The organism is Pseudoalteromonas sp. HM-SA03, assembly GCF_002289345.1.
GTDB lineage: Bacteria > Pseudomonadota > Gammaproteobacteria > Enterobacterales > Alteromonadaceae > Pseudoalteromonas.
Window position 1 is genome coordinate 10,809 of the sequence record NZ_NSDG01000047.1, and the last position, 57,671, is coordinate 68,479.

Annotated in this window: 50 protein-coding genes and 1 pseudogene (1 of these 51 only partly in view); 24 read left to right on the top strand and 27 right to left on the bottom strand. The window is 42.5% G+C overall.

Translation table 11 applies throughout. The annotated features are described in order from the left end of the window. Nucleotides 1-921 precede the first annotated feature (921 nt). Nucleotides 922-1,554, bottom strand: a complete 633-nt coding sequence (locus CKO50_RS09335; protein ID WP_010606625.1) for a GNAT family N-acetyltransferase — start codon at nucleotides 1,552-1,554, stop codon at nucleotides 922-924. 276 nt (nucleotides 1,555-1,830) lie between these two features. On the opposite strand from CKO50_RS09335, the gene CKO50_RS09340 reads away from it, so the two are divergent. The 3 genes from CKO50_RS09340 (at nucleotide 1,831) to CKO50_RS09350 (ending at nucleotide 3,163) form a co-directional block, all read left to right on the top strand. After that, nucleotides 1,831-2,058, top strand: coding sequence for a DUF2789 domain-containing protein (locus CKO50_RS09340; protein WP_010370914.1), 228 nt, complete (start codon nucleotides 1,831-1,833; stop codon nucleotides 2,056-2,058). A gap of 71 nt (nucleotides 2,059-2,129) precedes the next feature. After that, nucleotides 2,130-2,390 (top strand): hypothetical protein, encoded by a 261-nt coding sequence (locus tag CKO50_RS09345; RefSeq protein ID WP_095727929.1) that lies wholly within the window; start codon nucleotides 2,130-2,132, stop codon nucleotides 2,388-2,390. After that, nucleotides 2,390-3,163: a Zn-ribbon-containing protein gene (locus tag CKO50_RS09350; protein ID WP_095727930.1), complete on the top strand. Its 774-nt coding sequence runs from the start codon at nucleotides 2,390-2,392 to the stop codon at nucleotides 3,161-3,163. The genes CKO50_RS09345 and CKO50_RS09350 overlap by 1 nt, the downstream gene beginning before the upstream one ends. A 28-nt stretch (nucleotides 3,164-3,191) precedes the next feature. On the opposite strand, the gene syd is transcribed toward CKO50_RS09350, so the two are convergent. After that, nucleotides 3,192-3,743, bottom strand: a complete 552-nt coding sequence (gene syd, locus CKO50_RS09355) for a SecY-interacting protein (protein ID WP_095727931.1) — start codon at nucleotides 3,741-3,743, stop codon at nucleotides 3,192-3,194. Between the two features lie 126 nt (nucleotides 3,744-3,869). On the opposite strand from syd, the gene queF reads away from it, so the two are divergent. Beyond that, nucleotides 3,870-4,715 (top strand): NADPH-dependent 7-cyano-7-deazaguanine reductase QueF, encoded by an 846-nt coding sequence (gene queF, locus CKO50_RS09360; RefSeq protein WP_095727932.1) that lies wholly within the window; start codon nucleotides 3,870-3,872, stop codon nucleotides 4,713-4,715. A 60-nt stretch (nucleotides 4,716-4,775) separates the two neighbouring features. Here the strand turns inward: queF and CKO50_RS09365 are convergent, their stop codons facing one another. From CKO50_RS09365 to CKO50_RS09380, 4 genes are all read right to left on the bottom strand, one after another. Continuing rightward, nucleotides 4,776-5,642 carry a peptidylprolyl isomerase gene (locus CKO50_RS09365; RefSeq protein ID WP_095727933.1) on the bottom strand — a complete coding sequence of 289 codons (867 nt, stop codon included), beginning with the start codon at nucleotides 5,640-5,642 and terminating at the stop codon, nucleotides 4,776-4,778. Nucleotides 5,643-5,644: 2 nt separating this feature from the next. Further along, on the bottom strand, nucleotides 5,645-6,310 hold the full coding sequence (locus tag CKO50_RS09370) for a transporter substrate-binding domain-containing protein (protein ID WP_255229510.1): 666 nt from the start codon (nucleotides 6,308-6,310) through the stop codon (nucleotides 5,645-5,647). Nucleotides 6,311-6,461: 151 nt separating this feature from the next. Next, complete coding sequence (locus CKO50_RS09375; protein ID WP_095727934.1) at nucleotides 6,462-10,121, bottom strand: translocation/assembly module TamB domain-containing protein; 3,660 nt, start codon at nucleotides 10,119-10,121, stop codon at nucleotides 6,462-6,464. Beyond that, a complete protein-coding gene (locus tag CKO50_RS09380) occupies nucleotides 10,121-11,857 on the bottom strand; it encodes an autotransporter assembly complex family protein (RefSeq protein WP_095727935.1) in 1,737 nt (578 codons plus the stop codon). The genes CKO50_RS09375 and CKO50_RS09380 overlap by 1 nt, the downstream gene beginning before the upstream one ends. Nucleotides 11,858-12,096: 239 nt before the next feature. On the opposite strand from CKO50_RS09380, the gene CKO50_RS09385 reads away from it, so the two are divergent. Continuing rightward, a complete protein-coding gene (locus CKO50_RS09385) occupies nucleotides 12,097-12,429 on the top strand; it encodes a ribonuclease E inhibitor RraB (protein WP_095727936.1) in 333 nt (110 codons plus the stop codon). 35 nt (nucleotides 12,430-12,464) lie between these two features. On the opposite strand, the gene CKO50_RS09390 is transcribed toward CKO50_RS09385, so the two are convergent. From CKO50_RS09390 to pyrC, 3 genes are all read right to left on the bottom strand, one after another. Further along, nucleotides 12,465-14,207: a DEAD/DEAH box helicase gene (locus CKO50_RS09390; protein ID WP_095727937.1), complete on the bottom strand. Its 1,743-nt coding sequence runs from the start codon at nucleotides 14,205-14,207 to the stop codon at nucleotides 12,465-12,467. Nucleotides 14,208-14,321: 114 nt separating this feature from the next. Next, the gene (locus CKO50_RS09395) at nucleotides 14,322-14,627 is read right to left on the bottom strand and encodes an H-NS family nucleoid-associated regulatory protein (RefSeq protein WP_095727938.1); all 306 of its coding nucleotides are present in this window, start codon (nucleotides 14,625-14,627) and stop codon (nucleotides 14,322-14,324) included. A gap of 167 nt (nucleotides 14,628-14,794) precedes the next feature. Next, nucleotides 14,795-15,832, bottom strand: a complete 1,038-nt coding sequence (gene pyrC / locus CKO50_RS09400; RefSeq protein ID WP_095727939.1) for a dihydroorotase — start codon at nucleotides 15,830-15,832, stop codon at nucleotides 14,795-14,797. Between the two features lie 185 nt (nucleotides 15,833-16,017). Here pyrC and CKO50_RS09405 point away from each other — a divergent pair, with 185 nt between their 5' ends. After that, nucleotides 16,018-18,378, top strand: a complete 2,361-nt coding sequence (locus CKO50_RS09405; protein WP_095727940.1) for an EAL domain-containing protein — start codon at nucleotides 16,018-16,020, stop codon at nucleotides 18,376-18,378. Between the two features lie 161 nt (nucleotides 18,379-18,539). Then, nucleotides 18,540-18,740, top strand: a complete 201-nt coding sequence (locus tag CKO50_RS25105) for a hypothetical protein (protein WP_095727941.1) — start codon at nucleotides 18,540-18,542, stop codon at nucleotides 18,738-18,740. Nucleotide 18,741: 1 nt separating this feature from the next. On the opposite strand, the gene metE is transcribed toward CKO50_RS25105, so the two are convergent. Then, entirely contained in the window at nucleotides 18,742-21,018 is a 2,277-nt protein-coding gene (gene metE, locus CKO50_RS09415; RefSeq protein ID WP_095727942.1) for a 5-methyltetrahydropteroyltriglutamate--homocysteine S-methyltransferase, read from the bottom strand. 290 nt (nucleotides 21,019-21,308) lie between these two features. Between metE and CKO50_RS09420 the strand changes: the two genes are divergently transcribed. The 3 genes from CKO50_RS09420 to CKO50_RS09430 all read left to right on the top strand — a co-directional run bounded on the left by CKO50_RS09420 (nucleotide 21,309) and on the right by CKO50_RS09430 (nucleotide 23,578). Further along, nucleotides 21,309-22,196: a LysR substrate-binding domain-containing protein gene (locus CKO50_RS09420; RefSeq protein WP_095727943.1), complete on the top strand. Its 888-nt coding sequence runs from the start codon at nucleotides 21,309-21,311 to the stop codon at nucleotides 22,194-22,196. A gap of 101 nt (nucleotides 22,197-22,297) precedes the next feature. Next, entirely contained in the window at nucleotides 22,298-23,062 is a 765-nt protein-coding gene (locus CKO50_RS09425; RefSeq protein ID WP_095727944.1) for an ElyC/SanA/YdcF family protein, read from the top strand. 144 nt (nucleotides 23,063-23,206) lie between these two features. After that, nucleotides 23,207-23,578: a hypothetical protein gene (locus CKO50_RS09430; RefSeq protein ID WP_095727945.1), complete on the top strand. Its 372-nt coding sequence runs from the start codon at nucleotides 23,207-23,209 to the stop codon at nucleotides 23,576-23,578. Between the two features lie 82 nt (nucleotides 23,579-23,660). Here CKO50_RS09430 and CKO50_RS09435 read toward each other — a convergent pair whose 3' ends face one another. The 5 genes from CKO50_RS09435 to CKO50_RS09455 all read right to left on the bottom strand — a co-directional run bounded on the left by CKO50_RS09435 (nucleotide 23,661) and on the right by CKO50_RS09455 (nucleotide 27,410). Beyond that, the gene (locus CKO50_RS09435; RefSeq protein ID WP_095727946.1) at nucleotides 23,661-25,286 is read right to left on the bottom strand and encodes a methyl-accepting chemotaxis protein; all 1,626 of its coding nucleotides are present in this window, start codon (nucleotides 25,284-25,286) and stop codon (nucleotides 23,661-23,663) included. 218 nt (nucleotides 25,287-25,504) lie between these two features. Further along, nucleotides 25,505-25,696, bottom strand: coding sequence for a hypothetical protein (locus CKO50_RS09440; protein WP_010378936.1), 192 nt, complete (start codon nucleotides 25,694-25,696; stop codon nucleotides 25,505-25,507). Between the two features lie 40 nt (nucleotides 25,697-25,736). After that, a complete protein-coding gene (locus CKO50_RS09445) occupies nucleotides 25,737-25,904 on the bottom strand; it encodes a DUF1328 domain-containing protein (protein WP_010378934.1) in 168 nt (55 codons plus the stop codon). A 9-nt stretch (nucleotides 25,905-25,913) separates the two neighbouring features. Beyond that, on the bottom strand, nucleotides 25,914-26,360 hold the full coding sequence (locus CKO50_RS09450; RefSeq protein ID WP_095727947.1) for a PA2169 family four-helix-bundle protein: 447 nt from the start codon (nucleotides 26,358-26,360) through the stop codon (nucleotides 25,914-25,916). A 165-nt stretch (nucleotides 26,361-26,525) separates the two neighbouring features. Further along, entirely contained in the window at nucleotides 26,526-27,410 is an 885-nt protein-coding gene (locus CKO50_RS09455) for a mechanosensitive ion channel family protein (RefSeq protein ID WP_095727948.1), read from the bottom strand. A gap of 234 nt (nucleotides 27,411-27,644) precedes the next feature. On the opposite strand from CKO50_RS09455, the gene CKO50_RS09460 reads away from it, so the two are divergent. The 5 genes from CKO50_RS09460 (at nucleotide 27,645) to CKO50_RS09480 (ending at nucleotide 30,269) form a co-directional block, all read left to right on the top strand. Then, on the top strand, nucleotides 27,645-28,208 hold the full coding sequence (locus CKO50_RS09460) for a BON domain-containing protein (protein ID WP_095727949.1): 564 nt from the start codon (nucleotides 27,645-27,647) through the stop codon (nucleotides 28,206-28,208). 60 nt (nucleotides 28,209-28,268) lie between these two features. Continuing rightward, complete coding sequence (locus tag CKO50_RS09465) at nucleotides 28,269-28,844, top strand: outer membrane beta-barrel protein (protein WP_095727950.1); 576 nt, start codon at nucleotides 28,269-28,271, stop codon at nucleotides 28,842-28,844. 417 nt (nucleotides 28,845-29,261) lie between these two features. Then, a complete protein-coding gene (locus tag CKO50_RS09470) occupies nucleotides 29,262-29,591 on the top strand; it encodes a hypothetical protein (RefSeq protein WP_095727951.1) in 330 nt (109 codons plus the stop codon). A 2-nt stretch (nucleotides 29,592-29,593) separates the two neighbouring features. Next, complete coding sequence (locus CKO50_RS09475) at nucleotides 29,594-30,031, top strand: hypothetical protein (RefSeq protein ID WP_095727952.1); 438 nt, start codon at nucleotides 29,594-29,596, stop codon at nucleotides 30,029-30,031. Continuing rightward, nucleotides 30,015-30,269: a hypothetical protein gene (locus CKO50_RS09480; protein ID WP_095727953.1), complete on the top strand. Its 255-nt coding sequence runs from the start codon at nucleotides 30,015-30,017 to the stop codon at nucleotides 30,267-30,269. Before CKO50_RS09475 ends, CKO50_RS09480 begins: the two co-directional genes overlap by 17 nt. A 27-nt stretch (nucleotides 30,270-30,296) precedes the next feature. Here CKO50_RS09480 and CKO50_RS09485 read toward each other — a convergent pair whose 3' ends face one another. The 6 genes from CKO50_RS09485 to CKO50_RS09510 all read right to left on the bottom strand — a co-directional run bounded on the left by CKO50_RS09485 (nucleotide 30,297) and on the right by CKO50_RS09510 (nucleotide 37,609). Next, complete coding sequence (locus tag CKO50_RS09485) at nucleotides 30,297-32,249, bottom strand: response regulator (protein WP_095727954.1); 1,953 nt, start codon at nucleotides 32,247-32,249, stop codon at nucleotides 30,297-30,299. Nucleotides 32,250-32,361: 112 nt separating this feature from the next. Continuing rightward, nucleotides 32,362-32,811 carry a response regulator gene (locus CKO50_RS09490; RefSeq protein WP_095727955.1) on the bottom strand — a complete coding sequence of 150 codons (450 nt, stop codon included), beginning with the start codon at nucleotides 32,809-32,811 and terminating at the stop codon, nucleotides 32,362-32,364. Next, entirely contained in the window at nucleotides 32,801-34,285 is a 1,485-nt protein-coding gene (locus tag CKO50_RS09495; protein ID WP_095727956.1) for an ATP-binding protein, read from the bottom strand. Before CKO50_RS09495 ends, CKO50_RS09490 begins: the two co-directional genes overlap by 11 nt. Next, entirely contained in the window at nucleotides 34,282-34,497 is a 216-nt protein-coding gene (locus tag CKO50_RS09500) for a histidine kinase (protein ID WP_095727957.1), read from the bottom strand. Before CKO50_RS09500 ends, CKO50_RS09495 begins: the two co-directional genes overlap by 4 nt. A 15-nt stretch (nucleotides 34,498-34,512) precedes the next feature. Then, the gene (locus CKO50_RS09505) at nucleotides 34,513-35,919 is read right to left on the bottom strand and encodes a sigma-54 dependent transcriptional regulator (protein ID WP_095727958.1); all 1,407 of its coding nucleotides are present in this window, start codon (nucleotides 35,917-35,919) and stop codon (nucleotides 34,513-34,515) included. A 79-nt stretch (nucleotides 35,920-35,998) separates the two neighbouring features. Continuing rightward, nucleotides 35,999-37,609, bottom strand: a complete 1,611-nt coding sequence (locus CKO50_RS09510) for a diacylglycerol kinase family protein (RefSeq protein WP_095727959.1) — start codon at nucleotides 37,607-37,609, stop codon at nucleotides 35,999-36,001. A gap of 360 nt (nucleotides 37,610-37,969) precedes the next feature. On the opposite strand from CKO50_RS09510, the gene CKO50_RS09515 reads away from it, so the two are divergent. Then, the gene (locus tag CKO50_RS09515; protein WP_095727960.1) at nucleotides 37,970-38,209 is read left to right on the top strand and encodes a hypothetical protein; all 240 of its coding nucleotides are present in this window, start codon (nucleotides 37,970-37,972) and stop codon (nucleotides 38,207-38,209) included. A gap of 77 nt (nucleotides 38,210-38,286) precedes the next feature. Then, entirely contained in the window at nucleotides 38,287-38,868 is a 582-nt protein-coding gene (gene smrA / locus CKO50_RS09520; protein WP_095727961.1) for a DNA endonuclease SmrA, read from the top strand. 27 nt (nucleotides 38,869-38,895) lie between these two features. Here smrA and CKO50_RS24575 read toward each other — a convergent pair whose 3' ends face one another. Together CKO50_RS24575 and CKO50_RS09525 are read right to left on the bottom strand one after the other, a co-directional pair. Further along, nucleotides 38,896-39,030, bottom strand: coding sequence for a hypothetical protein (locus CKO50_RS24575; RefSeq protein WP_255229511.1), 135 nt, complete (start codon nucleotides 39,028-39,030; stop codon nucleotides 38,896-38,898). A gap of 136 nt (nucleotides 39,031-39,166) precedes the next feature. Then, the gene (locus CKO50_RS09525; RefSeq protein ID WP_095727962.1) at nucleotides 39,167-40,093 is read right to left on the bottom strand and encodes a glyoxylate/hydroxypyruvate reductase A; all 927 of its coding nucleotides are present in this window, start codon (nucleotides 40,091-40,093) and stop codon (nucleotides 39,167-39,169) included. A gap of 116 nt (nucleotides 40,094-40,209) precedes the next feature. On the opposite strand from CKO50_RS09525, the gene CKO50_RS09530 reads away from it, so the two are divergent. The 6 genes from CKO50_RS09530 (at nucleotide 40,210) to CKO50_RS09555 (ending at nucleotide 47,492) form a co-directional block, all read left to right on the top strand. Further along, nucleotides 40,210-41,931 carry a lysophospholipid acyltransferase family protein gene (locus CKO50_RS09530; RefSeq protein ID WP_095727963.1) on the top strand — a complete coding sequence of 574 codons (1,722 nt, stop codon included), beginning with the start codon at nucleotides 40,210-40,212 and terminating at the stop codon, nucleotides 41,929-41,931. 77 nt (nucleotides 41,932-42,008) lie between these two features. Then, the gene (locus tag CKO50_RS09535; protein WP_095727964.1) at nucleotides 42,009-42,491 is read left to right on the top strand and encodes a TlpA disulfide reductase family protein; all 483 of its coding nucleotides are present in this window, start codon (nucleotides 42,009-42,011) and stop codon (nucleotides 42,489-42,491) included. A gap of 109 nt (nucleotides 42,492-42,600) precedes the next feature. After that, a complete protein-coding gene (locus CKO50_RS09540) occupies nucleotides 42,601-44,664 on the top strand; it encodes a TonB-dependent siderophore receptor (RefSeq protein ID WP_095727965.1) in 2,064 nt (687 codons plus the stop codon). A 60-nt stretch (nucleotides 44,665-44,724) separates the two neighbouring features. Continuing rightward, nucleotides 44,725-45,003 (top strand): peptidylprolyl isomerase, encoded by a 279-nt coding sequence (locus tag CKO50_RS09545; protein WP_010378882.1) that lies wholly within the window; start codon nucleotides 44,725-44,727, stop codon nucleotides 45,001-45,003. A 281-nt stretch (nucleotides 45,004-45,284) separates the two neighbouring features. Further along, the gene (locus tag CKO50_RS09550) at nucleotides 45,285-45,548 is read left to right on the top strand and encodes a GrxA family glutaredoxin (RefSeq protein WP_010378880.1); all 264 of its coding nucleotides are present in this window, start codon (nucleotides 45,285-45,287) and stop codon (nucleotides 45,546-45,548) included. Between the two features lie 129 nt (nucleotides 45,549-45,677). Further along, nucleotides 45,678-47,492, top strand: coding sequence for a DEAD/DEAH box helicase (locus tag CKO50_RS09555; RefSeq protein WP_095727966.1), 1,815 nt, complete (start codon nucleotides 45,678-45,680; stop codon nucleotides 47,490-47,492). 65 nt (nucleotides 47,493-47,557) lie between these two features. Here CKO50_RS09555 and CKO50_RS09560 read toward each other — a convergent pair whose 3' ends face one another. Next, nucleotides 47,558-48,388, bottom strand: coding sequence for a M90 family metallopeptidase (locus CKO50_RS09560; protein WP_095727967.1), 831 nt, complete (start codon nucleotides 48,386-48,388; stop codon nucleotides 47,558-47,560). Nucleotides 48,389-48,691: 303 nt separating this feature from the next. Between CKO50_RS09560 and CKO50_RS09565 the strand changes: the two genes are divergently transcribed. Continuing rightward, nucleotides 48,692-51,028 carry a DEAD/DEAH box helicase gene (locus tag CKO50_RS09565; protein ID WP_095727968.1) on the top strand — a complete coding sequence of 779 codons (2,337 nt, stop codon included), beginning with the start codon at nucleotides 48,692-48,694 and terminating at the stop codon, nucleotides 51,026-51,028. A gap of 173 nt (nucleotides 51,029-51,201) precedes the next feature. On the opposite strand, the gene CKO50_RS09570 is transcribed toward CKO50_RS09565, so the two are convergent. The 3 genes and pseudogenes from CKO50_RS09570 to CKO50_RS09580 form a co-directional block, all read right to left on the bottom strand. Further along, nucleotides 51,202-54,084: a TonB-dependent siderophore receptor gene (locus CKO50_RS09570; RefSeq protein WP_095727969.1), complete on the bottom strand. Its 2,883-nt coding sequence runs from the start codon at nucleotides 54,082-54,084 to the stop codon at nucleotides 51,202-51,204. 499 nt (nucleotides 54,085-54,583) lie between these two features. Beyond that, nucleotides 54,584-57,040 (bottom strand): annotated as a pseudogene (locus tag CKO50_RS09575) (TonB-dependent receptor); the annotation flags it as partial. 30 nt (nucleotides 57,041-57,070) lie between these two features. Continuing rightward, nucleotides 57,071-57,671: the end of a DNA polymerase II gene (locus CKO50_RS09580; RefSeq protein ID WP_095728006.1), read on the bottom strand. The gene runs 1,736 nt beyond the window's last position; the window shows 601 of its 2,337 coding nt (coding positions 1,737-2,337); the start codon falls outside the window, past its right edge; it ends in the stop codon at nucleotides 57,071-57,073.

Sequence of the window (57,671 nt, forward strand, 5' to 3'; positions counted from 1 at the left end):
AAATTTTTAACGCGGTTAGCGTCAGATTTGCTCCTTAAAATTGAGCAAGTATTAAGACTAAAATGAGAGTGGAATAATCTAGCAAGGAGATCGAAAGATAAGAATGAAACTGCAAGCGGAGAGTTTTGAGAACTTCAACTAAGTTACTAGGAAAATATACATCAAATTTACAACCGTCACAAAAAACTAAGGCGCTAGCCTATCTGCTGCGCCTCAATCCTGACGATTATCCCAAGAGGTATCCAATTCCTCTGCTTTACAACCCAAAAGCCATCCGCCAATTCTTCTTCCCCTGAACGGGTATGTACTCCGACCTACCCGAATCCCATCCTTGTGTCATCCATTAGCACTTCCAATGCATCTCCATTTTAGCCACCTTGGCCTCCTCTTCGCTTCCCGCGCTCCAATGCCACCTTGGCTCCGCTTCACATAATCCCTATGTGCTCCCTATACATTGTTACGTCCAGTGTAACCCATCCACTTCGCAATCATCCAGATTGCGCTCCCTCATCCTAGAGCCTTGCTCGTCCTTATCTGCTCTTCCTTGCTCCACTACGCTTCCCGCGCTCCTTGACACTCCATGTGTCTCCTTATCCCTAGTGAAGCTCCGCTTCACACTCGCTTCCTCGAGTTCCTGATCTTCCTTGCCCTATGCAATACATCCTTCTCTTGTTGTCAAATTCCTTATCCTTTGACGCTGAGCTCCTGCTCTTGTGTTTCCTTACATTGTTAAGTTTACGGGGATTGAGCTCTTTTGTTAGATAGCTCGGAACAATCTTTTTCTTGTCATTTAAAAGAAAAACAAAGTAACTTCTTTAAAAACAGAAGGGTAACTAAAAATCACACTACAAATTCGGTACTACAAAGCGCCTTAACCCACATTCTCGTACGAGATCTCTTACATGGTAATTTCCATTGTTGCTATTTGCTCTTAAATAGTAATGTGCCCTCTACTGAGCTAAACGCCATCTTTTGCAGAACTTGATAACCGTGACCCGCAAAAAACTGCGCTTGTTCTGGCTTAGTAATAAATACTGCCATCCCTTTCGTTTCTTCACTTTGTGCAATTAAATCATCCAACGCAGTGAGTAAATAGTGGCCATAGCCAAGCCCTTGAACATGTGGGTCAACGGCAATTAGAGATAAAAAGTGACACGGCTCTTGCGTTTGCAACGCTTGTCTAATCGACTTTTCTTTATCGATAAGCTGCTGCGTTTGCAAATATCCCGCACTCATCATGAGTCGTAATCGCCAATGCCACTGCCGATTTGCGTCCAATTCATCGCCATTTGCAATAACGCATGCTACCGCGACCAATCTATCTTGATGATATAACCCCACCATCGGCTGCCCCGTTTGACCAAATGCCGACAGCTCCTCTCGTATTAAGGCTCTGAGTTTTTTTTCAAAAATTGCTTCTTGTTTTGCCTCCAATACCTGCTTGAGTAACGGATCATCATGGTAAGCCTGATACAACACACTCGCGGCTACGTTGATATCTTCTGGATTTAAATATCTAACGATTAATTCATGTTGAGAAGTTTCTACTGACATCATGGTTCCTTATTGTTATTGCCCCAAGCTTCTGATAATCATGCCGAAATACTACTTAATATCAAAACCTCAGAATTTTTTCTGTGTACTTTAATAATGTACGGCTACTCGCTAGTGGTAGATATTGATACAAGTCACAATTTATTCAGTCGTGGACAGGTATATTTACCATCGTATTAGTCATTATGATTTTTATTGATGATGACTTGCTAAAGGTTTTACAACCACCTTTACTATAGTTAGTGAGTAAAATTCAAGCAAACGAGGGAGAACGAAATGGATACTAGTCGCCACACTATGAGTACTTTATTTGCCCAACTTGGGCTCGACAACAATCCCAAGGCGATTGAAGGGTTTGTCAAACAACACCGCCTTCCTGATGATATGCTGTTAAGCCAAGCACCATTTTGGAATGAAGGACAGCGTCACTTTATTGAAGAATCACTGAAAGAAGACGCTGATTGGAGTGAAATCATTGACGAACTAGATGCGATGTTAAGATAGCTAAAGCAATCGCTCCTTGCGTAACTTGGTGCTATGATCCACTCCTATGATTAAGGCGTTTAGGAACCTCTATGCACCCTGCTGTTGCCAGAGCTATCAAAAAATTAGTCGATAGTGGAAAGACTCCAACCGTCGCGCTAACAAAAAGCAAATTAACCCAAAGCGTCGCAATGCCAGACGTTATCTCAGGCGTTGCTGCGTACAAACAAGACCCTACCTGTATTGATCACTATCAAGAGGTTGAGGAGGTCGTCAAAGCAAGTTCACAAAGCCAATTAGATAGAATTGAAGCTAAGCTTGATAAGCTCATTGCCTTATTGGAGAAGTCGTAGTGTTTGTTGTCGACTTAACTTTTGATTGCTATGAGGAAACCACCTTAGATGCTGCCGAGCAGGCCATTAACCGTGTGGTCAATGCGCTTCGCTTTAATGGTCAAATCATTGGTGACGAATTTCCAACTGTACTTAAAGATGGCTATTTCGTCACTCGTGTGATGTGTCCTGAAGAAGACGCTTTGCATCCATTAAACCATAGTCCTTTTGTGAAGTTTGCGATTGACCAGCTACAGCAATCAGGCTTGCTTGCACCTAAGGTCAAAGTTTTTGGGCAAGATATACATGCCAACAGCGCTGATGCCTGTCATGAACCGTCAAGCTACATTCTCTACACCACATACGTACACACTTGTAGTCCACTGTATTGCGGCGACGACTTTTTACCAGTGCCTTTATATAAAATCCCAGCTATTGCCAATGGTGATTACAAAGCACTGATCAAATGGAAAGAAGATTGGCAAGCCTGCGATCAAATACAGATCAATGGCGCGACTCGCTGCGAATTTGCTGCACTGGAAGAAATTTCCAGTACGAGTAGCGATTTGTTTAGACGTGGCATGGATTTGAGCAAACGTATTCGCTATCTCACAAAAAAGCCGGTTTACTATTATTTATATCGTGTTGGTGGCGAAAACCTCGCCGCAGAAAAAGCAAGAAAATGTCCAAGTTGTCAGGGAGACTGGTTGCTCGAGGAGCCATGGTTCGGCCTTTTCGACTTTCGCTGTGAAACTTGCCAATTAGTCTCGAATATTTCGTGGGACTTTCAATAAGGAGCACAAGCTCCTTTATGCCAACTAGCTATATTGGATAGTTGACTGTCAGTTTTTCCACAAACTCTGCAATAGAATCAGCCAAAACATGGTGCTGCTTCTTACCGACAAACTCTAACCCAACTTGACCCGTAGCGACATCGACCGACACCAATAAGTCGTCAGCTTCTGTTAAGCCGATAAACACGGTTTCAGGTTGTTTGAGCCTGCGCTTCATTAAAATATGGCCGGTGATATTTTGCTGCAAGCGCTCGAAGTCATCTTCGTTCCAGGCTTGCAGTAGCTCAATTTGCTTACCCTCAATAAATGCCATGATATTGCCAGCAAAGAAATCACCATACAGTCCGTTCAATCCCTCAGGAAATTGTGTTTCCAACGCTTTGGCTAAATCATTTAAATGCCCCGCTGGCGAGCGCGCTGCCGCTAGCCATTTTATCTCATTAAGCTTGTTCGGTTCACCCTGCTCACATGGACTCGGCCAACTTTCATCATGCTCGGTACTTGGTAAGTCTTTAAAGGCTTGTTGATGATAATCTACATAGGCTTGATGCAAGCGCGCCATATTTACGGGCTGAGTCATATATAAAGCTCTCTTTATTTTTCTCACCATGGGCGAATACTTGTTTCGTGTAATTAAGCAAATAGCTATTAATCCCGAGGTGAACATTCGTTATAATGACCGCATTGTAACGAGATTTGAATTAACATGACAGACTACAGTAACTCGCCAGAGCTGCAATCTTCTGTGCTTGGTAAAACCACAGAATATGCCAGTGTTTATACTCCAAGCCTACTGCACCCCATTGCACGTAAACTCAACCGTGACCAAATCAATGTTGATGAGTCCGCTTTACCATTCAAAGGTGAAGATACCTGGACAGGCTACGAATTGTCTTGGCTCAATAACAAAGGTAAGCCTCAAGTTGCGGTTGCCACTTTTGTTTTTCCTTGCCAAAGCTCGCATATCATTGAGTCAAAATCGTTCAAACTTTACTTGAATAGCTTTAACCAAAGTCGCTTTGATACGATGGAAACCGTGCGCCAAACGCTAGCTGCGGATCTTTCCACGGTATCAAATAGCCAAGTTAGCGTGACATTATTTGGTGCAGACGAATTTGATTGTATTCCTTTCTCGCGCCTCCCTGGTGAGTGTATCGACGAGCTGGATATTGAAGTTGATAGCTACACACCAAATAGTAACTTACTACAACTTGCCTCTGAGGATGTGGTCGACGAGACGCTTCACAGCCACTTACTCAAGTCAAATTGCTTGATCACCTCACAGCCAGACTGGGCAAGCGTGGTGATAAGTTACCGTGGTAAGCAAATCGACCGAGAAGCGCTGCTTAAGTACCTAATCTCATTCCGTGACCACAACGAGTTCCATGAGCAATGTGTGGAGCGCATTTACTGTGAGCTTTGGCGCACCTTTAACCCTGAAAAATTATCCGTTTATGCGCGCTATACTCGCCGTGGCGGGTTAGATATCAATCCATATCGTTCGAGTGAACAAGATCAGACTCCGTATACGGTAAGAACTAACCGACAGTAAAACGTAAAAAAGCCATGTTCTCACATGGCTTGGCTTTTTATCACATCTAAGTATTGCTATTTATTCCCCTGTCGTGTCTTCCATTTCAACAGGGACGGGGACCGAACATATATCGGTGTGATTTGGCGTATCAACAAACCAATCTCCCGCTCTATTTTTACGTGCAGCAATTAGCGACTCAAAAATCGGCGTATTTGTCTTTAGCCTTTTAAAAGAAGGTGCACCTTTTACATCAGCAAGTACCGTAACGCCTTTGATAATATTATACGCTTGTCCAGCAACTGGTTTACGATCTAGATGCTGAACATGCTCCATTCCCGATAATAACTGCCCAAACACGGTGGTGTTTTTGTCTAGGTACCGCTGCGGCGTCAACGTGATGTAAAACTCGGTACCACCACTATTAACATCGTTGGTTCTGGCCATGGCAAACGAACCAACGCAGTGTGTCATCCAGGTTTTGGTCCCAGCTTCATTTTGTCCTACGGCAAAACCATTTAAAAACCCGGTACGCGGCGCGTAGCCGTCCACAGCATCTAGCGATGTGATCTTCAAGGTTGATTCTGTGCTATAAAAAAACTCAGCGGCAATCGCTTTTTTTCCTTTTTGCGGCATTTTCTTGTCCGACATATCGCCGCCTTGAGCCACAAAGTTTTCCACAAACCGATACATACTCAAGTTAGTGTAAAACCCCTCTCGCGCTAACGCTTTAATATTTGTCACATGATTAGGCGCAAGTTCAGGGTTAAGCGCGATATAGACTGGTCCTGTTTGTAGTTCTATTTTAAGAATATTTTCAGGGTCCAACTGCTGCCAATCGCTACTTTTGGCCTCAGCAACAACTTCCGATGGTGACTTTGTATAAGGTTTTGCCAAGACAAAAGATGAACTTATGGCAAGCGTAATAAGTAGTAAGGTTTTTTTCATTATTATTTTCCTTGTTTATACCAATAAAATGGCACCTCCAACGGCGCACTGGGTGGCAGGTTTGGGTTGTCTAATTCTATGACTGTTTTATTTTTAAGATCTAGCTTTTCAAGACGAGCGGAAAAGTGTTTTAAAAATAACGCCTCAAATCGGCCATCTTGCAGTGCGCTTTTAAGGCCTTTCTCAATTTGGCTATAGAGCAACGGGTTGTCGTGAGAAACAAAAAAATATACCGCTGAAGGGTAGTAAAACACCACATGCTGATCTGCGACCAAGTCCGTGTCACTCAGGGCAGCTTCAATACTCACTAAATCGCTTGGCAACACATCAAAACGTTTTTTCAGCAGCATGTCGTAGCCACTGTCTTCTTGTGAGAAAGAAGTCACACTGAGGCCATTACGCTCAAAAATCTGATGGTCTGGCCAATCTCTGCGTAAACCAAAAGTAATTCGGCGCAAGTCGCCAATATAGCGTACTCCACTCAGCAAGGCTTGATTATGTTTGCGCACTAAAGGAATGCGATAACCCAAAATACCTTTCACTAGGGGAATGCGAATTGCATTTGCGACCTTTTCGCGCTGTGAGTTAGTCACTAACCAACTGACATCCAGCCCCCCTTTTTCTCCAAGCAGGCGCACCGCTCTGTCTTGAGAAGGAATACTTCTCACAGATACGAGCCGTGGTGACTCTATCTGGTATGACAGAGTCAAGTAAGCAGCTCTATAATGTACGGATCGGCACCAGCGCTAATTCTAATTTCCGTTGTTTCTTGCGCTTTGAGAGGAAGTATCACAAAACCTAGAGCGAGCCAAAACCGCTTCATTTGTCATCCCAATCAAACTTATATAAGAAGTCTATACTGTTGTACAAACCGCTCGTGGCTTCAACATAAAACTTCGAAAAAACACGATAGCGCAGCGCAATTTCATTGATAGACTCAAATACCCCAACACGATAACTGACCTGAACATTGGGAGTGATATAACCAGAAACCTCAACTTGTGTATCGTCACCACTGCCTTTGGCTGATAGGTTAACATCTGAAAGTCCAAGTGATTCACCCGCTTTGCTAAAGAAGCTTTCACTTCGATCAATTCCCTGTGAGAGTAAAAACTGCGTGAGTAGCGCATTATTAGAGGTTTCAGACTCCCCTAAAGGCTGACCGTTAAGTAGGTATGACAACGCCTTTGCTTGGTCCATTGCAGGCTCTGAAAACACGGTCAAACGCGGCTTAGCAATGTTGCCTGTGAACTCAACACCGGCTATCACATCGTTAGCAGTTGTCGCTGGATTACGAATAGCGCTAATGTTCAAATAAGGTTTATCTAGTGCGCCATTGAAGCCAACCTGTCCGGTGCGGATCAACAAGTCTTGGCCAAATGCACGATATCTGCCCTCTCGCAATTGCAACTCTCCCGTTGCCAGCATTGGTGACTCAACTTGCTTGTCAATTTCGATTGCACCGGTAACAAAGCTATCTAATCCTAACGCCCTCACCCTAAAGTTATCTTTAACGGTCAGTTTTAAATCTATTTCGTGTTGCACTGGCACCGACATCTGCTTTTGCACTTTGGCATCGACAATGACTTCATCGTCGCTCGGCGAAGTGACTCCCTCTGGCAGAGATTCAATGTTTACTCGGCCAAACGGCACCACAATTTCTCCAAGTACTCGCGCAATCTTATCTTTATAGGCGAGTGTTAAATCCGGGCTTGCGGTTAGTTCAATCTGCGAGTCTGGTTGCACATAAATATTTTCGCCCTTTATTTTCACTTCAGCAGAGAGCTCGGGCGACCAATAGGCTTCGCCAATTAGTGCCACCTTGCCACCTTTTGCTGCAGTTAGCTCAGCCTCTAACTGAGCGGATGTGGTATTAAAATCAAGGTTAATGTGACCTTTATCGATTTCCACAGGCAAAGAGTCAGAAGACATAAACAAGCGCTGGGCGGTTAGCTTACCATTCACTTCAGGGGCTGCGAGGCTGCCTGAGATATTTATATCCCCTAGCACTTCCCCTTGCAGGTCAAAGCTTTGTTCCGTTACTCCGTTTAGTAGCGCTGACAATTTAGCCAGCTCAATTGACTCTATTTTTACGTTACCAGCTAATTGGGGGGATTGTTTATCTAGCGGCACACGCGTATCACCACTGAACTTACCTAAGATATCGGAGGTCATGCGCCAATCAGCGTGGATTTGTTTGTTATTGGTTTTTAGTAACGCTTTAAATTCAGAAATTGAAAATGTTTGCCCATGAGTCGTAACGCCGGCATCAACAATGTTCAGCTCGCCATCGGCTCGCGTTACTTGGCCGTTTTGCCACGCAAGTTTAGCCACAGCCTGAGTTTCACCAGTTACTTTGAGCTCTGCTGGCAACCAAGTTTGTAGTTTAGCCAGTGCCAATTTCTCCAGTTTAACATCGGCCTGCCCTTGTGTGCCTTGTTGCTCGGCTGCAAAACACAAATCGGTATCATCCATCTGCCAACACTGCTTTGCAATGCGCTGACTGACATCACTGATCACGATTGCGGCAGGACCTTGCAATGCTATCGTTTGCCCTTGAGAAGTTACCTCACCAGACGATAATTCTCCCTGCCAAGTGGAATGTTGCACCTTGCCATTGACTTCAAAGCTTGCAACCACTCGCTTATCACGAATATCCAATGTCGCGTTATGTTGCTGCTGATTGCCTTTCACAGCTAAACGAATGTCTTCAACCATTTCAGAGTCAACAATCAAACGGTCTAATGCCAGTTTAATTTGCCCAGTCACTTCATTGGCAATATCAACCGTGCCTTTCGTCGTTAAGCCATGTAGTGCTATATTCTGGTAGCGCACAGAATCAAACTTAATATCGGTCTGAATACTCGGCTTGAGGTGGTCACCCTGAATAAAAATTTCTCCACTGCCCTTTAAGTCAGCGGGAATAAGCGTATTTGCCGCCTGCTCAAACTGAAAGTCAATATCGAGATCTAATTGCTGACCAAGCTCACCGCTTACCGTCAGGCTATTTTTGCCATAATTCAGGCGTGCATGGCTAAACTCGCCTAGCAGACTCTCATCCACAACAACCTTAACGTCCGCATTAAACGGTGTACCCGCCACTTTACCATCGAGCTTAAAGCGCTCAACATTAACCTGCCACTGCTCACCTTGACTCACAAAATCAAGCGCGAACTGCCCTGCCAGCGTATCGTTTTCCGTCTGGCCTGCATCGTATTGCACTAGCCCTAGCAATCTATCGATTGGTAGTTGAGAAAATTCCCCGTTCACTTTACCCTTCACCCCTTGCGCCCAGTTCACTTGTCCCGCTATGTGCGCTTGCGCTTTTTCAAACTGAAGCGCTGCTTTAGCTAGAGTAAACGCTTGTAGTCCACCTTGCCCTTCAAGTGTCGCGGTAACATCACCAAACTGCACAGTATTAACAGCGATTGAGCCTGACAAATTGTATTTTGAGGCATCCCCGCTCAAGCCGAGTGTCGCACCTTTTAAAGTCGTGGGCTCTGAAGGAATAACTAATTTATCTATTTGACCCTGTAACTCAAATGGCCAATTTGTCGCTGTCAAATCCGCATGGGCTTGCAGTTTTGCAAACGCCATTCCCTCGCTATTCAAAGTAAGCGTAAGATCGTGAGGGCGACCCGCCAGCGTTAAACTGGCTAAACCCTGTGGCGCACTCACGGTTGACCTAAGATCAATAGTCCAGTCGTTAAGCAAGATTTCTGCCGCTGCTGATATAAACCATTCTTGATAGTTAAGCTGAACCTGCTCCACGTCCACATTTTCATCCACTACAACTTGAGAAAGCTTGATATTCTCAAGTGTCTGCTCATCTACCGCGAGGTTGTTAATCTTTAACTCGCCGAGCTCAGCGGTTAGCGGCAGGTCTATCTTGGGTAGTTGGAGTGGCACTAATGCATTCAGTGGTGCTGTCGATTTTGCAGGCACTGGTTGCTCAGTTACCTTGGTGGTCAACTTCACACTATCTAACAACAAAAAAGGGACATTAAAATGTGAGCCAGAACCTGACAGCTGCGTGTCTAAGCCTTGCAATTGCACTGTAATATCCGGCGTTTCCAACGAAAATTGCTGAACTTGCGCACGTTTTATTGCAATTGGCAGTGGTAACTCAACTTGGCCACTTTCCGTAGTTTCCGCTTCGCTGACACTTTTCTGCTTTTGTACGATCGCTATCGTTTTTGCGTCTAGCGCAATGCAAACGCTGGCACAGGCCAACCACTCAACAGTAACTTTGGTGTCTCTAAGGCGAATATCGATATCGTCATTGTGATAACGCAACGTAAGATTGGCGCCAGATAATAAGCGCTTGTCTAGCCCATCGATTTCTAACCCTGAAACCGTTTTATTCGCTACCCAAACCAGTAACTTTTGCCCAGGCAAGGTAAAACATAAACAAACCAAAAGTAAAAATAGGCTAATAATGGCAGTAATGATTTTGATTCTTAAGCTTCTGAACTGCATTAGATTTCAGGTCCTATAACAATACTGAGACGGGTGCTTTTACTTTCTTTGGTCAGCCCCCAAGCATGATCGAGCCGGATTGGACCAACGGGGGTTAAATAACGAAAACCAAACCCGGCTCCAACTTCCCAAGCGTCCGAGAAATCGTTCGTTGCAGTACCCGCATCAACAAACAAAGCAGCTCGCCAACTTGGATGGAATTGATAGTTATATTCCACTGTTCCAGTGGCTAAATATCTGCCGCCAAGTATACGCCCTTCGTCATCGCGAGGGCCGATAGATTCATAGGCAAAACCACGGATACTTTGATCTCCCCCAGCGAGAAAACGGTGGGTAAACGGAATTTGGTCAATATCTTTTGTCACGATCGCCCCTAAGTCTAAGCGACCAAAAAACAAGTGCTTGGTGTCAAAACTTCTTAGCCATTCATTGTTCCATCTCACCTTCAACATATTCGCAGACGATAGTACAGAATCTGCTGCAGCTTCAATGGAGATCAGGCGCTTGTTCCCCCAATAAGGTAGCGCGCCACCTTTACTTTCTTTCTTTAAGTAGCTAATACCTGGGATCAACATTTCCGTCCGTTGTTTTTCGCCTCGCTGTTCCGTGGTTTCGTGTTCACGTTTCAAAAACGCCGTCCTCACCCACTCGTCATCCGTTAGCCATTGTCGCTGTGCCTGTACGTTCCAAATCCGACTGTTGATCCCTTCCGTTACTTCATCCTGCACCTTATAACCACCTAACACACGCCACAAATCGTCGTTAGGATTGTCTACAGGAATAGTATAACTTGCAGTGATATCTTGTTGCTTTTGCGACAGTCTCAGATTGGACTCAAAGGAATGGCCATCCTCGGTGATCCAAGGTTTAGTCCACTTAAAACGGGTTTTTGCACCCACATCATCACTGTAGCCTGCGCCCACTTCAAAGCTATTTGCGGGTTTGTCTTCAACACTCACTCGAACAGGGATCTGTTCGCTCGTCCGCTCCTTTAACAGTGGATAAACCTTTATCGCACTAAAATAAGGGGTGGCATTTAAAGACAGATTAAAATCAGACAAGAGGCTCGCTTCAAACGGCTGCCCTTTCGAAAATGGGCTTAGCGAGCGTATATAGTTAGCCGCTTTGGTGTTTCCCTCAATAGCGAGGTCACCAAATTGATAACGTTTACCCGTGTTGAGCAGCAGTCGTACACCAGCATAGCGATTCGCTTTGTGAACAAGCAATTTGGACTCTTGCCATTGATAATCAAAATATCCAAGTTCTAGTAGCTCGCTTTCAAAGCGGCTTTTCGTTGCCTGATAATCACTATGATTGACTTGCTTGCCAACTTGGATCGGTACATCTTTGATAAGCGAAACTAAATCTGCATTGTCCTTACCCACTCCCACAAGCTCAATATTAACATCTTGCCAGTTCAGTGGTGCTTCAAGTTTGACTTCGGCTATGACGTTTTGCCCTTCTCCACTGAGTTGAATATCAAAATGATAATAACCTAAAGCATGCAAAGCGCGACGTATGTCCGCACGCACCTCTTTCATCACCCGAGGGACTTTTGGCTTACCTTTGTAAGATTTTAAAAAACCAATGATGTTGTCTTCTACGTCGCCGTTCTCGACTTTGACTTCAATGTTGGAGATTTTTACTGATGCAGGACGAGACTCAGCACCGGCGTTAAACGAGGAAAAGCAGCACAAAAAGAGCGCTAATGTTAAACAAGAGAAATACGGCTTCATTAAAATAAAACGACCTAAATATCGCGACTTATGGGCATCGATAATGCCATTGTGCTTGTGAAAATGGATACTGTAAAACGACTTTTCAGAGAAACTGCAATTTTACTGAGCTAAAGCTGAACATAGGGTGTATTTTGTTGTAACGCAGTGGGTTTTATCGCACATTTATTTACATTCATACTTTTTATTTTCTTGCAGATGACGGACAATAGCAACAATTGAACCTGCAGAGTGAAATTATGCAATTCCCAAATGATGATAACGGTGAGCTTCTAGCTGAGATTGCCGCTGCTGGCGTTGATCTGACGCAAATGCAGAATATCGATTTTTATATTCTTTTCGAGCAAGCTGGTGATGCTAAGCGCTTCATTGGCGCGATTGAGAAAGACGAATTAGCACCGAAAACCCAGTTACAACAATGCCCTGACACAGGCGTTTGGGAAGTGATCACCACGGTGACTATGGTCCCGATGCACGAGCTACTGAGTCAGACGGAGCAATATCTAGAAAGCATAGCCAATGGTTATGAAGGATATGGCGATGGCTGGGGCTTAATGGCCTCGGAAGAGTGAACAGCCACAGAAAATCCGATTTTTATACAGAAAGGCTAACTTTTGTCAGCCTTTCTGTAGCTACCTTGATAGTCAAACAGCTTTTCAGAAACCTGCCAACCAAACTTCTTGTGTAATTTAGCAATCACAAAATCCGGTGCAATCAAGTCAGTATCTATCACTTCTTCAGCTGACTGCCATTTCGCAGGTGCCGACGTAGATTTTCGCCGCTTTGCAAATTGCTGGTGAAATATAAATAGACTCTTTTGATTGGAAAAGTCATAGACTTCACTACAACTAGCCCCATCCTCGTCAAAGTAAGTAATTTTTAATTTATTGCCACTAAGCACTTCGCCACATAGTCCGCTGCAGCGTAGTACCATTGCATGTTTTAAATTCAGTGCCGCACGCAACTTATCATCTGGGTCTGCCATTATTCCGCCGCACTGATGGCATTGCCTTGCGGCAATATCATTTTCTGCACCGCATTGCTCACATTCTTTAAACTTAAAACGATAATCACATTGCTGTGAATGACCATCATAGTCTTCGAGCAATCCCTGACAGCGCCTGCCAAAATGCTCTATAAGCTTACCTTGCTCGTCTATCTTGCCCCAGAAAATATTGGCAAAGCCACAACCAGGGCAAAGCACTTGTACGGGCTCATTGTCTGAGTTTGGCTTTTTACTTCCCACTTCAGGTGCAAACAAGTCAAAGTCGTTGCCTGCATAATCAATGACAAAGCAATCTTCTTTGTTTTCGCCTAGCCTAAGCCCTCTGCCTACAATCTGCTGATAGAGACTCACGGACTCCGTGGGTCTCAAGATAGCGATAACATCAACATGGGGGGCGTCAAACCCGGTAGTAAGCACAGAAACATTAACTAAATACTTAATTTCTCTATTTTTGAACTGGACGATAAGTGCATCTCTCACGGCTGATTTGGTTTCCCCCGTGATCAGCGCACTATATTGCTTAGGTAAATAACCGAGGATTTCTTTTGCATGCATAACCGTCGCGGCAAAAATCATTACTCCCGTCCTATTTTCACTGAGCGCTAGCAAATGAGTGATAATGCTCTTTGTTGCACGAGTTTGTGCTTGTAATAATGTATTCATATCAGATTCTGAATAACGCCCAAATGAATCTGTACTTAAACTAGAAAAATCATAATTCTCAACTGCTGGGTCGATTTTATTTGGCGGTGTAAGATACGAGTTCTTTATCATATATCTAAGTGGTAATTCGTAAATACACTGCTTGAATGGTGATTCAGCTTTCCCTCTAACAAAACCATGATAATGTTTATGGTATATCCATCCCATACCCAACCGATAAGGTGTTGCTGTTAAGCCTAATAACTTTAGTTCAGGGTTAAACTGAGCCAGCTGGTTTAAAATTTGTTGATACTGGCTATTATCTTCCCCACTCACCCGGTGGCATTCATCAATGATAACTAATGAATAAAATTGATTGAGTTGTGATAAGTTTCGAGACAATGACTGCACACTAGCAAAAGTCACCTGATGCTGTAACGACTTTTCTTTTAATCCAGCAGAAAAAATACTCGCTTGTAATCCGTAGCTTTTATATTTTTGTGCATTTTGCTCTACAAGTTCTTTAACATGAGTCAATACTAATATTTTGTGTTTTGCAAGCCGTGCAAGCTCTGCAATCACTAGACTCTTTCCAGCGCCTGTAGGTAACACAATGACAGCTGACTCGCTTGATTTACGAAAGTGAGCCAGCGTATTTTGTACCGCTTCTTGTTGATAAGGTCTTAAAACGTAAATAAGCACCTCAGGATATAAATAATTAAGTCAAAAAAGGCGTACCTTAGTAGATACGCCTTTTATTTAGGCTATTTAAACAAAGACTGTTCAATACCGAACAACCTTCATAATATGGTATTGTTAGATTAGATAATCATCTAGGTTAACACCTTGGAATACTTTAGGTGTTTTACCACGACCAGTCCACTCAATTACTTCACCATCTTTTTCGATACGGTATTTTGCTTTTACTTTAGAACGACGATCAGCCGGCGTAGTGCCTACTAAATCATCCAGCGTAAGTCCTTTTTCTTTCAGCATAGCCAATACTTCCTCTTTAGCTTGCTGTTGTTCCTTTTGCCCATTCAGTGCTTTTTGAATAAGCTCTAACGCTTTTTCTAAATCACTATAGCTTGCATTTTTAATAAAAGACTTGATCTCACGCATTGACACTCTCTCAATTAAGCTTAGTTTTAATATTTATATTGAATACTATATTAAAATTAATAAAAAACAAATTGTATTCTATGAATTTTAATCTTGTTACGAAAAAAGCGCCATAATGGCGCTTTTTAGTTAGAATTAAGAATATTTAATTACATTCTGTTTAAATCTCATTCAACTTTCCAATCAATTGTCGATCCTGCTTTAATTGGCACAACCGTTCCTTCACCTAATTTATATGTATCAGGCACTTGCCAAGGAGACTTGGTCAGCGTAATGGTATCCGTATTGCGCGGTAAGCCATAAAAGTCCGAACCAAAGTGACTCGCAAAACCTTCTAACTTATCAAGCGCATTCGCATCTTCAAATGCTTCTGCGTATAGCTCAATTGCAGCATGTGCAGTGTATGCACCTGCACAGCCACATGCGGCTTCTTTTTTATCTTTCGCATGAGGGGCTGAATCTGTGCCCAAGAAGAATTTTTTACTTCCGCTTGTCGCCGCTTCAATTAACGCTTGTTGATGCGTATTACGCTTTAAGATCGGTAAACAATAATAGTGAGGGCGAATGCCACCAGCCAACATATGATTGCGGTTATAAAGCAAATGATGAGCTGTGATAGTTGCAGCAACGTTGTCAGGCGCTTGATTAACAAAATCAACTGCGTCTTTTGTCGTGATATGTTCGAGTACAATTTTTAACGTTGGGAAGTTATCAACGACTTTGGACAGTTTTGTCTCAAGGAATACTTTTTCTCTATCAAAGATATCAATAGAGGAGTCCGTCACTTCACCGTGCACGAGTAGCAACATGCCAACTTCTTGCATCGCTTCGAGCGCTGGATATACATTTTCAATATCCGTTACACCCGATGCTGAGTTTGTCGTTGCACCGGCTGGATACAACTTAGCAGCAACAATATGACCAGTTGCTTTCGCTTTTTTGATTTCTTCAGGAGTCGTGTTATCCGTAAGATATAACACCATTAGCGGCTGAAAGTTGCCTTGAGGATTAGCGGCCATAATGCGGTCACGATAAGCCAAAGCAGTCTCTGTGCAAGTTGCTGGTGGTACCAGGTTTGGCATGATAATCGCGCGGCCCATGTAGCGACTAATATCTCTTACCGTGTCGACCAAGACATCACCATCACGTAGGTGCACATGCCAATCATCTGGTCGTGTAATCGTTAGCGTTTGTTTGCTCGTCATTGCTCTCTTCCACTGCTGAATTTGTCCGATCATAGGCTGCACATAGGTGTTAGTAAAGTTTTTCAGGCCAACCGCAGATTATTTCATTTTATAAGTTTACTTTTAGCTCATTGTCATTTTTCACAACATTGGTAAATATGTACAATTTAAGTTAACTTAGTAGCATCTTTTCATGAGAAATATGTATGCTATCTGAGAACCAAAAATTAGAATCAAAAACAGAGCAGCTTAGCATCATTAACCAGTTTTCTTCGTCGCTGCTGCATCTAACCAAACTTGACGAATTATTTGAATACGTTACAACACAGGTCGTTAATCGACTGGGGTTTGTAGATTGTGTTATCTATCTCGCTGACCCTTATCAAGAGTATCTAGAAGTCGCTGCAAGTATGGGCGTTTGCCATGCTAATGGGGATTATCGTGTTGAACAAACTAAGATAAAAATTGGTTCAGGTATTACCGGACAAGTCGCAACAACTAGAGCGCCCTTTATTTCTGGAAACGTCGCCGCTCACCCTATGTATATTGCAGATTTACGTCCAGCCATGTCAGAGCTTTGCGTACCTCTGGAGTACGATGGTTACTTAATCGGTGTGATTGACTGTGAGCATCCAGAGGCTGATTATTTTACCTCCGCACATTTACAAATATTATCGACGGTCGCACATTTACTCAGTGCCAAAATCCATCAGTTACGCACCTTAGAAAACCTCCAAACCACGATTGCCCAGTTACACCAAGCACAGAATTTAGAAAAGTCCCTACTTAAAATTGCGAACATCACTTACCGCTTTGAGAACCTTGAAGCTTTTTATGATGACTTATATAAAATCATTGCTTCTCAGCTTTGCGCCGAGAATTTTTTTATCGGCCTTTATGATACGCAACAGGATATTTTAGAAATCGATTATTTGATTGAGGGAGGCGAAAAATGTAATGCTCACCAAAAGGTATCAAAAGATCAGATTAAGCATACTGCATCCTATTATATTCTGAAGAACCAACGACCACTGCTGTGTGATAACGATCAATTTAGCATGCACATTACGCGGGGGGATTTTAAAATGGTGGGTCGCTCGCCACGCTCTTGGTTAGGCGTACCATTTTTGGTTAATGATCAATATCAGGGCGTGATTGTGCTGCAAAGCTACAATAACGACCAAGCTTTCGTGAATCATGATTTATCTATTTTGACTTATATAAGTCGCCAAGTCAGCATGGCCATAGATCGGCAGCTTTCAAGGCAGGCGCTAGAACATAGAGCCTTGCACGACGATTTAACGGGTCTCGCCAATCGCTATTTATTGTTAGAGCGGATCAAACATGCCATTTTAAGGCTAGCGCGAGTCGAGTCCGCTAATTTGCACTGCCTGATCTATCTCGATTTAGACAGATTTAAGAGCATTAATGACTCACTTGGCCACGATGTTGGCGATCACTTCTTGATTGCGATTGTCGAAATGATAAATGGCTGTATCCGCAAAACCGATACCTTTGCCCGGCTCGGAGGTGATGAGTTTGCGATTTTTATGGAAAATGTCCAAGATAGGCAACAAGTCACTCTGCTACTTGATAGGATCACCACAGCTATAACCAAGCCCCTCCATATAGATGGTCACGTTCTGCAAGCCTCTAGCAGTATTGGCGTTGCATTCACTGATAACGAGTCCGATAGCGCAATCAATTTACTGCAGCAAGCAGATGCCGCCATGTACGAAGCTAAATCTTCGGGTCGGGGTCAGGTCTGCTATTTTAATAATGCCATGCGCAAACGCTTAAAACAGCAAGCCGATATTGAAAATGATCTGCAACATGGCATCAAAAACAATGAATTTGCGCTGTATTATCAGCCGATATTTTCTCTAACGACTGGCGCTATTGTTAGCTTTGAAGCTCTCGTCCGTTGGTTTCACCCCAAAAATGGTCTCGTCTCTCCAGATGCTTTTATTCCAATTGCAGAGCAAACCGGACAGATCATTGAACTTGACTTACATTTGTTGGAATTAGCAGCCAAACAACTCAAACGTTGGAAAGCGCAAAAGCTGCCGAAAACTCGCGTTACGGTAAATGTTTCATCGCGACATTTCGCAAGCTTAGAGTTCGTTGATACGATCCAGCAGCTTTATCATCATTATGAGCTTACACCAGGCTCTTTATGTTTGGAAATCACAGAATCTGGATTAATAGCAAACTTAGCTCTCGCAACCAAAATTATTCAAGGATTAGAATCCCTTGGAGTGAAGCTTTACCTTGACGACTTTGGCACTGGTTACTCCGCTTTAGGTTATTTGCACCAGCTCCCCATTCATGTGCTTAAAATTGATAAGAGCTTTATTGATCAACTCACTGAAAGAGAAAACCCGCTAGTTGATGCGATTTTGAAACTTGCACAATCACTTAACCTGACCGTTGTCGCTGAAGGTATCGAGCTCGACACTCAGTGGCAGCTATTAAAGCAAAAAGGCTGTCAATTTGGCCAAGGCTATATTGTTTCTAAACCACTCGCCGCAGATCAAGCGATGGCATTTTTACTGAGTAGAAACTAGGGCCTGTTGATCTTTCAAGTTTGTTTTTGCAGCAGTTTGATTGGTATTTATACAAGGCAGAGCCAACGTAGCATAGTCATTCTATGTAAGTCTGGCGATAAAGACTTTATGCTCCTGCAAAGTCACCTTACCCCACATCCTTGTGGGGCAACACAGAAGAAATGCTAATCAAGCGCTGCCCTTTGGGTTCATCTGAGTGCGCTTTGTTCATTGTTGCTCAACTTTTGCCTAGATTACTAGGCGGCAAGTCGAGCGTCGCGACCAAAACACACTCAGAAGAACAAAAATCAAACAGCAAAGGTCAACATGCCCTAGCAAATACCTCATTGTATATAAACAATGAGGTATGTGTACTGGTTTAGATTAACTTTTCCCTAATTCGCTTCTAAGCTCCTTGGTGGCTGTCACCATATTCTCAAGTGCAGCTCGAGTTTCTGGCCACCCTCGGGTTTTTAGCCCACAATCTGGATTCACCCATAATCTTTCTACGGGGATTTTCTTCGCTGCTTTGTGAATTAAGTCTTTTATCCATGCCACCTCAGGGACGTTTGGCGTGTGAATATCATAAACGCCAGGTCCAATGTCATTGGGATAGTCAAAATCTTCAAAGGCGTCGAGTAACGCCATATTTGAACGTGATGTTTCAATCGTGATCACGTCCGCATCCATATCTGCAATAGCGGCGATAATATCGTTAAACTCCGAATAACACATATGCGTATGGATCTGTGTTTCGTCATCCACACCACTTGCGGATACCCTAAACGCATACGCCGCCCACGCTAAGTAGGTTTGCCACTGACTGGCTTTGAGTGGCATCCCCTCCCTAAATGCAGGTTCATCGATTTGGATCGCCTTAATCCCTGCATTTTGCAAATCCACAACTTCATCTCTCAGTGCTAAAGCTATTTGATTCGCAATGCTCGGCTTGTCTAAGTCATCTCTGACAAACGACCAAAATAAAATAGTCACCGGCCCTGTTAGCATGCCCTTCATCGGTTTTTTGGTTAGGCTCTGTGCATAACTCGTCCACTTCACTGTCATTGGTGCTACACGCGAGACATCTCCCCAGATCACTGGGGGCTTAACACAGCGCGAACCATAACTTTGCACCCAACCAAACTGAGTAAAGGCAAAACCTTCGAGTAATTCACCAAAGTACTCAACCATATCATTGCGCTCTGCTTCGCCATGAACCAGCACATCTAAGTTAAGCGCTTCTTGTTCTTCAACGGCATAACGGATCTCCGCTTCCATCTGGCTTTGATAAGTATCAGCACTCAACGTACCCGCTTTATAATCACGTCGCGCCTTACGAATCGCTTGGGTTTGTGGGAAAGAGCCTATCGTTGTGGTTGGCAATAAGGGTAAATTTAGCGACTGTGCTTGTTTTTTAATTCTGGTTGCGAATTCACTATTGCGTTGGCCGTCTTTTGCTGTAAGCGCTGAAACACGCTGCTGTACCTCATTATTATTCACGCGAGTAGAAGTCAAACGCGCTTTTACAGGCTTAGAATATTCGACCAACTGGGTAATATCACGCTGCTCCAATGCATTTTTCAATAATGCCAGCTCTTGCCCTTTTTGTTTGGCAAATGCGAGCCAAGACTTTAACTCACTGTCAAGCTTTTGCTCTTGATCTAAGTCGACTGGCGTATGTAATAATGAGCATGAAGGAGCGAGCCAGAGATTATCACCGCGACGCTCATGAACCAGAGCAAGTTGCTGATATACACCTTCGAGATCCGAGCGCCAAATGTTACGACCATTCACAATCCCAAGAGACAGCACGCTATCTTGCCCAACGACTTCATCTAATGCAGCCAAGTCGTAGTTTGCCGTTACGCAGTCAAAATGCACGCCTTCTACGGGGTAAGATTGAATATCTTCAACATGCGCTTGTACGGAGTCAAAATAACTGGCCAACAACACTTTTACTCCTTGACCACTCAACGCATCAAAACTCCGGCGCAGCGCGTTACGATAAGCATCGTCGATTTCCAGTGCTAAAATAGGTTCATCAATTTGTACCCACTCAACACCTTGAGCTGCAAGCTTGATAAGTACCTGCTGATATACAGCCAATAACTTATCTAATAAAATTAATTTATCAAACTCTTGGCCAACACATTTCGCTAAGTAGAGATAGGTTACCGGGCCGACCAATACGGGTTTTGCTCGGTAGCCAAGTAATTGTGCTTCCTCTACTTGAGTAAATAACTCAGTCCAAGTCAGGGAAAATTCCTGCGTTTGTGTTAACTCAGGGACGATATAATGATAATTGGTGTTGAACCATTTCGTCATTTCACTTGCAGCACACGCACAGCCGCTAGGTGCTCGCCCCCTGCCAATCCGAAACAAAGTATCAAGATTTACCGACTCATCATTTTTGTGACGACTAGGAATAGCGCCTACAAGCAGTGAAATATTCAACACGTGATCATACCAAGCAAAATCACCTACAGGGATAAGGTCAACACCAGCGTCAGCTTGCAATGCCCAATTTTCTGCACGAATGTGCTTTCCTTTTGCGATTAAGTCGTCTTGCGTTAAGTCGCCTGACCAATAGCGTTCTACTGCAAATTTAAGTTCACGTTTTTTGCCTACGCGTGGGAAACCTAAGTTATGTGTTAATGCCATGATTTTAATTCCGTCTAGATGTATGGATGTCTAAAATTTAACTCTCGTAATCAAAAACAACAATTGATGCTTTTTCAGATTTCATATGAATAAAATTAAATTGTAATTTTTTGCAAAATTTTTACATAAGTAGTGACAACGCTGTCATTTTTAGTGTTATAGTGGATTTGTGAATTTTTGAACAATTCACCGTAGGTATTTAGACGTCTAGACATTGATAATAACTAAATAGAATCGTAATATTGAGTAATGCTGAGATTTGCTCACTTCAAATATGAGAATTGTTGATAATGATTGATATAAAGCACCTAAAGACCATCTCCACCTTGAAAGAAACTGGTTCTCTTGTGAATACAGCACGAGAGCTATTCCTGACTCAATCCGCTTTATCTCATCAGATCAAAGATCTAGAGAACAAACTCGACTGCCAACTATTCGAGCGCAAGACCCAACCGGTACGCTTTACCCCTCAAGGCATGTTGTTATTAGAGCTCGCCAACGACGTACTACCTAAAGTAGAAGCAACAAAATGTCGTTTGAAGGAAAGCCTTAATCAGCCTATCTCGCAACTCAGATTAAGCGTGGAATGTCATGCTTGTTTTCACTGGTTGCTGCCAACAATTAAAGAATTCAATACCTTTTGGCCTGACATTAAAGTCGATTATGAACGTGGCTTTAGCTACGACGCTATTCCTGACCTTATTGAAGATGAGCTGGACTTAGTACTTACCTCAGACATTCGAGAACCAGAACAACTGGAATACGCGCACCTTTTTGACTTTAAATTAAAGTTAATCGTTGCACCAGATCACGAATTGGCCAAGAAGGCCTATGTCACAGCACTCGACCTGAAAGATGAAACCATCATTTCTTACCCTATTCCACGAGAGCGTCAGGATATATTTAAGCACTTCATTCAAAACGCACGCTTTGACGGCACATTAAAAACCGTCGATCAAGGTTTATTAATCTTCCAACTTGTCAGTGCAGGTATGGGGGTTGCGGCATTACCGGACTGGTTAGTGACACCCTATGAAAGCCAAGGGTTGATTAAATCTATTCCTCTTGGCGCACTTGGGCTAAATCGCCCGATGTATTTAGCCATGAAGAAAAGCATAAAAGATAACCCTGTCTATCGTCATTTCCTCAATACTTGCCGTAAAACCACTGCAAGATAGTTGACTGGGCTCTTTTTTGAGCCCTAACTGTTATACATTTCTACAACTCCAATCTCATGCTAGCATTGCGTCAGGCTTATCTAAATCTAGGACATGTTTAAATGTTTGAAGTCAAAAAGGTTGTCGGTCAACTTCTGATGCCTTTACCATTATCTTTGGTTGTGCTTATGGGGCTTATGATTTTTATCGCCAAAACGCGTAAAGGGCCTTATATCGCGAGTTGGTTAGTCTTACTCAGCATATGGGCGTTGTCGACTCCTTATGTCGCACAACATATTATCGAGAGAGATACAAGCACTCTCGCTGCATTCAATCCAAGTAAGCACAGCAACATAGATAAAATCGTTGTACTTGGCTGTGATTTATACCCAGATAAATCTCTCCCCAGCAACGCCCAACTTGGCAGCTGTGGTCTAGCTAGGTTAGTTGAAGGTGTAAGACTTGCTAATATTTACCCAAAAGCCCAACTGTATGTCTCTGGTTACGGCTATGGCCATGCAACAAGCGCGGGACTTATGGCAAGAACCGCACAGAGCTTAGGTATTTCCGCTACACGTATTAAGCAAAATCCCAATACCAAAGACACAGCGGACGAAGCAAAAATGCTAGCACCTTTGCTAGTCGATTATGACGTTGCATTGGTTACATCGGCAGCGCACATGAAACGTGCAAAAAACCTATTTGAAGCACAAGGCGTTGAAGTATTCCCTGCTCCGACAGAGTTTTATAATTTTAAGTCACTTCCATTAAGTCGGCAGTTTATCGCCAATGACAAGGCGCTCGATATAGTCACTCGAATTTGCCATGAACAAATTGGTAGTATATGGATCACGATACGTCGCATTATTGACCCATCAGCACTATAACGCCGAAAAAGACATTAAAATCAGGCTAAAGTTCGATAAATTAGCGCTGAAAAACGTAAAAAATTGAAAATTTGCGCAAATATGGGTATAAATACAGTTTAATCTTAACCCGCGTATCCGCGTACAACACGACTAGGATCTACGATGAGTAAACTAGATAAAACTGAAGTACTAAGCGCTTTCGAAGCTGCGTACGAAGCTGCACATGGCAAAAAGCCTGAGATCACTGCAAAGCCAGGTTGGTATAGCATCGATGGTGGCAAAAACATGCGTCTTGCTGAGGTAGCTGAATTAACAGAAGAGCTAACTTCAGGGTCAGCTGTAGCAAGTGAGAAAACGCAGGCGCCTGCCAAAAAAGCGAAAACGACTAAGAAAGCGCCTAAGGCTACAGCTGTAAAATCAGCGAGCTTTACTATCGTTACAGAAAACGAAGAAGGCTTCAAAGCGGAAGAACAGTGGATTGCTGAGCTAGCAGCAAAAGATCACGACTGCCGCTTACCTCGTGGTGTTGTGTAATATCCGTTGGTGTAACAACAGCTCCATAAGTAAAAAAACCTCGCAATGACGAGGTTTTTTTATTTCTTTAATTCTGATATTACTAAACTTTAAACACTAACACTTGGCTGTTTAGCTGCTCAGCCAACGCTTCTAAGTCATTACTTACATCGGCATTACTCTGTGCATTTCGGGTAATTTCAGAAATACTGCTACTGAAATCATTAATATTTTCGCTGATTTCCGCAACCACCGTTGTTTGCTCTTCCGTTGCCGTTGAAACCTGAATATTCATACCGACGATTTCATCCACCGCCTTATCAATATCAGTCATTATTTGAGCTGACTCATTGGCCCTATCTACCCCCGCAGCTGCACTTGATTGCGCGTTCTCCATCGATGATACCGCGTTTTGTGCCATGCCCTGTAACTTACTGATCATATCTCGAATCGATTCTGTGGCCTTTTGCGTGTTATGTGCCAATTGCCTGACTTCGTCCGCAACAACCGCAAAACCTCGACCGGACTCTCCGGCCCTCGCAGCTTCAATTGCCGCATTCAATGCTAAAAGATTCGTTTGTTCCGCAACGCCTTGGATCATTAACACAACTTGGTTGATTTCATTCGACTGGTCGTTCAATGCTTTAATTAGCTGTGCGTTATCTCCTACTTCATTGGCAAGGCGCTCAATGGCCTGAATATTTTGCGAAATAACATCCATCCCCTGTTTTGCAAGTTGACCCGACATCTCGGCTTTGTTGGCGGTATTCATCGCGTTATGTGCAACCTCCTGAATTGCACTACTCATTTCTGTCGCCGCAGTTGCGATCATTACCGTTTGCTGCTCCTGCTCTTGCGAGGTGCCAGCAATAGACTGACTAATACCATTCAACTCATTAGAGGTCGTAGAAAGGCTTTTCACGATCGTGACTAGATTGGTAACTAGCTCATGTAAACTAGACACCATGGTATTGAAGTCATTCCCTATCTGACTTAACTCATCTTGCCCCTCAACTACCACTCGTTGTGTCAAATCTGCATCTCTTGCAATATTACCAATACGCATACGCAAGCGGCTGAGCGGTTCATTAATTGACCTAAATATCAACATGCCAATTAACACCATTACAATCACAATAACAACAGAAGAGATAATCATCGCCGTTTTTGTTGCATTAGCCTCTGAGCGACCGACATTTCGAAGCGCACTTGCTTCAGTAAGCTGCAACTCAATCAGCGCATTGTAGCTTTCGCTAAGCGGATCGAAAGCCGCATAGAGATCATGTACAAATTTATCGTAAGGAATTTCTTCAAAGGTATTTGCGTTAACTCGGCTAATATAATTAGACAGCAGTTGTTTAACGCTTAGCTCTGCTTTTTCAACTTGCTTTACTAAGCTTCGCTCTTCGCTCGTAAGGTCCGTGGATAAATATCGATTCCATTCTTTTTCAGCGATATTCTTAGCTTCTTCGATTTGCTTTAACGCAGCACCGTTGGATAGTTGATGGCCTCGTAACTTGTGAAACGTATCTACAATAACCACCGCATAGTTATCTGACACCACTTTTATTTGTCTAAGTGGTACAACTCTGTCGTCATAAATACGGTCAATGTAATTGATAAGGTTTGATAATGTTCCGATTGTGAAGATAGTTGCAAGAATAAAAAACACAGCAGGTATGCCTGAAAGCGACAACAATCTGCTTTTAACTGAAACCCTATTTAGCATAGTCTGATTTTTATTGAGTAAACATAGAAATAAAGTATTACTCAAAGTTCGTAGATTACAATATTAATTGCAAATTAAGCAGCGTAGTCTTGATGTACATCATATTTCTTTACTGTGTCTATTCCTTTTTAGAGTATTGATTTTTAAACCTATTACAAAAAAGAGGAGAAGCTTTAGGGGGCTTCTCCTCTTACATTCCACGTCGAAATTGTTTTTGCTTAGCACTCTTCGTTTTCAGCGTTCAGGTTCTCTTTTACATCTTCACAAGCATCTTCTACACTGTTTTCCACTTCCTGAACCGTTTCATCGAAACGCTCACCCGCATCTTCTGCAGGGCCTTCACTACAACCAAAAAGTGCTAAAATTGAAACAAAACCAAATGCTTTTGCTAATGTAATTGCTGATTTCATAATCTATCTCCTAAAACCGTTTTTGTACGTTAATCCCCTTTTATCTGGGAGCTCGTGCTTTGCCAAAAATAAACGAAATAATCATAAAAGCGATAAACACAAAGAATAGAATTTTCGCCATACCTGCCGCAGCGCCCGCGATTCCAGTGAAACCTAACACGGCTGCGACAAGTGCTAGGAATAAAAACATTACAGCCCAACTCAACATATATTCTCCTTAGGCAGTTAGCTCTTGCAACTGCTTCATCTGATCGTGACAAGCTTGCATTCTGGTTTGAATTTGCAGTAATACACTCTTGCATTTTGGTGGAAGCTCTTTATTCAGCGCTTTATCAAGCTTACTTAGCACTTTGTCTTCCACCTCTTCTAGTTGAGAAATATAGGTGTGTTCTTTATCAGTACTCACCATGCCAACCAACTTAGTGTATGATTCACGAATGTCGATGCTAAGCGCAGAATCAGTCTCGATTTCACCTTCGTCGATAAGAACAAATGGTTGAAGATCTGAGATTGCTTGCGCTTTATCTACAATCATTTGGTCAAATACTCGGTTTAGTTCGATATTATCTAGCTTCTTTTTAGCTTCAGTGTAAAAATCAACACCACCATTTAATACTTTAATGAGCTCTTTTACCGGCTCCATGTCGTAATTTGAATCTGCCATAAATAACTCCTTTCGTTTCAATGTGTAATAACTGCATTATGCAAATATTATTTTCTGTCACTTTCACTAATGCAGATTAAATGCCAAATTATAAACCGTTATTTTTCAAGGGGTTTTAATATAAATCGCCAAAAACCGGTGAAAATATTACAAGCTAGATGTAAATTATTCCTGTGATAATTGCGCACTCAAGGTTGCGCTTCCCTTCGCATTGAAGTCCAGCGTCCTAATTGGGAAAGGAATTAAGATATCGTTATCAGCTAACACACGATTAATTGTGCAAATTGCTTGGTGCCTGACCACCATAAAGCCGGGATCGGCTGGGTAGTCTATCCAAAACCACACGAGTAGATTGATAGAACTATCACCAAAAGATTCGGCGTAGACATCCGTTTCTTTTTGGTTTACCACAAAATCAAGCTTATTAATTGCCTCGATAATCACCTCTCGTGCTTGCTCTGGGTCGTCCGCATAGGAGATGCCAACAGGTACTTCTATTCTTCGTTTGCCAAGTTTAGTGTAGTTTTGTAATTCATTTTTAAAGAGAATTTTGTTGGGAATATAAGACAGTTGGCCGTAAAAGTTCTCTACTAAGGTATTTCTCAAATTGATTTTGTTTACCGTGCCAAAGCAATCCTTGGTTCTGATAATGTCACCGACCATAAAGGGCTTTCTGACTCCCATCACAAATCCAGCAATGAGGTTCTCTGTCATGTCTTGGAATGCAAAGCCAATGGCAAGGCCTATGATCCCAGCCCCGGCCAACAATGACATCACGGCGCCTGATAGTTTGACTATATCTAAAGCGAAGAAAATACCGATAGCAATAATGGAAACTTTAAATATAGAGCTAATAAGAGAAGCGACTTGTTCGGTCTTTATTGCTTTTCTTATCGCTTTAGAAAACCAAACAGATGATATTTTAGCTAGAATCGTAAAAAATATGATAACCATTAAGGCTAGGATCATATTGGGCAGTAATTGCACACTCGCTTCAAGCCAAGAGATTAATTTATCATTAATTAATGTCCAAAACTTTTCTAAGTTCATAATTACACATTCCTATATAAGTACTTAACAAAGTTAGGATGCAGTAATCATTCCTAGTTATATTAATTAGCGGTTCATTAAAAAGGTAATTATTACAAAGTAATATACACATTTTCTCGGTAAATTCTTCCTTCCCGTTTACCAAAAAATAGAAATACCTTACTTTTCAACTATTTAAAACTGGCACAACAGCTGCAATAAGTAATTCGACTACGAAATTAAAGGAGTTTAATTATGAAAAAGACATTAATTGCAACTGTACTTGTATCTTCACTTACTGCCGCTTCAGCATTTGCAGCTGATAATTCTTGGGAAAAAGAAGCAAGCGATGCTTGGATAGACGGTAAAGCAGAAGCGACGCTACTTTTCAACGGTGAGCTGAACAACTTTGACATTAACACAGATGTAAAAAATGGCATTGTAGTGCTAACTGGTAAAGTTGAACACTCGGTAGATAAGAAGCTAGCCGAAGAACTTGTACTAGGTATCGATGGCGTAAAAGGGGTAAAAAACGACCTGACTATCGTAGATATGCCAGATGAGCGTAAAAAAGAGCGCAATTACGAAAGCGATAGTGGCTTTACTGACGCAAAAATCGCAACAGTCATTAAGTCTCGCTACCTGTTTGACACAGATGTAGATGGTACCGACATCGATGTTGATGTGGAAGGTTTAGTCGTAACACTAAACGGTCATGTTGGTAGCGAAGCAGAGCGCAAACTTGCTGTGCAAATCGCAAAAAATGCCAATGACGTTAAAGATGTAAAAGATAAACTTCGCGTTACGAAAAAATCATAAGCAATTTTGATTTGAGGGGGTACTCCCCCTCCCATACTTATATTGATTTAAGGAGTAAAGATGAAACAATTAACAATTGCTGCTGCGCTACTTGCCTCTCTAGGTCTTGCATCCACAGCCGCTCACGCGGAGTCTGATTTTGGACTAGATGATTATAAAATTTACACAGGTATCGGTTATGGCCAATACTCTTTCCAATGGGAAGATCGTGAGAACGACACCTCATTCGACGATGACTCTTCTATGTTAAAAGCGTATGTGGGTACAAAAATCAATCCATATTGGAGCTTTGAACTTGCCTATGAAAACTTCGATGAAGCAAGTGACATTGACAATTCTGCCGAAATTGACGGTATTTCTTTATCTACGCGTCTCTCAGCCCCATTAAACGAATACTTTGCAGTTTATGCAAAAGGTGGTTGGCTTGAGTGGGATGCAGATATCCACGCTGATATTCCAGCTGTAGGCCGTGTTTCATCTAACCTTGAAGGTGGCGACTGGCTTTATGGTGCCGGTGTAGAGTTTCACCTAAACAAAAACATTAACATGCGTTTAGAATATACACGCTACGAACTTGAAGACGATATCGATCCAGATATGGACGTCGCTGCTGTCTCTATCGAGTATCAATTTTAAGCAATAATGATGGTTGATTTATAACCTCCCAATTATTTCCCCTTTGACTCAGTCCTGGCTCTTCCACAAAGAGTCTGGTTTTGGCGCTATCACTTGGTAGCGCCTTTTTTGTTTTCAGTGTACTGCTTCTGTATTTTATTATATAAGCGCTTCCTCACTATTCCTTTATTTGCAGAAAACAGAATGTAAAGACAGGCAGCCTCTAGATGTAATATTTGTCATCACTGCTAAAAATGAAATCTGTCAATTTTTCAAACTCTACACCCTGTAGGTTCTGCTATGTAATATTTACATCCTTCGTATCGCATCTACCGACACAAAGCACAAAGAAAACCCAACCAATTGATATTTATTAACTTTTAAGTTGGCAAAGGGTTTGCAACCTATATAGTGAACTAAACGAATAAGGAGTAGTTTATGAGTAATCAAGCAAACCAAACACAAACAGGTAGCACAGCTAAACCACAGCCAAATGGCCAAGACTCTAGCCATCCTGTTACGGATCAAATTGCAGATACATTGCATGCATCAGTAGATTCACTGCACGCTTCGGCATCTCGTACTGAAACCTCACTACGTGAAAAAAGCCATAATTCGAGTGAAGCGATTGGTGCCAAGCGCAAGGAGTGGGAACGTGCGTGGAATACATCAGGAGTGAAAAAGTATGCAACGGAAAATCCAGTAAAAACGGCTGGTATCGCATTTTCACTTGGTATGTTGGCTACAATGCTGTTAAGGAATAAATAACCATGCAAAATCAAGCTCAAGCAAGAGGTAATAGAGCTACGGCTCACGAGCGCATTCCAGCGCTCGCTGAGCTTAAAGACTCAGTTTCTCTCTTATTTAATAGTTATCAACACATTTTCGAAGCTCAGCTTAACTTACTCGGTGCAAAGTGTAGGGCAAACCTAAAAACCTTATGCGTGGCATTTGGCCTGATATTTCTCTCATTGCTGTTAACCGCAATGGTATGGGCTAGCCTGCACATTTTATTTGCCTATGCACTCACCTATGTTGGGTTAAGTTGGTTCATTTCAGCAGGCATAGTGCTGACCATCAATGTCGCCGTAATCTATTACTTGATTGTCACAGGGCTCAGGCTATTTAATAACAGCATCAATGATCTCACTTCCGGATTTTACACTCCTATTGCAAAGTCGGAGGCCCAAAATGACAAAGCTAGCTGAGTTTATTACTGACAAGCTACAACAAGAAGTCGAGACTGAAAAAAGAAAATTAATCGATGCACAGCAGCTCAATCGACTAACCCAAACTAAAGCTAAGAGGGTATTTACCAGCGCAATAAGTTCGCCTCAGGGGGTTAGCTTTATGTTTTTATTTGGTGTGCTTAGTGCCAAATTTGGACGGTTTGGTGCACTCAGAAAGGTCGTGATACTACAGCGAATAGCTCGAGGTATTATTTAATCCTTGAGCTATTTTTGCTCATTCATTTTATAGCAGCCTTTCTTTTATTTCTTTCAAGTCCACTAGCGTTATTGGTTTTAATAGCACATCATCAACTTGAGATTCAGCAAGCTTTTCTGGCTCTGGGTCAAAACCACTCGCAATAACAATATGTTGCTCTGGCCTTTCTGCTTTTATCTCTTTTGCTAAGAATAAACCAGACTTATCAGGCAATCCAATGTCTAACAAAATAGCATCAAAGTGCTGCGTCCCTTTAAAGTGCTGCCAGCAGCTTTGAGCACATTCAGCCGTGACTACGTTAACCTCGAGAGAGTTGAGTAATAATTTAAGTAAATTACGTGTATCACTGTCATCTTCAACGACTAAAAAATTGAGATTGCCCGGTATTTGCGTTTCGGCTTGTGTTGGCACGATTTGCTCTTCACTTAAATAGTGCTTTAAACAACGCCCAAGTTCAGCAACATTAACTGGCTTGCTCATCATATCATTAAAACCAAGCGCCACTAGCTCTTCCCTAGTGCCTTTTTGTGCCGCAGCTGTCAATGCAACAACTGGCAAGCTCAAGGCCCGCTCTCTTAGCGCTACAATAGTGTCACGACCATCCATTCTTGGCATATGTAAATCCATAAATACCAAATGATATTTATCAGGGTTTTTCTCCAGCACTTCTAACGCTTCGACACCATCATTGGCAATATCTGCAGTTGCTCCCGTTTGTCCAATTAAAGTGCGCAATAAGAGCTGGATTTCACTGATATCTTCAACAATAAGAATATGGCCGTGTAGCTCACTGGGCAATGAGCTATCGCTGGTGTCTTGTGTTTTATCTAGCGTTAGGGGGGCTAAACTTTCGGCATTCACTTCGTCGAGTTCAATGCTAAAGCCAAACTGACTTCCTTCACCGAGGGCTGATTCAACTGATAACTCTCCACCCATAAGCTTGATCAAAGCAGAGCTTATAGCCAAGCCAAGTCCAGCGCCCTCATCGCTGCGTGTGGTAACATGTTGAACTTGCTCAAAAGGCTTGAAAATACGCTTGAGCTTTTCACTGGGTATGCCTATTCCCGTATCGATAACGATAAATTGTAACTGAGTATCTGTTTTTAGCTTTACCTCTACTTTTACAAAGCCAGAGCTGGTGAATTTGATAGCGTTATAAATAATGTTGATTAGTATCTGCTTTAATCGCGTTTTATCTATACTCACGGTTTGCGGTAACGATGTTTTAGCTTCTATGCTAAAGCTTAACCCCTTTTTAGCCGCAGCCATTTTAAACAAGCTATATAGATCACTTAAGAAGCTATTTAGGCAAATTTTATCTTTATTCAGTTGCAGTCGGTTTTCGTTCAACTTAGAAAGATCGAGTACATCATTCAACAAGTTAAGTAAGTGTTCACTGTTATTATTAATAATTGATAGTTCAGGTTTAACATTCTGCAATTCTTCCCGAGAAAGCAGTAAGTTTGTATAGCCAAGAATAGAGGTCAGCGGTGTTCTTAGCTCATGACTTAAATGTGCTAGGAAGCGATCTTTAGCTCGGCTATCCGATTCAACACGCAGTCGTTCAAGACGTTCACGCTCTAATTCTTTACGCGCTAAGGCGTAACGAATAGAGCGAATAAACCGCGCACTGCTAATTTCGGATTTTAGTACAAAATCTTCGGCTCCAGCCTTTAACGCTTCATTGTCTAACAGTTCATCTGATTGTCCTGTTAGCATGATTATTGGTGTATGTACCTGCCTTGCTCTGGCTTCTTTTAACACTCCCAAACCGGTTTGCGGGCCTAGTTGATAATCCAATAAACAAAGATCGAAGCTATTGCTCTCAAGTGCTTCTAGGGCTTGATGATATTGGCTTTGCCAAACAAGATTGAATTTAAAGTTAGGGATCGACTCCAAATAGTCTAAAGTTAAAATGTAATCGTCTTCGTCATCTTCAATGAGTAGCACATTGACTTCACTGACTGACTCCTGTGGCATATGGGCCTCCGCAACTGAAGTGGTATCAATTTGTTAAATCGTCATGCTATTGTAAATCAAGTATGGGAACGAATTGGGTAAGGTCGCGCTTGTTTGCACGAGCACGATGGGATTAATTTGGCAGTTCTACTATTTCAATCCAGTACTTACCCAAATGTTTCATCAACTCGACTAAACCATCAAAATCCACAGGCTTAGTAATGTAAGATGCGGCACCTGAGTCATATCCTCTCAGTTTGTCCTCTTCCTCTTTAGAGGTAGTTAAGATGACCACGGGGATAGAGCGCAAACTCGGATCCTTTTTAATTTCCTGCAACGCCTCTCTGCCGTCCATTCTCGGCATGTTTAAGTCAAGTAGAATTAAATTAGGTCTTGGATATCGCTGAGTGTCTGAAAATTCACCTTCATTTCTAAGGTATTCCAATAGCTCAACACCATCTTTTACAAACTGAAATGCATTTAATACTCGGCTTTCCTCGAGTGCATCTTGTGCCAATAAACGATCATCTTCGTCATCATCCGCCATCAAAATATGGATCGGCTGGGTTTTTTTATAGTTCATTCTTAAGTTCCTGAATAATTGGTGTTGGTTCAGCAAGTAGTGTGATCGTGAATTTAGCACCTTTACCATCTTCACTGGTCGCTGAAATCGTTCCGCCGTGTCGTTCAACAATGCGTCTACACACGGTTAAACCAATGCCAGTACCAGCATATTTTTTTCTGTCATGTAGTCGTTGAAAAGGCGAGAATATTTTCTCAGCATATTCAGTATCAAAACCAACGCCATTATCTTCCACTATAAAAGTATAAGCATCTTGGCCCACCAATTGACTGTTCTCAACCGCGATTTTAATAATCGGATCACGCCCATCAACTCTGAATTTAATAGCATTGGAAAGTAGATTTAAAAACAGCTGATGTATTTGACTAGCATCACATTTGATTGTCGGTAACACGTCCGAGTTTATGCTCGCATTACTGTCGTTGACCGCAATTTCTAAATCGTCCAGCACAAACTGTAAAACTTGATTGAGCTCCTGTTCTTCAAAAGGCTTTGCTCTGGTGGTAACTCGGGATAACTCAAGCAAGTCAGTGATAAGCGTCGACATCCGCTGTGCGGCACTCGTCATTCGAGCCAAATAATCCTTACCCTTGTCATCAAGGTGCTCGCCATAATTCTTTTCGATGCGATCACCAAAAGCACGGATCTTTCTCAGCGGCTCTTGCAGGTCGTGAGAGGCAACAAACGCAAAGTCTTCGAGCTCTCGGTTACTACGGTTTAGTTCTTCAGCGTAATGTTCTAGTGCCTCGGTACGCGCTTGCACCTTTTCTTCTAAATGATCGTTTGCTTTTTCTAACTCACTCTTTGCTTCCTTCGCACTGCGAAGATTGACTACTAAAAGTAGCAAAATGGCAAAAATCATCACGGCGCTCAGCAAAGTAAACACCACTATATTAATTTGTGCTTCTTTGCGGACACGTTTTAACTGATTTAGCTGAATGGTCCGGATGTCCACTTCAGCAGCCATAATCTGAGAGAACTCTTCTCGTAGATCACCACCGGAGTCCGCTGCTCGGTCAAGCAATAAAGTTTCATTGCCTGTTTCGGTATTACGTGCAACAAGTATCGTACTCTGTAACGTTTTGAATCGCCTCTTCACTCCGTCAATATAGCGATTAATTTTTTGCTGCTGCACATCACTTTCAGAGTGATTCTGAACAACTCTGGCTATGCTCTCATCAAGATTTTGCAATGCCTTTTCAAATGGCGCCAAATCGCTCTCTTTATTTGAGATTAAAAACGCTCTTTGTCCAGCTTCTGCATTTAACATCGCAATATGCAGCTGATCCAGAGACATCATCACTTCGCTGGTATTTCGAATACTCTCTTGAACTTGGTTTAATTCTTTAACATTGTTAAAGCCGATTAGGGCATTGGACGCAACAAGCCCGACGCTCACAATTACGGCAAACCAGATGAAACTCAGTTTATTGCTTAAGTTCATAAAAGCGCTGACTCTGGATTCATTGTTCACTCATTATTTCCTTGTTCCACCAACATCTGTAACAGCTCGCTGCATTCTTTGGTTGCCTTAATAATCGCGTTAGCTACCTCGATTATCTGTTGCTGAGAGTCTGGTTGTTCAGCAATAAGCTTAATCAACTCTGAGTTCATTGAAATTTGATTCAAAGGTTTGCGTGCGTCATGTACTAATTTCGCAAGCTCACCTTGACCATGCTGCATCATTGTTCCTCCCCGAAATTATGGCTGTGTTTCTCCGTCATAGGCATTTAAACGGTTGTAGAGTGTTTTTGTACTGATCCCAAGCATTCGCGCAGCCAGTGTCTTATTACCTTCTACTGACTCTAACGTTTGATAGATCAGCTCTCTTTCTACCTCTTCAATCGTTTTACCTGGCTTCATTTCTAGCGTAGTAGATACTTGAATCGCATTTGCTCTGCTTGAAGTGCCTACCTGTGGTGGAATTGAAGCACGATTTAACTGCGCATGTTCCACCATTCGTTTAGCCTGCGCGAATGGTGAGGCAAAGTTCGCATCAAATACCAAGCTATGCTCATCGTGATCCGCCATAATATAGGCACGATGAATAGTGTGCTTAAGTTCACGCACATTACCGGGCCAGTCATAGTCAACCAAGCGGCTCATATCTGCCGCCTTAATCACATATTGACTATTACCTTTTTTATTTAAACCTTGCAAAAAATGCTCGGCGAGCAATGGAATGTCTTCTTTTCGCTCTCTGAGCGGTGGTATGTGGATTGGAAATACCGCCAAACGGAAATAAATGTCTTCTCGCAGTACGTCATTGGTAGCAATATCTTCGACGCTACGGTTAGTCGCCGATATTACGCGGCAACTTACTTGTATCGGCTTTGTGCCACCGACCCGTGTCACCGTATGTGTTTCAAGTACACGTAACAAGTTTGGCTGTTGTTCTATTGGCATTTCGGTTAATTCATCCAAAAACAAAGTGCCATTCTCTGCTTGTTCAAATACTCCGACTTTTTGAGCATTTGCTCCCGTAAACGCGCCTTTTTCGTGACCAAATAGTTCGCTACCGATCAAGTCTTTCGGGATTGCACCACAATTTACGTTAACCAAATCCCCCGTCACGGTACTGGCATTGTGAATTGCGCGGGCAAACATCTCTTTCCCTACACCACTTTCCCCCATCAACATCACATTAGCATCGGTATCTGCCACGCGCTCTATCATCTTATATAGGTGCTTCATTTTGGCAGACTCGCCCAGCAACACACCAAAATGCGCTTGACTCTCGGTTTGCTTGGGTTTGTTCTTAGAAGGACTTAACGCGTTTCTAAAATCATCCGCGTCAACAGGCTTAGTAAGATAATTCAATCCATCATGACAAAGCTGCGACAATGCTGACTTTACTGATGGATGTCCCGTAACCATCGTTATTGGCGTGCGGATCCCTGCGGCTCTAATTTCATCAACTAGATGTAAACCACTGCCATCTGGCAGCATAAAATCAAGAAAGATATGATCAAAACTTTGCGTTTCTAGCCATTGTCTGGCCGACGCCAAGTCATTCGCTAAGCACGCGTCGTGTCCCAGATATTCAACTATACGGCAAGCCAGCTCTGCAAAATCATGATCATCATCTACTAATAAAACGGTTTTCAATTGAGTCCCTCTCTCAATGCTCAGATAGTATTTCCACTTTTGATTTTTATCTCACATACGAATGAATGGCCGAAAATACCTAATTCGGAACCATTACGTTCAGCGCGTGTTTCTGGATCACGATTTCAATTCTTTTTGCACTAAGTACTTCACCATCTAGTGCAAAGTGTTGTTCTTGTTCAAATTCTATATTTATCTTTTCGCACTGTTCAGTGCGAATATTAGACGGTTTGCCGTCTAATTTAGGTAAAATAAGTTCGGCTACCGTAAGATTCTGCGCACCATCCGGCTCAACTGGTAAAATAGTAATATCTAGTTTGCCATCGTCATAGATTGGCTCTCCATGACCTTGAGCAAGGATTGTGGTTTTTGGTGCTGCATTCGCTACAACCAGACTAACACATTCTATTTGAGATTGTTCAGCGCCATCAAAGCTCACTTTAAAATGAAGGGGCTTGTTCTCACTGACAGCCTGCCACAGACCTCGAATATAGGCTAATTGCCCCGAGTTATTCTTTTCTTCACGCCCGGCTTTTTCGATCATTTCCTGACCAAAGCCAACGGCTGCAGCTAAAAGCGCGGTGCGGCCATTACAGTTCATTATATCAATAGGCTTAGTTTTACCCGCTAAAATTGCTTCACAGGCACGGTTTATTGGGTCTATTTTAGACATTGAACCGAGTAACACGGTCGCTAAGGAATTGGCAGTACCTAAAGGCAATATACCAAACCGCACATCGCTTTGATGAACACCATGAGCAACACTTGCTAATGTGCCATCACCGCCTCCTGCGATGATGATATTTGGCTGTTTATCAGACATGACTTGTTTAGCCAAAGCAGCAACGTCTGTCTCTTTCTCTGTAAAGTGAATGGATAAGTTATATTTTTCCGTCAACATACCCACGATGTCGTTTTCATAGGTAAACCATTTACCCGACCCAGATACAGGGTTAATGACTAACACCGCCTGTTCACTATGGGTAAAGTGTTGACTGTGATGGAGCTTTGTCAGCCCTTTTAGCTGATGCTTGTTTAACCTTGCTGTTTCACGACGGTTTTGAATTTTTTCGAGTGCTTCACGGACGGTATAATCGGGGTTGGTTGCAAGTAAATAAGCAGTACAAAAGAACACTGATCGCCCTCGCCCCAACGCACAGTGCACCACAACCTTTCGTTTTAGTTCGTGCTGCGCCGCTATCCATGCCATGCCGTGTGCTAATTGCTCTGAGGTGGGCACTTGATGATCTAGCACCGGAATATTGAGGTAGTGCAGGCCTTGCTGCTCTGCTGACCAGTTTAACCCATCAAACTCCGCTGTTACGTCTAAAATGGCTTCAATCCCTTCCGCCTTGAGCATATCCACATCGCTTGGAAATAGCCGACAAGCAACAAATAAATCATCGGTAAGCGGCTGAAATGCATCAACAACGTCTCTACCTCTTTCAATTGCATTGTATAAATGTACACAGCCTAAGTAAGGCCAAAATAGCCAAGTTATATACCAAGGGATTTTGCCTGTACCATGCTTTCTAAATATGTGAGGATAGTTGGTTGCATAAGCAAAAGTAACTAAAGAAATAGAGACGGTAAACCACGCAAGCGGCAACATTAGCCAAGACCCTATACTGTGGATCGTGAGTGCGGCTAAACAGAGACTTGCAAACAGGTAGTACTTGAGCATTTTCATTGCCTTTCCTTAATTATTTTTGTCGCCTACGGCTTTTTATGATCGCCTTATGCGGAGCTCTCTTCGGTATGTACATATGTAACTAAGTATAGGTATGCATTTCTTAATCCGCGCTGATTCATCAACTTGTTTATGATAATCATAAAGATACTTAACTATAGCCGAGACCATTCACAAGGAAATAAAAAGTGCGCCCGGGTATTTGTAACAACTTATGCAAGCGTCGCTACATAAGTATTCAGTCACCATTAATACATTAAAATTTCTAATGTGAAAATCATAAAATTTATCAGTTGAATGAAGCATAAAGGATCACCATAATGGCGATCCTTTATACGCATTTGGAGAACCAAACAGACAATGGCAAACGAGCTCGACTGGCTACTTAACTTAATATTACTTACTTTAGGTTTTGGTGCCTTTTTTATTAACCATAAAACGCTACTAAGAGTAGCTGCTGTGTGCGCATGTGGCGTACTTTTTATCTCGTTTAGCCTAGATCTGATGAACACCAGTGTAATTTCTAACCTTAGCTTGATTTTGATAAATACTTTTTATCTATTCAAAGTCTATACCTACGGTCAACTGGAAGTTCACTAGTTCTTAGCGACTAGTTCCCTATTTCACTTCGGTGCGCTAAAATCATGGCCATCATTGCTTGTTAATGGAGAAGCAGTATGGCCATGACTGATGAAGAACTATTTTTAGCTTCAATGGGCGACGTCACTCCTCTCGCTCAAGACAAAAAAGCAGAATTACGCCGTCACAAAAACGAACCAACTATTTCGCAACTCGCAAAACGCGAGGCCGCCGAGCAAGAACTTGAGTTTGATCCTAATTACTTATCCACAGAGTACGTTGATCTATTAGATCCGCACGATCTACTCGCCTATAAGAAAAGCGGCGTCCAAGATGGTGTGTATAAAAATCTCAGATTAGGTAAATATCAAGTTGATGCAACCTTAGACTTACATGGCAAACCGTTTCATGATGCCCGTAAAGCCTTGTTTGACTTTATCACGGATTGCCACGTAAAAGGCATTCGGGTGTTGTTGTTAAGGCATGGTATCGGTTTAAACAGTAAACCCTTTCCTGCTGTACTGAAAAGCTATACCAATAAATGGCTGCAAGAAATGCCACAAGTGTTGGCATTTCACTCAGCATTAAAATGCCATGGTGGTAGCGGTTCTACTTACGTACTACTGAGAAAGAGTGAAGATAAAAAACAAGAAAATAGAGAGCGTCACGCTAAGCGCTAAAAAACAAAAAGCCGAGTAATACTCGGCTTATTTGCTATTTGCGGTGGATGTCGTCCCCTGAAGTTCACTTGCACTAGCTTGATTAAACCAAGCTGATACACCTAACAAAATAACCGAAACCACAACAAGTGATAATTTCGCGCCACCTTGACTTTGCTTCATGGGTTAGACCTTTTTATTATTGTTTTTTTGTTAAATTAATGCATCATTCACAAACACTCAAGATGTTTTTTTATACAGTAGTTTCTACTATTCTCTTCACTCCCTGCTCTGTAGCTAATTACAACCATTTAATCAATTAGTAACCCTGCTTTTTCTGAACTAAATGAACGAGTGCTTTGCCCTCCTGCATGGCTAAATAGTTGTCAGCAATTTGCTGAGTAGCCGTATTCAAACTAGTTAATGCAGCAACATGTGGAGTAATGCTAATGTTTGGCTGCTGCCAAAAGGCATGTGATGCTGGGAGCGGTTCAGTGTCAAATACGTCTAAAATAGCCCCACCAAACGTCTCAGCCGCTAGCGCATTGAGTAAATCAGTCTCGTTAAGATGGCCACCTCTTGCGACATTAATGAGTACGCAATGATCTGGCGCGAGTGCAAACAGCTGGGCGTTCAGTATTCCTTTTGTTTGTTCAGTCAATGGTAGAAGGCACACAAGATAGTCAATGTCTGCAAGAAAGGTTGCTAGCCCATCTTGCCCACTGAAGTGCTCAATATTGTCGAGTTGTTTTGCAGAGCCAGACCAACCTTTGATGTTAAATCCATTTACGTGCAGCTTATGCGCGACCGCAAGGCCAAGTTGCCCCATCCCCATAATACCAACCATGCGACCTGCTCGCGCACGCCTTGGCTTCCATATTTGCTGAGATTGATTGTGCCCGTACTCTCTAACTCGAAGCTTATGGCTTAATAGTTGGCCCAATACATATTCAGCCATATCATCCGCTAAATTTGGGTCAACGATGCGTGCAACCTCTACATGTGGTGGTAACAGCTGCATCGGAATGCTATCAACACCGGCCCCGTAGGAATGCACTACTTTTAAATTAGGAAGCTGTGACCATAGCGTCTCTGGCGCGTTCCATGCCAGCACAAACTCAACTTTCTCTAATAAGCTAACATCATCAACGGGCCATTCAAGCAAGGTTTGCTGCGGCAACAGTGCTGCTAACTTAGCAACTAACTTGTCATTATTACGACCAGTAACACAAATAAGTAAAGCCATATTGTTCCTTTATTTTCGCTATACGCTATCACTGCAAAATAAATGACATACCAATGCAACATGCTTGTCATTAATAGTTTTTACTCTTGCAAAAAAGCGCCAACAGGTGATGAAAAATGATCAGTGTAGATAAAGTCATTGAAGCAAATCTTCCACAACTTGAAAACTCCCCAAAGGTAAAAGGTTTAGTAAAAAAAGGGCTTGGTTATCTCTTGCATGAGCAAGAGTTTGTCGCGTTTGCTGACACCTATCCCCATTTGCAGGGGCTCGAGTTTGTTGAACAAGTGCTCGATGAGTTAGATTTTGACGCTCGCTTTAAACCAAAGCAAATAGAGCATATCCCAAGCGAAGGTCCGGTGGTGATCGTCGCAAACCACCCAATTGGCTCTTTAGATGCACTGGCACTAATCAAAGTGCTGGCGCAAGTACGGCCCGACTTAAAGGTTGTTGCTAACCGGATGTTGATGTCGGTTACACCAATGCATCCCCTATTACTGCCTGTTGATAACCTCTCAGGAACCAGTAAAAAGCAAGAGCTGGCAAACATTCACAAGCATTTAAAGTCTGAGGGGGCGCTACTTATCTTCCCAGCAGGTGAAGTTTCTCGCTTAAGCCCAACCGGTATTAAAGACTGCAAATGGAACTCTGGCTTTCTAAGAATGGCTAAAAAAGCCAATTGCCCTATTCTACCTATTTTTATCAAAGCGAAAAACAGTCCGCTCTTTTACGGCACCAGTATGATTTATAAGCCTTTGGCCAGTTTATTATTGGTCAAAGAGATGTTTAAACAAAGGCAAAAGTCGCTAGAATTTGAAATTGGTGCCAGCATTCCTCCAGAATCTTATCTTATTGATAACCTTAAAGACAAAGAGATAGTCGCACTTATTCGCAAGCAACTTTATCGTCTTGCCAGTAAAAAGCCACTGCCACTCAAAACACAAACGCCTATTGCTGTTCCTGAAAATCGCAAAGAACTTAAAAAGGCAGTGGAAGCGTGCGAGTGTATCGGTGAAACACCCGATGGCATGCAAATATACGTTTACCAATACACCGGCAGCTCGGTGATATTTAGAGAGCTTGGACGTCTTCGAGAAATTGCCTTTAGGGCCGTGGGTGAAGGGAGTGGTAACCGTCGTGATATCGATAAATACGATATGCACTACCACCATTTGTTGCTATGGGACACGAAACAACTTGAGCTAGTGGGTGCCTATCGCCTTGCAAGTGCCAAGCAAGTGATAGAAGAACACGGGCAAGCCGGGCTTTATACCGACAGCTTGTTTTCGTACAGTGAAGCCATGGCCCCATACTTTGAAAAAGGCCTCGAACTTGGTCGCAGTTTTGTGCAGCCCAAGTATTGGGGTCGCAAGAGCCTAGATTACCTGTGGTATGGGATCGGTGCATTCGTAAAGCGCTACCCAGAACACCGTTATATGTTTGGTGCAGTCAGCCTTTCAAACGCGTTACCGGATGAAGCAAAAGCCATGTTGGTATATCACTACCAACATTACTTCTCGAATCTTAAAGATGTTGCTACGCCAAATAACGAAATGAAACTAAGTAATGAGCAACTTAATCGTTATCAACATATGTTCAGTGGCAATGACATCAAAGAAGATTTCGCTGAGCTTAAACATATTCTTGCTAATATGGGCGCGCAAGTCCCTACATTATTTAAGCAATATACTGAGCTTTGCGAAGAGCAAGGCGTGAATTTTCTGAGCTTTAGTATAGATCCTGACTTTAATAACTGTATCGATGGCCTGGTACTCGTTGACTTGGCTAAATTGAAAGAGCAAAAAGCAAAACGCTACCTGGGCGACAACCCCTACGGTTAAGCTTAAATACATTGATCAGCTGCAATAAAGATCGCTACACTGCGGTCTTTATTTATTGTTATCACAGGATCATTTATATGCTCAAGCTACTTGGCCAAGCTGCTATCATTGTGCTGGTGTTTTTTGCCGTCTCGGCCTACCAAGAAAGAAACATGCTTGCCGATTCGGGAGAGCAAACGGCACCGCCATTTCACCTACCCATTTTACAGTCCAAGCAAACTTATTCGTCTATTCAGCTTAAAGGTCAACAAAGTGTCGTATATTTTTTTGCACCTTGGTGCGGCGTATGTCGAGTGAGCATGCCGAATATTGATAAATTACATCAGCAAGGCAAAGTCAAAGCGGTGGCGATTGCGTTGGATTATCGTTCCACCGAAGAAATAACAAAGTTTGTCAGCGACCTACAATTAAACATGCCTGTATTACTCGGCAATCAGACCACGGCACAAGCGTATAAAGTACAGGCTTACCCTACATATTATGTACTTGATAAAGGCTTCAAAATAACCGAGCGCTCTGTTGGTTACTCGTCTGAGATAGGGATACGAGCGAGATTGTAAGAAACCTTAGTAAAGCGCTTACAGTTAATTACGACTCTCTGAAATTAATCAACAATTATTTCGTTTAGGCTGACGCACATCTTAATAAAGGATGAATAGGAAGCCGACCATGCGCCACACCCCAGACTTTACGCTCAGCAAAATTTCACTCCTCGTGCTCTGCACTACCCTTACTAATCATGCATTAGCCGATGAGAAGAAAATTGAACACATCGAAGTTATCTATAAACGCAGCTCAGTTATTTCAGAAATTACCGAAGATGCGCAAAAACTTGTAGACATGCCAGGAGCCATGGGCGACCCGCTCAGGGCAGCTTTTGCTCTACCTGGTGTTGTTTCTGCCGGTGGCTCTATGGGCGCACCTGCCGTGCGAGGTTCTTCTCCTGATGACAATATTTTTGAAGTGGACTTTATGCCCGCAGGATATATCTTTCACGATTTCGGCAGCTCTATTTTCAACCGCAATACAATTCAAGACTTTCAGCTGAATTCTGCTGGATTTGGTACCAGTTACAGCAATGCCACTGGTGCCGTGTTTGACGTCACGCTGCGTAATCCAAAATACCAAGATATTGCCACCACACTTGATTTAACCATGTTTAACGCAGGTATTTTTGTTGAAGGTAAAGCAACTGAAAATTCTGCATTCTATGTGTCAGCAAGAAAAAGTACCTTACCGCTGTTTTTCAGTGATGGCAAGGAGCTTGAGGATGATGATGGCAAGCCAACAGGGGTCACCATTAACGATCCACCGGATGATCACGACTATCAAGCCAAGTGGCTGTGGGATATCAATGCAAATAATACCTTAACGGTAAATATCAATGGCGCGGAAGATTCGGTTGCGGCTGGGTTTTCAGGCGCGTCAGATCTTGCCCTTAAAACCCCAGAATATCAGGGCGATGCTCGCTATATTCGTAAATTTAATAGTCAGAACATTTTGTGGGACCACTACGCCAAAGACTTATATATTCGCGCAGGCATCGGTTATCTCAATCACCAAGCCACCATGCGCTACGGTCAACGCGCGACTTTATCTGATGGCTACTTTGAGAATTTTGAAGAAGAACAACTCAGTTATAAAGTACGAGCCAGTTATAAACTAAATAAAGAGCAACGTGTCATTGCAGATGCCGGCTACTACGACAAAAAATCCACCTACCGCTACGACGCATTTAATTATGTTTGCACCGAGTTTGACCCCGACTGTGATCTAAATAAAGGTGAAAGGATTAAGGGCACATCGAGTGCTGGAACAGATTCTGCCTTTATTGGGGTTAATCACGTTTGGCAATTTTCACCAAACTGGCAAAGTGAATTAGGAATAGTGGGTGAATATTATGATTACAGTGATGAGACAATTGTCCATCCACGCCTTGCACTCAATTACTTCTATAACGATGATACAGTGATCTCAGCCAAGGCTGGCACTTACAGCCGTATTCAAGACCTTGAATACATTTTACCTGTTGTTGGTAACCCGGAACTTGAAGCTCAACGTTCAACTCACTATACCTTAGGTTTTAAACAGGAGTTGGAAAATGAGTGGTCATATTCCGTCGAGACCTATTATAAAACCATGAATGACCTGCCAAAAAGTGCCCCCTTATCTCAAGTAAACTACATCAATGGTACTTCAGGCACAGCCTACGGTGTTGATTTTATTGTTAACAAAAACAAAATCGATGACTGGTATGGTTGGGTTGCTGTAAGCCTTGCAAAAAGTGAGCGTGAGGATGAGCTAACCGGCATTAAGCGTGACTATTATGCCGATACTCCTTTTATTCTGAATGCCGTGTTTCACTATGACTTTGGTGAGAAGTGGTCTGGAGGCTTTAACTTTACCGCTCGCAGCGGTCAAGCCTATACCCCAATTGTGGGTGTAAAAGAGAACCCTGAATTTGCAAACCGCTACTTGCCTGTGTATGGCGACCCATTCTCAGAGCGTTTTGACACTTATCACCGCCTAGATATTCGTTTTGAACGCAAAACAGAATTATTTGGGCTCGATGGCAAGCTAATTTTGGAGCTAATGAATGCATATGGCCAAGACAATACAGCCTATGTTGACCTTGACTACGAGAGGATCAAATCAATCAATGATTTATATATTGAAGAGGAAAGCGATGACTTTGAAATGCGTCCTTCTATTGGCTTCAGCGTAACATTTTAACTTGCCATAGGCGCGCAAGCTCTGCATGATCGCATTTATTTTTATAATGAGAGTCCCTTCATGCCTAAAGCCTGCGCCTATCATATTTTAGTAAAAACCGAAAAAGAGTGTTTAGATATCAAAGCCAAACTAGCCAAAGGTGCTGACTTTGGCAAATTGGCTAAACAACATTCCCTTTGTCCTTCAAAAAAGCGCGGTGGCGATCTTGGTGAGTTCAATAAAGGGGATATGGTGAAGGCCTTTGACGATGTAGTATTCAAAAAGCCGTTATTTGAAGTGCACGGCCCTGTGAAAACCAAGTTTGGCTTCCACTTGATCAAAACCGTCTATCGGAGTTAATCGCTTTTTTGGATTAATCTCATCATGTTAATTCAATTTACCTTCATGATTAATCCTCTATACTGAAGCTAATCATTTAACCTGAGGTTTGGATAAGGAATGAGCCAACTCATTGTTTTTAAGCTCACATTAAATTATTTCCTTATCTAGCCAGAGAGTTTTGGAGATAATCAGGCGAATTTACGCACCAATAGCTGGCTATTGGAAGTGAATTCAACGCAGTTAGCGCTAAAACTGGCTGCTNTATTATCCGAAGTTCAGGTTCATTTAGGAGAAAGAATATGTTTACTGTTATTTTTGGTCGTGAAGGTTGCCCGTTTTGTGTTCGTGCAAAAGAAGTAGCTGAGCGTTTAACGCAAGAGCGCGATGACTTCAATTTTCGCTATGTTGACATTATTAAGGAAGGCGTAAGCAAAGCCGACCTTGAAAAGTCAGCGGGTAAACCTTGCCCTACCGTACCACAGATTTTTATCGACCAAGATCACATTGGTGGCTTTACTGAATTTGAAGCCTATGCAAAAGCAAATTTAGGCCTTTACCAGTAAATTAGCAAAATCATATAGGTTAAATTTTAACCAATATCAGGCACATATAAAATAGTGTGATTTTATGCAAGCTTTTATTTTATCTTTCCTGTACAATGCGCGCCTCTTTAAAATAGTTGAGGCGCATTAATGTCAGAACCAGTTACGTTTGAATCTTTAGACCTTTCTCCTGCAATCTTAAAAGCAGTCGAAGAGCTGGGATATAAAACACCTTCTGAGATCCAAGCTCAATGTATACCGTTATTGCTAGAAAGAAAAGACGTACTGGGACTAGCGCAGACGGGTACAGGTAAAACGGCAGCATTTGCACTGCCATTGTTAAACCAAGTAGACGCATCCGTTAAACAACCGCAAATTCTTGTGCTTACGCCAACGCGTGAGCTAGCTATTCAAGTTGCTGAAGCATTTCAGCAATATGCTAAATATACTAAAGGCGTTGAAGTACTAGCGCTTTATGGTGGTCAAAGCTACGGCATTCAGCTAAGTGCTCTACGCCGCGGTGCCCAAATCATTGTGGCAACACCAGGTCGTTTGATTGACCACATCAATCGCAAGACGATTGACCTTTCTGGTCTAAACGCACTTGTACTTGATGAAGCAGATGAAATGCTACGCATGGGCTTTATCGATGATGTTGAAAGCATCATGGAGAAAACACCGGAAGAGAAGCAAACTTGTTTGTTCTCTGCAACTATGCCTAAGCAGATCCAATCAATCTGTAATAAATATTTAGATAACGCTGAACAAGTTAAGATCACTCCGCGTAACTCTACAGTATCTACGATCGAGCAAGTTTACTGGCGTGCAACTGCACACAAAAACAAAGCTATCGTACGTTTCTTAGAAGCGGAAGATTACGACGGTGCTATCGTGTTCGTACGTACACGTAATGACACTGTTCAGCTTGCAGAGCTACTAGAGCGTGAAGGCTTCTCAGCTGCACCGCTCAACGGCGACATGAACCAGCAGGCGCGTGAGCGCACAGTAGACCGTCTTAAGAGCGGCTTACTAGATATCGTTATCGCAACTGACGTTGCGGCACGTGGTCTTGACGTAGAGCGTCTAAGCCTTGTTGTTAACTACGATATCCCACAAGACTGTGAAGCTTATGTTCACCGTATCGGTCGTACCGGCCGTGCTGGTCGTCAAGGTAAAGCAATCTTGTTCGTTAAGAACAACGAGCGTTATTTACTTAAGAACATCATGCGCCATACGCGCTCTGATATTGCACAGGTTGAATTACCAAGTGCGAAAGTCGTTGAAGAAAAGCGTATTGGTGCATTAGAGACTAAGATCTCTACAGCGCTTGAGCATAAAGACATTGAGTTCTTCTCAAAAGTGGCATCAGGCCTGGCACAAAAGCTAGAGCTGAGCCAAGAAGACTTAGCAGCAGCGCTATTGTGTCTTGCACAGCAGCAAACGCCGCTGAAAGTTGAAGATATTCAAATTCAACAGCGTGAGCGTAGAGAACGTGACGACCGTCGTGGCGAGCGTCGCGACAGAGATGGTAGCCGTGGCGAGCGTGGTGAACGCAAATCTCGTAGCCGTGACCGTGCATCAGGTCCAATGGATACTTACCGTATCGAAGTGGGTCGTGATCATGGTGTTCAGGTTAAGAACATCGTTGGTGCTATCGCAAACGAAGCGGATATCTCAAGCAAGTTCATCGGTGAAATCCGTCTGTTCAATGAACACAGCACGGTTCAATTGCCGCAGAATATGCCAAGTGATGTACTTAGCCACTTCAAGAGCGTTCACATCTGTCAACGCCCAATGAACATGACTAAGAGCACCCACCCTGCCGACCAAGGTCAAGGCAGAGGCGAAGAGCAAAGAGACCGTAAGCGTAGCTTTAAAGACCCACGTAGTGGCGGTGGCGATAAACGCCGTCCTGAAGGTCAAAGAAGAGAAAAACGCGAAAGAAAAGAAATTAGCTTTTCTTAATCGAAGCTCTTAAGAAAACCGCTCAACCGAGCGGTTTTCTTATTTTAGCTAGCGTCAGTTATGCTTTAATGTTGTTGCCAATCTCTTGGTTCAAACTGATAGTAGTCTTTTAACAAATTATATAGTTCTGGGTTTTCCTGTTTGAGTTCATGGGGCTTTTCAATAAAGGTTTCTGTTACCACGGCGAAAAACTCCGCTTCGTTTGTTGCGCCGTATGAATGAATAGCATGGGGCATATTGTAAGACAGCTGCATTTTTAAGTGCTGGTAAGCCTTTGATAGCACCCTCCCCCAGTCTTGGTAACTCATTCCTACAGGTAACGCAGGCGTTCCATTCGTCGCACCAGTTTGTTGGTCAAGTTGATGGGCAAACTCATGAAACACCAAGTTGTGGCCATCCTCAGGCAATCGATTTCCCTCAAGTACATCGTGCCAACTCAGCACTAAAGTACCTCCAGGCCAAGACTCTCCTTGACGAACTGTTTGGTGAAAACTAACCAAACCTGCACCATCTCTAGAAGTTTGTGGCGCGTAATAGCTACTGGGATAGAGTAATATTTCTTTGACGTTGGGATATAACGGCCAAGCTTGCTTAAGAACCAGTAAACAGGCATCTGCGGCAATAATTAAAGTCATCGGCCGTGACACCGTTAATCCATCTCTACCCAACACCCGTTTCTCGCCAAGAAACCAGACAATATGTTTTTCCAGCTGTGCGCGGTCAGCATCTGTCATCTTACGATAGATAGGCATGTATTTTAGCAATACTTGCTTATCTGAGGCACTCAGCGTTTGATCTTGGTATTTCCTTTGCCACCGCAGTATTTGAATTTTATCCCAGTTCCAATACAGAGAAACAAATAGAATAAGGCCGATAATAAGCACTATTTCTATCATGGCTGTTGGCCTTTATAAAATAACCTGAATTAGGAATAATAACTTGATCTCTAGCAGTTGTTATCCCTTACTACTGCGTTAAATTTGTTTGCAATAGGCTAGCTATTGACGCACAAATTTGCCTTGTATTATGAAAGAACATCTGGCTAGAGTTGAATAATGTTAGAAGGCGTATTTTATATCAGTTCCCTAACTTCTTATTCCGAGTTCAGGTTGAATAATCCATCAAATATTAATTGGTACTGACTCCGACTTTTTCAAGCAAACTTTGTTACTATGGCGAAAAAATGCAAATGAACAGCTATGTCTTTACCCATTGAATCTTTACAGCCTCAGTTTACTCAAACACTAAGCGAACAAAATGCAATTGTTGTATGTGCCACAACAGGTTCTGGCAAATCAACCCAACTTCCGCTTTGGGCCTCACAACATGGCAGAGTATTAGTCATAGAGCCTCGGCGTATTGCTTGTACCTCTTTAGCTGAATATGTCGCGGCTCAAAGTGGCTCACCGCTTGGTGATAAGGTGGGCTTTGCTATTCGGTTTGAAGGAAAGTTTTCACCAGACACTCAGGTAGTTTATGCAACGCCTGGTGTCGCATTAAGGTGGTTTTTTGAGAGCAAACTTGCAGAATTCCGCGTCGTTATGTTGGATGAATTTCATGAAAGACGCTGGGACATGGACTTATTATTAGCACTCTTAAAACAGGTTCAATCACACAAACTAATTGTTACCTCGGCGACGTTAAACAGCCAAAAATTAGCCTCTTATTTAGACGCCCCTATCTTAGAATCAGAAGGATTTATTTACCCCGTTGAGGAGTGTTTTCACGCCCCTGACCCAAGAACTATGCCCCAAAAAGCGCAACTCGATACTCGAGTTTTTGCAGCTTGCCAATACGCATTGGAACATTGCCAAGGCGATATTTTAGTCTTTTTACCTGGCAAGGCCGAGATCCAAGCAAGCTTAGCTAAAGTAAAAGCGCTGCCAGCGACTATCGTTGGTTTATATAGTGGCTGCAGTCCAGAAGCTCAGCGCATTGCATTAACCGCACAAAGTACACGTCGAATTATTCTCGCAACCAATGTTGCCGAAACCTCGCTCACTATTCCCAATGTCACTTGCGTGATTGACTCAGGGCTTGAGCGTCGTACTCATTTGCGCCTTGGAAAAACCGTATTAGGCTTAGATGCGATTGCAAGGGATTCAGCAAAGCAACGTCTAGGACGCGCAGGACGCACGCAACCGGGACTATGTATGCGATTATATGGCCAATATGCGCCATTGATAGACAGCACCCCACCTGAGATCCAAAGAGAATCATTGGCAGAGCTTGTACTTGCGGCGGGCTGCGCAACAACAGGTGTCTCGTCTATTGATTTTATCGACCCACTCCCAGAAAGCTCACTAAGCAAAGCTAAACAACAGCTATTAGCATTAGAAGCCATTAATGAACAAAATATCGCAACTCCGCTTGGCAAGCTGCTGTACCCGCTGCCCGTCGATTTTGAGTTTGGTTATGTGATCCATAAATTGGCTTCAAACACGCTACGCCAAGCGGCTATTGACCTTATTTCGCTATTATCTGTACCTGCCCGAGTCTACCAGTTACCTAATGATGTAGAGCGTTTAACAAGATTAAATAGCCGATTTACTCGAGGCTCAGATATAGAAATCGCTATCGCGGTGGTGAGAGGACAAACTGAAGAATTAATTGATATTACGCCTGAGGCGCTCACAGAAGCACAGCAATTTAGCGCGCAATTGCGTGAAGCATTTGCACTACCGCCTTTGGATAAGGCAGCCAGTTTTGACCATGACAAACTGGTCATTGAGTTAGCTAAGCTAATGCCACATTGGGTTTATATTAATAAGCAAAACCGCCGCAATGGCTATAACAATGGCCTAGCTGAAGTCATGCCTTCAAACCATACTCGCGTATCGGAACAGGCAGAAGCATTACTGGTATTAGATACTTTTTCACTCGCAGGTAAAGGTACCAAGCAAGCCAAGACGCTCGCGATGTGTAATGCGGTACTAACGAAAAAGCAATTACTTGAAATGGGCCTTGGCAACCAGACATTGCGCTCTGCCCATATTGATAATGGTGAGCTTTGGGGTGAGTTTATTACACATTACAGTGACGAAGTTTTAGGCCAACAAACCAAGCGCCTTAATAACTCCAAGGATGTTATTTATGCCTTAGTATTTCTTATCCAAAATAATACGCTGTTTTCAGGTTTGGCCAAGCAGATAGAAGCCAGTATTGAGCAAATAGCATTGTTCTACCAATTTCATGGACGCGATGAACTTGTGCCGACACTCAACTCCTTTTTAAGTGGCAAGCTAACGGTACTTGGTATAGAAAGCTATGCCGATATAGAACTAATCAACGAACAAGACTTGTTATTCAATGAAGTTGAAGCGTGGGAGTTAGCACCATTTGTTGAAAAGTTTCCGCTAACATGGTCAATTCCAGAGCTGACAATGGCAGTAAGTTATAATTTTAAAGGAAAAAGAATCGAGCTTACTCATATCAACGGTACAAGGAAAGGCGCACCAAAGAGGTGGGAATTGCCAGCCTGGAGTGGTTTTAAAATACGCTATCGTAAAGCTAGTAAGGTCGTCGATATAAGTTAGCATACATGGCTTTTGGATAACAAATAACTTAGATAGCCAAGCCGTCAACTCTTTCTATTGCTTTATACAATAGCGCATTAAACCAACTCAATTAATTAAGCCATCTATTTTCAAGCAAGAAAATTTTCAAACAAAAAAGCCGCTCAATGAGCGGCTTTTTATCACTATAAAAATTATAGCTTGATGTTCACACCAACAGTAGCGCGACGACCGATTGGATCGTACCAGCTAGTGTCTTCAAACGCTAGAGGATGTCTAGGTGGTGTTCTGTCGAACATATTTTGGATACCGAAACGTAGATCTACGTTTTCAAGTACTCGATAGTTCATTGATAAATCGAACGTTGTATAAGAAGGAATATCGTTATAGTCATGTTGCTCGATGTTCCAACCATTACGCTCGTCTACAGTACTGTGACGGTAGTTTGCAACTAGTACAGCTCTGAAATCTCCGTACTCATAGCTAGTATTCAAGCGACCACGCCATCTCATGTGATCTTGCTCACCCGTTTTAACTAACAGGTCAATCGGGTTGCCTGTTTGGTTAATTTCGTAGTTTTCAACATAAGTCGCTGTCAGCTTAACACCGAATTCACCAAAACTAGTTTCGAAGTCATATACAGACTCGATATCAACACCGCTCTTCTTCTCTTCAGCTGCATTCAGAGAAGTTTGGAAGAAGCCAGTAACTTCGTTGTTTGCATCACGAGTAATAAAACCACAGAACGGGTTGTCTAAACTGTCAGCACGGTAACAGTTTCTTTGTAACTCGCCATAGTCATAGTTCTCGATCGCATTTTCAATCTCAAAGCTCCAGTAATCAACAGTGATATCAAAGCCTTCAATAGAAGTTGGTGTATACACAAAACCAAACACAACATCGCTTGAAACTTCGTTGTCTAGCTGATTATTACCACCAAGTTTACCTTCAATACTACCACTATCTAACCACTGTTGAGATGGCATCCAGCCAGCTGGAATACCTGCCGCCGCACAGTTTTTAACTACATTGTCACGATACTTGTCATCTGTATTCGCAATTTCGTCCGCAGCACACTGATCGAAGCGTCCATATGACCAGTACTGGGTTCCAGCAGCTGAATACAGCTCATTAACGTTCGGAGCTCGTACTGACTCGGCTTTAGTTGCACGGAAACGAATGTCATCATTAAGCTGATAAGTCAGGCCTACTTTATACGCAGAATCACCACCTGTTGATGAATAATCCATGTAACGATAGGCAAGCTCAAGGTTTAATTCTTGTGCCCATTCATGATCAGCAATTAGCGGAATAATAACTTCTGTTGCGTATTCTTTCACATTCACTGCGCCAGAATATGCTAAGCCAGAGTTACCAAACACTAGACCTTTACGGATACCGGTTCCTGGCGTTTCGTATGCAGAATCTCTGCGCCACTCGAAGCTAAATGCGGTACCAATTGGACCTGCTGGTAGTTCATAAACATCACCAGTAATTGTAGCTCCAAAGCTTGTTTGGGTAGCACCATGCTCCGCAGTCGCTACTGTAGAGATGTAATCAATAGTCTCTTGTGAGTGATCTGGCGCACCTAATACATTGATTGGTGAACAACCAAAAATCGACCCAACAACATTACCATTATCATCACGTTGCGCACAAACAATTTCACCATTGCGTACAACTGCGTCAAGTGCATTTTGGAAGTTATCGATTAAGACTTCACCTTGCCAAGACGTATCTTGCTGTAAGCGGCTGTGCTGGAAGTATGTAGAGTATGACCAATTATCATCAATGTAGCCATCAAGTCCAATTGACGTTCGGAAAGTTGTACGATCTTGATTGTATTTTCTTGAACCGAAGTCATCACCTAAACGGCGTAAAGAAACTGTTTCTGCATTATTTTCTTCCATCAGCTGACGTAGGTCGTCCTTGATGAAAGCGTTATCTTTGCGAATAACAATATCGCCTGTACGCCAAAATACAGGTGAGCCCTGACCGAAAGCTTCGCTGATAGAATAGATAGTATCGAAGGTCAACTTGTGATTTTCGTTTATCTCGTAGTTACCAGCAAGGTTAAATGTATGGCGCGTTAATGGTGTACGGAAGAACTCATCAAGACCTTCTTCAATACCATCTTTATATTCACCTGGATAATAGCGATAAGTGCCAGCTGTCGGGTCGCTTGGTAAATAACCGCTACCAGCATCGAACTCTCGTAGATTTTTATTTTCATCGAATGTCCAGCGCTTGCCGCCTAAAGTAAATTCACTCGATTCATCATAAAGACCGTAATGCTTTCTGCCTTCATATTTAATTTCGGCAGGAACACCGTCTTCACCGCTTCTGTTATCTGGGTTAGGTACAAAAGAAACCGGATTATCATACCACCATGACTTATCTTTTTTCGCCATTTGCTTTTGGTCAGCAAAGTCATAGTTAAAGATGAACCCGCCGCCATCAAACTCTTTACCAAAAACAAGAGAGCCAAATGTTTGTTCGCCTCCACCCTCAAATGGGCGAGTCGTTGCAGCATCAATTTCAATACCATCGAATGATTTACGCGTGATAATATTCACTACACCTGCAACGGCATCAGCACCGTAAACTGCAGATGCACCACCAGTTGAAATTTCAATACGCTCGATCATTGAAGTCGCAATGTTGTTCAAATCTACAGTGTTATCACCTGCAGAACCACCGATAAAGCGACGACCGTTAACTAGAACAAGAGTACGGCTAGAACCCAAACCACGAAGGTCAGTTGTATTTAGACCGTTGGCATAGATATAGTTATTAGAGTTTTCAGGACTTAGGCCAACTTCTGCAGCTGGCATTTCAGATAGGAAGTCATTGACGTTGCTGACACCTGCATTTTCAAGCTCAACACGACCAATAACAACAACAGGCGTTGGCGCAGTAGCAGCGATACGCTTAATTTTTGAACCTGTAATTTGAATACGTTCTACTTCTTCAGTGTTTTCTTCAGCTGAAACAGCTGTACTCGCTAACACAGCAGTCGATGCTGCACCGAAGGCAATAGCTAAACGAACAGCTTTACTTATTTTATTATTCAACATGATTGATGATCCCTGATTTTTATTTTAATGAACAAAAACTCAATAAAAACAACAGATTAAAAGAATTTAAATCTAGTACCTAAAATTGCTTGAGTTATCGTGTCGAGAGCTATACTACTTTTAGTACCAACATAGGGTCAACAATCATTTCATAAAACAAACCAAAAAACGCTTTATTTTAACATGAGAATAGTTTTTTTCTTTTGTTTTTCATGATGTTATAAAAGTAAAAATAAGTTCACTTTTTTTATCACTTTTGTAATTCATCGCAAAAAGTCATTCTTTACGCAACAATAAAGGTACAAACACTACATTTACACATGCCGAGACATAACATTCAATAAACATAGGAATTCATATCTACAATAAAACAAACAACTATCGAAGCACTCGTTACAAGTTGGGTAGGTTTAATACAGGAGAAGGCAAACTAGCATGGAGGATTTAAAGAAATCGGCCTCAACAGAGGCCGATTTGGGTCAAAGTTGCTAAATTTCGGTTAGAACTTCTGAGTTACACCTAAGAAGAACTGACGTCCGAATAGCTTGAAGTTACTTTCGTCAGTGTTCGCGTTGAACGCTGTTTCGATATAAGGAGGTAGTTCGTCTGTTAGGTTGCGGATACCTGCTTGCACCGTCGTGTTTGTATCAAATGAGTATTGTGCTGTTAAATCGTGGTACACATATGAATCAACTTTAGCAACTAAACCTGCTAGTGAATCGTAATTATCACGCTTAATGTAAGTTAGATCACCGTACTCAAGACCAGACTGATAGTTTGCAGCCCACACAGCACGTAGGTTGTCTAGGTCATAACGTAGATTGAATAAGATTTTGTCTTCAAAGTAAGACGTGTCATCTTCAAATCTGCCAACGAGATCTTCAACGATAAATGTACCTGTTTCACCATCAAAGTTTTCTTCTCCACGCTCTAAGAAGTGAGTCCATGATACGCTAGCAACAAATGCACCGAAGTCTGTGTCAAATGAATAATTCACATCAAGGTCGATACCGCGAGCAGTCATACTTTGTAAGTTTGTAGTGCGGCTGTCTACACGGTCAACAGAACCATCAAAGCCACGTGAGATTTTTGCACACATATCTTCGATAAGACCAGCATAACACCCCTGCAGAATATCATCGGTTGCTAGAGAACCAATTTTACCCTCAATGTTGATATCCCAGTAATCAATAGTGACACCTAAGTTTTCAACAAAATCAGGAGCCCACACAAAACCAATAGTGAATGTTTCGCCTTCTTCAGATTGAACACCTGTGTTGCCACCTAAACGTGTACGAACTTGCGCGTCATCACTGTTGTGACCGCCTGCTGGAGCCCCCATTTCAAGACATTTAGCCTGACCGGCTGCAGATAAACCACCAATGTTTGCCGCAGAACACGGATCTGAAGCGCTTTCAAATGAATCAAGCTCTGGCGAATACAAATCGCTTAGCGTTGGTTCACGGTATACTTCGGAATAGTTTGCACGGAACTTTAAGCCATCAAAAATGTTTGACTCAATTTTAGCCATCCAAGAGAAGTTTGAACCAGTTGTGCTAAAGTCGTCATAACGTGCACCTAGCGTTAAATCTGCAGATTCAACACCTAAATCACGAACTAATGGGAGCAAGAACTCTGCCGATGCAGCTGTGTAGTTCTTAGATAGACCTGTTAGTGGCTTACTGGTGTTACCAGTCACTGAATCAAAGAACTTACCAGAATCATTTACTTGTTCAAACTCAGTGGTGTAATACTCAAGGCCAAATGCACTTGAAACATAACCTGCTGGGACTTCAAATAGCTCACCAAACACGTCAACACGAACTTGGTGGAATGAATCATTATAGTGATCGCCTAGTGGTGCAGTAATGTAGTCAAGCATCTCTTGTGTCACAGTACCTTGACCACCAAACACATTTAACGATACGCAATCAGAAATAGATGCGTCAGGCGTACCACATACCACATTGCCAGCGTCATCTTTGAATGATGGGCCTAAAGCTTTTGCTAGGTGTGGACCGTATAGCTGACCAAAGTCAGTATCTTGAAGGCTATTTGCACCATAGTTGTAGTAAGCATCAAACTGCCAGTTATCGTTAATTGCACCCTTTAGGCCTGCAACTTGTTGGAAACGAACATAATCTTGTTCGAAGTAACGACCACCTTCTAGCATACGACGACGAGAACGATAAACATCTTCACCGAATGGATTGTAGTAGTTATCAGCTGATACACCGTTAGCCGTCGAATCATTTGAAAGCGTAACTACATAGCCTGGATCATAAGCTGTGTCGAAAGGGACAGCCGCAACTTCCTGTTTTGAAGTACGCTTATTGATACGTGTTTCTGTGTATACAACAAGGTCATCGTTTAACTCAAATGAAGTATCAACAAAGAAGTTAACGACTTCAAAAGGTGTTTGCATTAAGTTTACTGGGTTGTAATTGTAAGTATCGTTTACCTCTCCACCGCCGACAAATGGACGCATGTCGCTTAGAGAAGGCTTACCGTCACCACCACTTGGGCATTTGTCGTTGGTAAAGTTACCTTTACCTTCAACGTAGAAATTACCACAAGGAGTCGAACCAGACCCTAAAATGAATACGCTCGCATTGTCACCATCTGGAATTAAACCGTTCTCGTAAAAGCTCTTAGCACCTTCTTCTGAAAGCATCTGCCAAGGATACTGGAAGAAGTTAACGTCTTTCACGCCCCCCTGATAAATAGGATCCTGCTTGGTATAATCGAAACCCACAATGATATGGCCTGCATCGAACTCTTTACCACCGCTAAACATGTCATACCAAGACGTTGTAGCCTTAACTTCAACACCAGTAAGTTCTTTTTTGGTGATGATGTTTACAACACCAGCCATTGCTGACTAACCATACGCAACCGAAGCACCATCTTTTAAAATTTCGATACGGTCAATCATTGCAGCAGGAATATTCTGGAAGACATCGACAGTTTGACAGCACGATCTTGATTAAAGCAAATCGAAACTTTGCTGCCCATCTGAACGAATTGATAGCTTAGAAGCATTGGGAAGCATCTGATATATAGGCAGAATTTGCTTTTCAACGTATTGATAATAATCAATATCTATGAGCTTGCCTTGCTGTGCGAACTTGGGTCCATCGGTACTTAAATAATACGGTATTTGTGCCCCCTTTTTGGCGGTTTGCAACAATCCATCTTCGATAGCCTGTTTCGCCGCTTTTACTTGGGGAGGAATATTTTTTGTATATAGTTCAACAGACTTACCAAGCTTCTTTTTATAAATGAGTTTTTCGTCTACTTTTCCAGCGAAAATCTCATTTATGTATTGATGGGTGATCTCAACGGTGTCAAGCCCATCAAACAGCGCGCGAATAATTGCTTGTTGATATTCCTTTGCAATTTCCGTCCAATCACTACGCACGGTCTCCATTCCTTTAAAAACCAGCTTTTGCTTACCAAGCTCTGTGATCTGCCCAACATATCGCTTTTTAGAGCCGACTTCTTGGCCACGAATGGTGGGCATAAAGAAAGGGCTATAATGTGTTTCAAACTCTATTTCTAAATGACTGTGGAGGCCAAAGCTTTCC

Bases quoted from the DNA above. Each gene is read 5' to 3' on its own strand.
- CKO50_RS09565 (WP_095727968.1), top strand. From the start codon at position 48,692: ATGTCTTTACCCATTGAATCTTTACAGCCTCAGTTTACTCAAACACTA.
- CKO50_RS09380 (WP_095727935.1), bottom strand. From the start codon at position 11,857: ATGAAGCCGTATTTCTCTTGTTTAACATTAGCGCTCTTTTTGTGCTGC.
- CKO50_RS25105 (WP_095727941.1), top strand. From the start codon at position 18,540: ATGCTAATCAAGCGCTGCCCTTTGGGTTCATCTGAGTGCGCTTTGTTC.
- CKO50_RS09345 (WP_095727929.1), top strand. From the start codon at position 2,130: ATGCACCCTGCTGTTGCCAGAGCTATCAAAAAATTAGTCGATAGTGGA.
- smrA (WP_095727961.1), top strand. From the start codon at position 38,287: ATGGCCATGACTGATGAAGAACTATTTTTAGCTTCAATGGGCGACGTC.
- syd (WP_095727931.1), bottom strand. From the start codon at position 3,743: ATGACTCAGCCCGTAAATATGGCGCGCTTGCATCAAGCCTATGTAGAT.
- CKO50_RS09545 (WP_010378882.1), top strand. From the start codon at position 44,725: ATGCCTAAAGCCTGCGCCTATCATATTTTAGTAAAAACCGAAAAAGAG.
- CKO50_RS09570 (WP_095727969.1), bottom strand. From the start codon at position 54,084: ATGTTGAATAATAAAATAAGTAAAGCTGTTCGTTTAGCTATTGCCTTC.
- CKO50_RS09490 (WP_095727955.1), bottom strand. From the start codon at position 32,811: ATGAACTATAAAAAAACCCAGCCGATCCATATTTTGATGGCGGATGAT.
- CKO50_RS09550 (WP_010378880.1), top strand. From the start codon at position 45,285: ATGTTTACTGTTATTTTTGGTCGTGAAGGTTGCCCGTTTTGTGTTCGT.
- CKO50_RS09470 (WP_095727951.1), top strand. From the start codon at position 29,262: ATGAGTAATCAAGCAAACCAAACACAAACAGGTAGCACAGCTAAACCA.
- CKO50_RS09340 (WP_010370914.1), top strand. From the start codon at position 1,831: ATGGATACTAGTCGCCACACTATGAGTACTTTATTTGCCCAACTTGGG.
- CKO50_RS09420 (WP_095727943.1), top strand. From the start codon at position 21,309: ATGATTGATATAAAGCACCTAAAGACCATCTCCACCTTGAAAGAAACT.
- CKO50_RS09435 (WP_095727946.1), bottom strand. From the start codon at position 25,286: ATGCTAAATAGGGTTTCAGTTAAAAGCAGATTGTTGTCGCTTTCAGGC.
- CKO50_RS09475 (WP_095727952.1), top strand. From the start codon at position 29,594: ATGCAAAATCAAGCTCAAGCAAGAGGTAATAGAGCTACGGCTCACGAG.
- CKO50_RS09455 (WP_095727948.1), bottom strand. From the start codon at position 27,410: ATGAACTTAGAAAAGTTTTGGACATTAATTAATGATAAATTAATCTCT.
- CKO50_RS09335 (WP_010606625.1), bottom strand. From the start codon at position 1,554: ATGTCAGTAGAAACTTCTCAACATGAATTAATCGTTAGATATTTAAAT.
- CKO50_RS09485 (WP_095727954.1), bottom strand. From the start codon at position 32,249: ATGCCACAGGAGTCAGTCAGTGAAGTCAATGTGCTACTCATTGAAGAT.
- CKO50_RS09540 (WP_095727965.1), top strand. From the start codon at position 42,601: ATGCGCCACACCCCAGACTTTACGCTCAGCAAAATTTCACTCCTCGTG.
- CKO50_RS09430 (WP_095727945.1), top strand. From the start codon at position 23,207: ATGAGTAAACTAGATAAAACTGAAGTACTAAGCGCTTTCGAAGCTGCG.
- metE (WP_095727942.1), bottom strand. From the start codon at position 21,018: ATGGCATTAACACATAACTTAGGTTTCCCACGCGTAGGCAAAAAACGT.
- CKO50_RS09460 (WP_095727949.1), top strand. From the start codon at position 27,645: ATGAAAAAGACATTAATTGCAACTGTACTTGTATCTTCACTTACTGCC.
- CKO50_RS09515 (WP_095727960.1), top strand. From the start codon at position 37,970: ATGGCAAACGAGCTCGACTGGCTACTTAACTTAATATTACTTACTTTA.
- CKO50_RS09445 (WP_010378934.1), bottom strand. From the start codon at position 25,904: ATGTTGAGTTGGGCTGTAATGTTTTTATTCCTAGCACTTGTCGCAGCC.
- CKO50_RS09425 (WP_095727944.1), top strand. From the start codon at position 22,298: ATGTTTGAAGTCAAAAAGGTTGTCGGTCAACTTCTGATGCCTTTACCA.
- CKO50_RS09395 (WP_095727938.1), bottom strand. From the start codon at position 14,627: ATGCGTGAGATCAAGTCTTTTATTAAAAATGCAAGCTATAGTGATTTA.
- CKO50_RS09365 (WP_095727933.1), bottom strand. From the start codon at position 5,642: ATGAAAAAAACCTTACTACTTATTACGCTTGCCATAAGTTCATCTTTT.
- CKO50_RS09560 (WP_095727967.1), bottom strand. From the start codon at position 48,388: ATGATAGAAATAGTGCTTATTATCGGCCTTATTCTATTTGTTTCTCTG.
- CKO50_RS09535 (WP_095727964.1), top strand. From the start codon at position 42,009: ATGCTCAAGCTACTTGGCCAAGCTGCTATCATTGTGCTGGTGTTTTTT.
- CKO50_RS09500 (WP_095727957.1), bottom strand. From the start codon at position 34,497: ATGATGCAGCATGGTCAAGGTGAGCTTGCGAAATTAGTACATGACGCA.
- CKO50_RS09510 (WP_095727959.1), bottom strand. From the start codon at position 37,609: ATGAAAATGCTCAAGTACTACCTGTTTGCAAGTCTCTGTTTAGCCGCA.
- CKO50_RS09555 (WP_095727966.1), top strand. From the start codon at position 45,678: ATGTCAGAACCAGTTACGTTTGAATCTTTAGACCTTTCTCCTGCAATC.
- queF (WP_095727932.1), top strand. From the start codon at position 3,870: ATGACAGACTACAGTAACTCGCCAGAGCTGCAATCTTCTGTGCTTGGT.
- CKO50_RS24575 (WP_255229511.1), bottom strand. From the start codon at position 39,030: ATGAAGCAAAGTCAAGGTGGCGCGAAATTATCACTTGTTGTGGTTTCG.
- CKO50_RS09525 (WP_095727962.1), bottom strand. From the start codon at position 40,093: ATGGCTTTACTTATTTGTGTTACTGGTCGTAATAATGACAAGTTAGTT.
- CKO50_RS09405 (WP_095727940.1), top strand. From the start codon at position 16,018: ATGCTATCTGAGAACCAAAAATTAGAATCAAAAACAGAGCAGCTTAGC.
- CKO50_RS09385 (WP_095727936.1), top strand. From the start codon at position 12,097: ATGCAATTCCCAAATGATGATAACGGTGAGCTTCTAGCTGAGATTGCC.
- pyrC (WP_095727939.1), bottom strand. From the start codon at position 15,832: ATGACGAGCAAACAAACGCTAACGATTACACGACCAGATGATTGGCAT.
- CKO50_RS09465 (WP_095727950.1), top strand. From the start codon at position 28,269: ATGAAACAATTAACAATTGCTGCTGCGCTACTTGCCTCTCTAGGTCTT.
- CKO50_RS09375 (WP_095727934.1), bottom strand. From the start codon at position 10,121: ATGCAGTTCAGAAGCTTAAGAATCAAAATCATTACTGCCATTATTAGC.
- CKO50_RS09440 (WP_010378936.1), bottom strand. From the start codon at position 25,696: ATGAAATCAGCAATTACATTAGCAAAAGCATTTGGTTTTGTTTCAATT.
- CKO50_RS09480 (WP_095727953.1), top strand. From the start codon at position 30,015: ATGACAAAGCTAGCTGAGTTTATTACTGACAAGCTACAACAAGAAGTC.
- CKO50_RS09530 (WP_095727963.1), top strand. From the start codon at position 40,210: ATGATCAGTGTAGATAAAGTCATTGAAGCAAATCTTCCACAACTTGAA.
- CKO50_RS09450 (WP_095727947.1), bottom strand. From the start codon at position 26,360: ATGGCAGATTCAAATTACGACATGGAGCCGGTAAAAGAGCTCATTAAA.